Origin of the sequence: Chitinophaga sp., assembly GCF_035538455.1 — a bacterium.
Classification (GTDB): domain Bacteria; phylum Bacteroidota; class Bacteroidia; order Chitinophagales; family Chitinophagaceae; genus Chitinophaga.
Map to the genome: position 1 here is coordinate 1 of NZ_DATLKJ010000110.1, position 57,671 is coordinate 57,671.

The 57,671-nt window shown below is 43.1% G+C and carries 43 protein-coding genes (1 of these 43 running past the window's edge); 24 read left to right on the top strand and 19 right to left on the bottom strand.

Annotated elements, in window-relative coordinates:
• Window positions 1–8,191 (bottom strand): DUF8202 domain-containing protein (locus VM802_RS13390; RefSeq protein ID WP_325531242.1); only part of this gene is annotated, 8,191 nt, incomplete at its 3' end.
• Window positions 8,192–8,919: 728 nt separating this feature from the next.
• Here VM802_RS13390 and VM802_RS13395 point away from each other — a divergent pair.
• Window positions 8,920–9,564, top strand: coding sequence for a response regulator (locus VM802_RS13395; protein WP_325531244.1), 645 nt, complete (start codon window positions 8,920–8,922; stop codon window positions 9,562–9,564).
• On the opposite strand, the gene VM802_RS13400 is transcribed toward VM802_RS13395, so the two are convergent.
• The 9 genes from VM802_RS13400 to VM802_RS13440 all read right to left on the bottom strand — a co-directional run bounded on the left by VM802_RS13400 (window position 9,551) and on the right by VM802_RS13440 (window position 19,676).
• A complete protein-coding gene (locus tag VM802_RS13400) occupies window positions 9,551–12,562 on the bottom strand; it encodes a sensor histidine kinase (protein ID WP_325531246.1) in 3,012 nt (1,003 codons plus the stop codon). The two genes, VM802_RS13395 and VM802_RS13400, sit on opposite strands and share 14 nt — an antisense overlap.
• Window positions 12,563–12,813: 251 nt before the next feature.
• A complete protein-coding gene (locus VM802_RS13405; RefSeq protein ID WP_325531248.1) occupies window positions 12,814–13,560 on the bottom strand; it encodes a hypothetical protein in 747 nt (248 codons plus the stop codon).
• 334 nt (window positions 13,561–13,894) lie between these two features.
• Complete coding sequence (locus VM802_RS13410; RefSeq protein WP_325531250.1) at window positions 13,895–14,662, bottom strand: ABC transporter permease; 768 nt, start codon at window positions 14,660–14,662, stop codon at window positions 13,895–13,897.
• The gene (locus VM802_RS13415; RefSeq protein WP_325531252.1) at window positions 14,662–14,883 is read right to left on the bottom strand and encodes a hypothetical protein; all 222 of its coding nucleotides are present in this window, start codon (window positions 14,881–14,883) and stop codon (window positions 14,662–14,664) included. The genes VM802_RS13410 and VM802_RS13415 overlap by 1 nt, the downstream gene beginning before the upstream one ends.
• A complete protein-coding gene (locus tag VM802_RS13420) occupies window positions 14,884–15,585 on the bottom strand; it encodes an ABC transporter ATP-binding protein (RefSeq protein ID WP_325531254.1) in 702 nt (233 codons plus the stop codon).
• Window positions 15,586–15,661: 76 nt separating this feature from the next.
• Window positions 15,662–16,558 (bottom strand): helix-turn-helix domain-containing protein, encoded by an 897-nt coding sequence (locus VM802_RS13425; protein WP_325531256.1) that lies wholly within the window; start codon window positions 16,556–16,558, stop codon window positions 15,662–15,664.
• Window positions 16,559–16,773: 215 nt separating this feature from the next.
• Window positions 16,774–17,157 (bottom strand): RidA family protein, encoded by a 384-nt coding sequence (locus VM802_RS13430; protein WP_325531258.1) that lies wholly within the window; start codon window positions 17,155–17,157, stop codon window positions 16,774–16,776.
• Between the two features lie 109 nt (window positions 17,158–17,266).
• On the bottom strand, window positions 17,267–18,964 hold the full coding sequence (locus VM802_RS13435) for an RICIN domain-containing protein (protein ID WP_325531260.1): 1,698 nt from the start codon (window positions 18,962–18,964) through the stop codon (window positions 17,267–17,269).
• A gap of 358 nt (window positions 18,965–19,322) precedes the next feature.
• Window positions 19,323–19,676 (bottom strand): winged helix-turn-helix transcriptional regulator, encoded by a 354-nt coding sequence (locus tag VM802_RS13440; protein WP_325531262.1) that lies wholly within the window; start codon window positions 19,674–19,676, stop codon window positions 19,323–19,325.
• A gap of 166 nt (window positions 19,677–19,842) precedes the next feature.
• Here VM802_RS13440 and VM802_RS13445 point away from each other — a divergent pair, with 166 nt between their 5' ends.
• Entirely contained in the window at window positions 19,843–20,484 is a 642-nt protein-coding gene (locus VM802_RS13445) for an NAD(P)-dependent oxidoreductase (protein ID WP_325531264.1), read from the top strand.
• A gap of 104 nt (window positions 20,485–20,588) precedes the next feature.
• Here VM802_RS13445 and VM802_RS13450 read toward each other — a convergent pair whose 3' ends face one another.
• From VM802_RS13450 to VM802_RS13465, 4 genes are all read right to left on the bottom strand, one after another.
• Window positions 20,589–21,503, bottom strand: a complete 915-nt coding sequence (locus VM802_RS13450; RefSeq protein ID WP_325531266.1) for an NmrA family NAD(P)-binding protein — start codon at window positions 21,501–21,503, stop codon at window positions 20,589–20,591.
• A complete protein-coding gene (locus tag VM802_RS13455; protein ID WP_325531268.1) occupies window positions 21,490–21,897 on the bottom strand; it encodes a hypothetical protein in 408 nt (135 codons plus the stop codon). The genes VM802_RS13450 and VM802_RS13455 overlap by 14 nt, the downstream gene beginning before the upstream one ends.
• Window positions 21,898–21,959: 62 nt before the next feature.
• Window positions 21,960–22,955: a DUF6268 family outer membrane beta-barrel protein gene (locus tag VM802_RS13460; protein WP_325531270.1), complete on the bottom strand. Its 996-nt coding sequence runs from the start codon at window positions 22,953–22,955 to the stop codon at window positions 21,960–21,962.
• Window positions 22,956–23,021: 66 nt separating this feature from the next.
• Window positions 23,022–23,912 (bottom strand): helix-turn-helix domain-containing protein, encoded by an 891-nt coding sequence (locus VM802_RS13465; RefSeq protein WP_325531272.1) that lies wholly within the window; start codon window positions 23,910–23,912, stop codon window positions 23,022–23,024.
• Window positions 23,913–24,251: 339 nt separating this feature from the next.
• Between VM802_RS13465 and VM802_RS13470 the strand changes: the two genes are divergently transcribed.
• The 12 genes from VM802_RS13470 to VM802_RS13525 all read left to right on the top strand — a co-directional run bounded on the left by VM802_RS13470 (window position 24,252) and on the right by VM802_RS13525 (window position 43,059).
• On the top strand, window positions 24,252–24,824 hold the full coding sequence (locus tag VM802_RS13470; protein WP_325531274.1) for a hypothetical protein: 573 nt from the start codon (window positions 24,252–24,254) through the stop codon (window positions 24,822–24,824).
• A 257-nt stretch (window positions 24,825–25,081) separates the two neighbouring features.
• The gene (locus tag VM802_RS13475) at window positions 25,082–25,651 is read left to right on the top strand and encodes a Crp/Fnr family transcriptional regulator (protein ID WP_325531276.1); all 570 of its coding nucleotides are present in this window, start codon (window positions 25,082–25,084) and stop codon (window positions 25,649–25,651) included.
• Between the two features lie 76 nt (window positions 25,652–25,727).
• Entirely contained in the window at window positions 25,728–26,234 is a 507-nt protein-coding gene (locus VM802_RS13480; protein WP_325531278.1) for a cupin domain-containing protein, read from the top strand.
• Window positions 26,235–26,339: 105 nt separating this feature from the next.
• A complete protein-coding gene (locus VM802_RS13485; RefSeq protein ID WP_325531280.1) occupies window positions 26,340–26,939 on the top strand; it encodes an RNA polymerase sigma factor in 600 nt (199 codons plus the stop codon).
• 59 nt (window positions 26,940–26,998) lie between these two features.
• Window positions 26,999–28,207: a FecR family protein gene (locus VM802_RS13490; protein WP_325531282.1), complete on the top strand. Its 1,209-nt coding sequence runs from the start codon at window positions 26,999–27,001 to the stop codon at window positions 28,205–28,207.
• A gap of 59 nt (window positions 28,208–28,266) precedes the next feature.
• Complete coding sequence (locus VM802_RS13495; protein ID WP_325531284.1) at window positions 28,267–31,620, top strand: TonB-dependent receptor; 3,354 nt, start codon at window positions 28,267–28,269, stop codon at window positions 31,618–31,620.
• A 19-nt stretch (window positions 31,621–31,639) separates the two neighbouring features.
• Window positions 31,640–33,169, top strand: a complete 1,530-nt coding sequence (locus VM802_RS13500) for a RagB/SusD family nutrient uptake outer membrane protein (protein WP_325531286.1) — start codon at window positions 31,640–31,642, stop codon at window positions 33,167–33,169.
• 40 nt (window positions 33,170–33,209) lie between these two features.
• Complete coding sequence (locus tag VM802_RS13505) at window positions 33,210–34,649, top strand: aryl-sulfate sulfotransferase (RefSeq protein WP_325531288.1); 1,440 nt, start codon at window positions 33,210–33,212, stop codon at window positions 34,647–34,649.
• A 23-nt stretch (window positions 34,650–34,672) separates the two neighbouring features.
• Window positions 34,673–35,674 (top strand): c-type cytochrome, encoded by a 1,002-nt coding sequence (locus tag VM802_RS13510; protein WP_325531290.1) that lies wholly within the window; start codon window positions 34,673–34,675, stop codon window positions 35,672–35,674.
• An 817-nt stretch (window positions 35,675–36,491) separates the two neighbouring features.
• Window positions 36,492–37,034 carry an RNA polymerase sigma factor gene (locus VM802_RS13515; protein WP_325531292.1) on the top strand — a complete coding sequence of 181 codons (543 nt, stop codon included), beginning with the start codon at window positions 36,492–36,494 and terminating at the stop codon, window positions 37,032–37,034.
• A gap of 1,412 nt (window positions 37,035–38,446) precedes the next feature.
• The gene (locus VM802_RS13520; protein WP_325531294.1) at window positions 38,447–41,602 is read left to right on the top strand and encodes a SusC/RagA family TonB-linked outer membrane protein; all 3,156 of its coding nucleotides are present in this window, start codon (window positions 38,447–38,449) and stop codon (window positions 41,600–41,602) included.
• Window positions 41,603–41,625: 23 nt separating this feature from the next.
• Window positions 41,626–43,059, top strand: coding sequence for a RagB/SusD family nutrient uptake outer membrane protein (locus VM802_RS13525; protein ID WP_325531296.1), 1,434 nt, complete (start codon window positions 41,626–41,628; stop codon window positions 43,057–43,059).
• Between the two features lie 353 nt (window positions 43,060–43,412).
• Here VM802_RS13525 and VM802_RS13530 read toward each other — a convergent pair whose 3' ends face one another.
• The 3 genes from VM802_RS13530 to VM802_RS13540 are packed head-to-tail and all read right to left on the bottom strand — an operon-like array spanning window position 43,413 to window position 45,459.
• Window positions 43,413–44,216: a helix-turn-helix domain-containing protein gene (locus VM802_RS13530; protein ID WP_325531298.1), complete on the bottom strand. Its 804-nt coding sequence runs from the start codon at window positions 44,214–44,216 to the stop codon at window positions 43,413–43,415.
• Window positions 44,217–44,234: 18 nt separating this feature from the next.
• A complete protein-coding gene (locus VM802_RS13535) occupies window positions 44,235–44,636 on the bottom strand; it encodes a GlcG/HbpS family heme-binding protein (RefSeq protein WP_325531300.1) in 402 nt (133 codons plus the stop codon).
• 34 nt (window positions 44,637–44,670) lie between these two features.
• On the bottom strand, window positions 44,671–45,459 hold the full coding sequence (locus VM802_RS13540) for an SDR family oxidoreductase (protein ID WP_325531301.1): 789 nt from the start codon (window positions 45,457–45,459) through the stop codon (window positions 44,671–44,673).
• 208 nt (window positions 45,460–45,667) lie between these two features.
• On the opposite strand from VM802_RS13540, the gene VM802_RS13545 reads away from it, so the two are divergent.
• Window positions 45,668–46,204: a hypothetical protein gene (locus VM802_RS13545; RefSeq protein ID WP_325531303.1), complete on the top strand. Its 537-nt coding sequence runs from the start codon at window positions 45,668–45,670 to the stop codon at window positions 46,202–46,204.
• Window positions 46,205–46,231: 27 nt separating this feature from the next.
• Here the strand turns inward: VM802_RS13545 and VM802_RS13550 are convergent, their stop codons facing one another.
• Window positions 46,232–47,116, bottom strand: coding sequence for a tyrosine-type recombinase/integrase (locus VM802_RS13550; RefSeq protein WP_325531305.1), 885 nt, complete (start codon window positions 47,114–47,116; stop codon window positions 46,232–46,234).
• Between the two features lie 8 nt (window positions 47,117–47,124).
• Entirely contained in the window at window positions 47,125–47,433 is a 309-nt protein-coding gene (locus tag VM802_RS32355; RefSeq protein WP_414647081.1) for an Arm DNA-binding domain-containing protein, read from the bottom strand.
• Window positions 47,434–47,841: 408 nt separating this feature from the next.
• On the opposite strand from VM802_RS32355, the gene VM802_RS13555 reads away from it, so the two are divergent.
• From VM802_RS13555 to VM802_RS13595, 9 genes are all read left to right on the top strand, one after another.
• Entirely contained in the window at window positions 47,842–48,057 is a 216-nt protein-coding gene (locus VM802_RS13555) for a helix-turn-helix transcriptional regulator (RefSeq protein WP_325531307.1), read from the top strand.
• A 113-nt stretch (window positions 48,058–48,170) separates the two neighbouring features.
• Window positions 48,171–49,046, top strand: coding sequence for a DUF4007 family protein (locus VM802_RS13560; RefSeq protein ID WP_325531309.1), 876 nt, complete (start codon window positions 48,171–48,173; stop codon window positions 49,044–49,046).
• Entirely contained in the window at window positions 49,036–51,720 is a 2,685-nt protein-coding gene (locus VM802_RS13565; RefSeq protein ID WP_325531311.1) for a hypothetical protein, read from the top strand. The genes VM802_RS13560 and VM802_RS13565 overlap by 11 nt, the downstream gene beginning before the upstream one ends.
• Window positions 51,721–51,792: 72 nt before the next feature.
• Window positions 51,793–52,257 carry a hypothetical protein gene (locus VM802_RS13570; RefSeq protein ID WP_325531313.1) on the top strand — a complete coding sequence of 155 codons (465 nt, stop codon included), beginning with the start codon at window positions 51,793–51,795 and terminating at the stop codon, window positions 52,255–52,257.
• Complete coding sequence (locus VM802_RS13575; protein WP_325531315.1) at window positions 52,254–53,360, top strand: phosphoadenosine phosphosulfate reductase domain-containing protein; 1,107 nt, start codon at window positions 52,254–52,256, stop codon at window positions 53,358–53,360. The genes VM802_RS13570 and VM802_RS13575 overlap by 4 nt, the downstream gene beginning before the upstream one ends.
• 13 nt (window positions 53,361–53,373) lie before the next feature.
• Complete coding sequence (locus VM802_RS13580; RefSeq protein ID WP_325531317.1) at window positions 53,374–55,131, top strand: ATP-binding protein; 1,758 nt, start codon at window positions 53,374–53,376, stop codon at window positions 55,129–55,131.
• Window positions 55,128–55,583, top strand: a complete 456-nt coding sequence (locus VM802_RS13585; protein ID WP_325531319.1) for a hypothetical protein — start codon at window positions 55,128–55,130, stop codon at window positions 55,581–55,583. Before VM802_RS13580 ends, VM802_RS13585 begins: the two co-directional genes overlap by 4 nt.
• A gap of 10 nt (window positions 55,584–55,593) precedes the next feature.
• Window positions 55,594–56,739 (top strand): cysteine desulfurase family protein, encoded by a 1,146-nt coding sequence (locus VM802_RS13590; protein WP_325531321.1) that lies wholly within the window; start codon window positions 55,594–55,596, stop codon window positions 56,737–56,739.
• Window positions 56,720–57,671 carry the 5' portion of a DEAD/DEAH box helicase family protein gene (locus tag VM802_RS13595; protein WP_325531323.1) on the top strand. 659 nt of this gene lie beyond the right edge of the window, so 952 of the gene's 1,611 nt are visible here — the first part of the coding sequence; its start codon is at window positions 56,720–56,722; its stop codon lies beyond the right edge, outside the window. The genes VM802_RS13590 and VM802_RS13595 overlap by 20 nt, the downstream gene beginning before the upstream one ends.

Sequence of the window (57,671 nt, forward strand, 5' to 3'; positions counted from 1 at the left end):
TCACTACCGGGTTAAAGTTAGCGTTACTGGCCGGGTTATTCATATAGAGCGGTTGATTGGCCGCCGTAGTCTGCGTAGCATTGTTCAGCTCCGAAGCATAATCTGTCCAGCCATTGATAGCGGTGTTATCAGCGGTACTGGAAGTACCTGCGTCAGCGCGCAGCCAGAGGGAAGTACCTACTACTCCACCAGGTGTTTTGATGGGCGCGCCGAAAGTGAAGTACTGACCATTGGTTAAATCCACCGCAGCGGAATAATGTTTAACGCCGTTGAGTGTTGTAGCTGTTACCGGAATGAACTGGTCTGTTCCGTCGAAGGTAGCATCGTTACTGATGATCAGATAAGTTTGTGCGGCATTCGGTAATGCATCATAAGGTACAGCTACCTGTACTTTACCAATGGTACCGGTTTCCTGTACCCTCCATACTCTTCCCATGCGGTAGTTGGCCACAGGATGGCCTGTCAGCGGTGTTTTAAAGAGACCGCTGCCGGCATTGTCGCCCCATACCATGTAAGATTTATCGGCAGTGAAGGCATTAGTATTATCCAGGTTTGTTTCAGACAGGCTGTTGAGGCCGATGGCCAGCTGCAAGCCACTGTCTGTATTGCGGGATTGTTTCTGGTTAAGGTCTTCCGCATCATCACGGCCGATACCTGTGATATAATTTTTATACCCGCTGTTGGCTGCGGCATCCCATATGGTACTGCCATCGGTAGCCAGGTAGTTGGTAGCTCCGCTGTTCAATGAGATACCATATTTGATACCCATGTACGTATTCACACGTTGCTGCTCATTTGGTGTGAGCGCTTTAGTGTATACGATCAGGTCGCCCATGCGGCCGTTATAGGAGGAAGCATTTGACCAACCCAACTGGAAGGCGCTGCTGTTACCGGTGAATATGCTGTTATTGTTACCGTTGGCGACATTCAATCCATTCTTGTAAATAGATTGCTTGTTGGCAGCCAGACTGATGTCGCTGGTTGTTGACCAGAGAACGACCTGATTATTGACATTGCCTGCATTGTAGGACAGACGATTGTTGACATAAGGAGGATCCCAGTAAACAACATTATCTCCCCAGGTGGCATGCAATGTAAACTGGGTACCTGTTCCAGCAGGTTCTGTAAAGACAACGGTATTAATGTTAGCCGCCTGGCTGCCGGCATAGAACGCTGCTGCTCCATTGTAAGTACCGGTCTTCAGGAGAGAGCCGCCTGTCATTGCATGCGGCGCACCGTTAAACCTCACCACGGGGTTAAAGTTTATATTGGCGGCAGCATTGTTAAAATAGAGCGGCTGATTGGCAGGCGTAGCCTGGGATAAGTTATTTCCGTTAGGACTGTAGTCGTTCCATGCACTAACCGGCGTATTATCTGTAGTAGTGGACGTAGCAATATCTGCGCGCAACCATACCAGGTTAGCGCTGCTTACACCACCCGGATATTTCACCGGTGCGCCGAAGGTGAAGTATACACCATTAGGCAACAGATTGGTATTGAGCGTAACTGTTTTATCTGCATTCAGCGGCAGTTCCTGGCTGATCGTAGCAAACGTAGGATCTGTACTGATCAGCAGGTATACTTTAGTGCCGGTTGCATTAGCTTTCAGTGTGATCTGTTGATCTGTCCAGTTGGTTTTACCTACTTTCCATACACGGGGTAAACGGCGGGTAGCATTTGTACCGCTTACAACAGTCGTGTAGGTAGTAGCCGACAAGCCATTATCTCCAAATACAAAGAAGGATTTATCGTTGGTGATGTTGTTGGTATTCTGTTCGTTGGTAAGCGGGATGCTGTTACCCAGAGAGAGGGTTACATAACCGGTATCTACGCTGAGCGATTGTTTTGTATTCAGTGCAGTGGCGTCATCTCTTCCGATACCTGTTATACGTGATCTGTAAATAGCGTCCGCGGTCCAGTATTTCGAACCATCGGCGGCCAGGTAATCAGTAGCGCCGTTGTTGATGGTAATACCATATTTAAGACCAAGGTAGGATTCCACTGATTGACGTTCCACATCTGACAGCACGCGGTTGTATGCGATCACTTCCGCCATTTTACCATTCCAGTAAAGTCCTCTGGCAGCTATGGTACGGTTACCGATAGAAATAAAATTAGCGGTGAGTGGTTTTAAATTAACTGTTCCCTGCGCGTCGAGTTTGTAATTTTCAAACACCCTTACACCATTGGGCGTATTATTATTCTGGACACCGCTAAAGATATAGGATCTACCAGACTCGAAAGCATTAGTACCGGTTACGGCAACTATTGCTGCGGCATTCTGCAGGTATTGCAGTTTTCCGGAGACGATCCTGAATTCCATTCCCTGTGGCGACCCCACATCGCCGCTACTGATGATGTCTCCTGCCACATCGTAGGCAGTGCTGCTGCCTACCGCAAAAAGGGTAGCTGTGGCCGGATCAACGCGGGTAGTGGTAATATCGAGATAATCGTCTACCCCATCGAATGCGAGGCCGTAATTAAAGTTGAAAGCTTTTGCGTCTGTGATTGCCTGGCTACCCACCACATTTTGCAATGCGTCGTTGCCGAGGTTACTATAGTCATTCCATTTGCTGCCACCGGACATGCCATCGTCTGCACGCAGCCAGAAAGAAACGCCATTGTTTACGCCATTTGGTCCGGTGATATTCTTCGCAAAAGTGAAGTAGGCGCCATCGGGCAGCAGGCTGCTGTTAATGGTAACGGAGCTGTCGCCACTCAATACATAAGCGGCATCTCCGGCGCCGAAGGTATTGTCTGTGCTGACAAGCAGGTAGGTGCGTGCGGTACCGCCGGATAATCTGAAAGTGATATTCTGATCAGCCCAGTTATTTTTCTGTGTTTTGAAAATGCGGGTCATGCGGCTGTTGACGTTACTGATACCTGTAACCGGCGTCAGGTAAGCGATAGCGCCGGCATCATCACCGAAAGTGAGGAAAGAAACATCGTTGGTGATAGTTGTTGTATTGGCTTTATTGGAAGCCGCAATCGTTGCACCAGCAGCGATAGTCACGATACCAGTGTCAGCACTTATGGATTGTTTCTGCAACAGCATGCCTTTGTCGTCACGACCGATACCCGTGATATGTTTGGTATAAGCACCACCGGCAGTTGCTTTCCACATAGTGGTAGTTCCGTCACTGGCGATGTAATCCACCGGTGCGTCTATGCCGAGCGTAAGGCCATATCGTAGCGCCATATAGGATTGTACCTGCTGGCGCTCTACAGCACTGAGCTTGCGGGAATATAATATGACTTCAGGTATGTCGCCATTGAAGGCGGTATTATGGCCTGCTCCGATATAATCCTTTGCGTTGGCCGGAGAGAGGAAATTCACTGTATTGACGTTAGTTGTCGCCAATACTTTACCATCCACACCGGCTGCCCAGTCGTTGGTAGCGCTCCAGATATTCAGCAGGTGTGCGTTGCGCACATTTACACCGGCCGGGTAAGGGAAGTTCCTGCGGCTCGTCGCAGTGCCGAAATAAGTAAATTGATTATTGGTAGTGAAAGTATAAAATGCAGCACCGCCGGCAAACGTTCCACCAAACTCAAAAGGATACATGGCGGTAGCAGAAGTATTGTCGACGTTTGATGTTTGTATCGAGAATATTTCACCCGCAGTAAAGCTATTCGCTATCTCTGGTTGCAGTACAAAATAATTGCCATTGAAACCGATGCCGGGGTTGAAGTTAAAAGAAGCCTCCTTCCAGGGCAGAGCGCCTGCGTTGACAGTCCAGGTGCGGCGAGATGCGCTCAGCTCTTTCCATTGTGTAACGCTCGTGCCACCTGCTACCGCGCTGTCAGCCCTTGCCCATACTTCCAGCCCTGCTGCCACACCAGCCGGTGCAGCCTGCGTGTTGGCGAAAGTAAAGTAGGCGCCGTCGGGCAGCAGATCGCTGCTCAGTGTAAGCTGCCCGTTATCATCCAGCACATATGATTTATCGCCTGCTCCAAAAGTTTCATCGTTGCTCACCAACAGGTAGTTCGTGCTGTTTCCTCCTGTCAGTGCCAGCCTGATGGAGCTGCTGGCCCAGTTGGTACGATCTATTTTATAGATACGTCCCATGCGCTGGGTAACATTGCCCAACCCCGTAACACCTTGTGTGTAGGTAGCCGGTTGTCCATTATCGCTGAAAGTAAAGAAGGAAAGATCATTGGTTACATTGGCGGTATTCTCTACGTTGGAAGCTGTCAGGTTGTTACCCACGCCAATAGTTACGTTGGCGCCATCCAGCTGTGACAAGCTTTGCTTCTGAAGCAAAGTGCCATTATCATCTCTTCCGATACCAGTAATGCGTTCACCATAACCGGTATTTTTAGAGACAGCCCACATGCGGGTAGTGGCATCGCTGGCGAGATAATCGGTAGCGGCGCCTGCGGCAGTTCTCAAAGTGAGGGCATACTTCAGCGCAAGGTAACTATTCACCTGCGTGCGCTCGGTAGCATTTAACTGCCTGTTATACAGGATCACCTCAGATATGCTTCCATTAAAGACGGCGTTATGTCCGGCGCCGATGGCGGAGTTCAGCCCGGCCCCTCTACCGAAGGTAACCGGAAAGGTAGTACTGCTACCTATTGTTTTGCCATCGAAGTTCAGCGCCCAGCTACCCGGAGCGCTCCAGTTATTTAATATATGCGCCCGCTGAATATTAATGCTGCCCAGCGAATAACCAGGCCGCGTGTTTGTACCAAAGTGCGTATAGTGTGATCCGTTATAAACATAGAACTGTGTGGTCAGCGTGGCGGGATCACCTCCAAACTCAAACGGGAAGCTTGCGGTAGTAGAAGTAGCCGGCAGGTTAGAATACTGCACAGAAAATATTTCACCGGCTGTATAGCTCTCTGTAAACTTTGGTACGCTGAAATAGTTTGCTCCCAGGAAGGCGGCAGCAGGATTATAGTTAACAGCGCTCTTTGTCCAGTCAAGGGGTATATTGGCAATACCTGGCAACCATTCTCTCTGCACAGCCTGATCTTCCCATTTGAGGATGCTGCCGTCCACCACTGTTGTACCTGCATCCGCTTTTACCCATGTCTGCAAATTAGCAGCTACACCACCAGGGAAACGTTGTTTTCTGCCGAAGGTAAAGTAAGCGCCATTCGCCAGGTCAGCCCCCGTAAGTGTAACCGTTCCGGTGCTGCTCAGTTTCAGTTCTTTGGTAACCGTACCGAAAACGGGGTCTGTGCTGATGAGCAGGTAATTATCTCCGGCGCCATTTTTCAGCTGTAATGTTACCTGCTGCGCATTATCCCAGGATGCCGTTTTCTGTATACGCCAGACACGCACCATACGTTGTGTGGCGTTCGAACTGGAGACAGCTGTAAAGTAGTTAGTGGAACCCCCATTATCACTAAACGCAAGGAATGATTTATCCTGCGTGAAGTTGTTGGTATTGGCGGCGTTGGAAGCAGCGATGATACTTCCCAGTGCAATGGTTACGATACCGGTGTCCTGGCTCAGGGATTGTTTCTGATTCAGCATACTGCAATCCTCACGACCAATGCCGGTGATGCGTATGCCATAACCTGCGTTGGCGGCAGCCGTCCATATTTGTACGGTGCCATCGCTGTTAATATAATCTGTTGCCCCTGCATTGAGTGTAAGACCGTATTTCAATGCCATGTAAGATTCAAGGCGCTGCATTTCGGCGGGCGAGAGATCACGGTTATAGATGAATACTTCCGGGATCAGTACCTTGGAGTATTCGGAGTAAGCGGCACCACCCACATCTAATGTCCATACAGTTCCATCTGACGTCGGGCCATTTTTCAGCAGGGCGCCATTGCCTTTAAATTCATAGGCCCCACTGGCATTTCTTTTAAAGGAATAAAGCTTGTCTTTCGCCGTTACCGCGTTGCCGGTGTTCAGCCAGCCTTCCACATACAAGCGGTTTTCCATCCCTGCATGCCATCCCATTAATTTATTGCTGTTGGAGCTGGTAAATACGCGGCCGGTCTGACTGCCTTCCAGCTGCCCCATCCCCATAATGGAATAAGCACCGGACACGGCAGCCGAAGCAGGTACCTGGTGGGCATCATTACCATCATAATAAATGGCAGGGTTGAAATTCACCATGCCAGTGGTATTATCCGGATCGCCAATAACCGTCATGTGATTTGCGTTGCCGGAAATATCCCCCCAGTTCACACCGTTCACTGCCTGGTCTGCCCGGTACCATGCGACTACACCGCTGTTCACACAGGCTGGCCCTTTGAAGGTCATCGGGATGCTATTACCAAATTCTGAGGTACCGCAATTATTAGCAGGGATACGCAGCGTGGCTGTCCAGAAACCAAGACCGGTAGCACCGGGACCGGCATTGTATGTAATTGTTTGTGTTGATGTACCAGCAGACAATCCCGTTAAGCTCGTAACATAATATTGCCCGCTCGTTTTGTTTGTAGCGGGATCATTGGCATATATATCTACTGTGTATTGCGCGCCGGCTGTTATATTCGGTATCGTCAGCTGCAACTGATACTGTCCACCTCCCAGCGCGGTTGAAGCAACCAACACCGGCGTCTTGCCGCCGGCAGCAGTATAAGTACAGTTCCCGGCGGGCAATGAGATACCCGGACCAGTATTATTATAGATGGAGTTGTTGGTGATGACGACCTTGTTAGGCGAATCATTATTGATACCTGCCCCACCATTATTATGTATCACACAGCCATCCACCTGCGCATCCGTCACACCTGCACCGCCGTAAAACCAGACGGCGTGGTTGATATTATTCACCAGGGTATCGCCCTTCAGGTCTACATCTGTTACTGCATTCGCACCGTTTACTACAATGCCTGACCGCTCCTGGTTATAGAAAGATGAATTGATAATATCGACATTACTTCTGGCGGCATTACTGTAAAACTCCATACCATCACCGTTACGGGTGAAGGTCGAATTGCCCACCTGGAAATTGGTAGCTGCTGCGAGTATATAAATACCATCAACATCAAATTCATTAAAAGTAACATTGTCGATATTGACGGCAGTAGCTGCTGCATAAAATGCAATACCCGCATCCGCATCGTCTGTGTTAGAGAGCTTATCTCCATTCAGTATTGAATTGGTGCAGGTAAAACCGTTCACCGTGCTTTCAAACCTGATAAAGCCATTTCCTCCGTAAAGCCCCGGCACATTGTTCCCGATCACAGCCTTATTGATCTTTATATTGCTGGCACCCCCATTGAACCAGATGGCATGAATATCATTTTCATTTATATTAATGGTATCGAGTGTAATGTTATCCGTTGTATTGTCGAAGCGAATTGCATAATCTCCATCATCATCGGCTCCAATCACATTCATATCCACCGTTGTCCTGTTAATATCAAAATTAGTCGCGGGGTAATCGCAATAGATACCCAGTGATACGCCGCTCCACAAACTATCTATGGTCACATTTCTGAACATCACATTATTTGCCGTCTCCACAGCGCCGGCAGTGTTATCAAACATCACCGCATTCTGGAAGCCGCTGATATTACTGTTGGTCAGCGTAAATCCGTTTACGCCCGCATCCCTGAACACAAGCCCTTCGCCGCCACGCACGTTGCCAGCGGTACTCAGCTGGATATTGTCCATCACGAGGTTGGTCTGCGTACCACCTGTAAAATAAAAAGCCCGCCCAATGTGTGGAGAAGCGGTGCTTACCGGCTCCACATCAGTGGAATAAATATTTCTCACCGTGAGATCTGTAGTTGCACCCTGCACTCTCATGAATGAATTCAGGAAGTTACCGACCGTACTGAAAGAGCGTATATTCTCGACCGTTATACCCGTCCTGTTCGGAAGAATATCTACATTGATGTCCCCGTTATTCTGCACGGTAAAATTCCGGATGGTTACACTGTCCGCATTGATCACAAAGGGATTAATGACGGAATTGGTGCCTGTGGAATATAACGTGATCTTGTTCTGCCCGTCGATGGTCAGCTTTTTGGTTGTAATAACCGGCATAGTAGAGGCCAGCGTAATCTGTCCGTGCACGTTAAACACGATCTGGTGCGGACCGGCTCCAGCTGCGTTTGCATCGAGGATTGCCTGTCTGAAAGATCCGGGGCCCGTATCGTTGGTGTTAGTGACGGGGAAGCTGTTCGCAGTTGCAGCGACGGTCATCAGCATGCCGAACAATGCCAGCAACAGACCTTTACAGCCTTTGCTGAAAAATCTTGAATCGGGATTCATAACATTATTTAAGAGGGACATCATGCAATAAGCTTTGGGTAATAAGGGGCCGGGGCCATCACGCTATGCGTAACGGACCAGGAAAGATTCTTTAGGGAACCTTTACATGCTCACGGATAAAAATTGGTTGCTTGTTAAAACCGATAGACAACTTGTCTCAGTCAATGCCGATCAAATACAGGCAGCATTACACGTCTCATCGTTGACGGGATTTGTACAGCATAAGATAGTAAAGCCCGCACGGTGCGGTAATCGCGTAAAATTTCTCCATCGAAAAGCGTTAAGTTTACAAAAAGGATACGGGTGTTATCAGTTTGTCCTAAGTCTTAAGATTGTTCACATGACTCAATGGAACAAACCTCGAAACGAAAGTAGATAAACTAAATCTGCACTCCTGTCATTATCATTCAATGCACCTGTAGTATTTACACTACACAAATATTCATGCCTGACATGCGGTAGTTTGAACAGATATACATTAAAGCAGTGCGGATTCCTCTCCGGTTGTCCCAACGTAGCGTGTAATTTCTCCCAACTGTGCTGTTTTTCAATTGTTCTGACTGACACCGGCGTTTCAAAATAGTGGAAGGCAGAAGATAGTAAGGTAGTAGTGCAATTGACATAGTGTAGTCAGAAAACTACAAACATTATGCATATACGAAGAAAAAAGCATTACTTTAGCGGTGATAAATCACTATGCCATCCTTGACCCTAACCTGGAAAGGAAAATGATAAATGTATTAATAGCAGATGACCATTCGATAGTACGACTTGGTATGAAACAAATTATCTGCTCGCTACCTGGTGCTATGCTTGTTACTGAAGCAAAAACTTTTGATGAAGCCATTTCTCATCTCGAATCCCGGCCTTTCAACCTGCTGATATTGGATATTAATATGCCGGGAGGCAATAACCGTCAAATGATAGATGCCGTGAAACTCCGGCAGCCTGGTATCAGGATTCTGGTTTTTTCCGCGCACGATGAAATACTGTATGCTCTTAACTATCTTCAGGCAGGCGCAGACGGATATATCGAAAAAAATTCTCCGGATGAAGACTTCAGAACAGCCATTAATACTGTTCTTACCGGCGAAAAGTATATCAGTAAAGCAGTCCGGGATCAACTGATCGGTAAATTTACAGGGCAGCAGGAACGTCACGCCAATCCTTTCATTGGTCTTTCTGCACGGGAGCTTGAAGTCATGAACCTGCTTACCAAAGGAATTCCTTTGATAAAAATTGCGGAGATGCTTCATTTGCAGCTAACGACGGTGAGCACCTACAAAACGCGCATCTTTGAAAAAGTAGGTGTAAAAAATGTGATCGCGCTAATTGAAAAAGCGCAGCTATACCAGGTGTCTACTCATTATTGAAATAAAGCAGCAGGGAAATCCTGGTGCCAACAGAGGTACCAGGAGCGGCAAACAATCTGCCGTTGATTACAGTGAGCAACTCCATTACCAGGATCAGCCCTATTCCCGTGCCTTCGGAATGCCCGGCGGTATCATTGTCTGTGCGGTTGATCCAGTCTCTTATTACCGGTGGCATGCCATAGCCGGTATCCGACACATGTATTATCAAACTGCGCTCGTTTCTTTCAGTGGTTACCTCAATAACACCGTTGGCGGTATATTTCACGGCATTGTCCAACAGGTTATGTAAAACAACGGCAAGTAACAGCTTGTTAATGACCACTGTTGTTCCTGGCAGAATATTATTGATGATCTGTACTTCCTTTGAATCTGATACCGGCTTGAAGATCTCCATTTTTTCTTCTATCAACTGGAACAGATCTACGGTTTCTTTGGAAAACTCGCCGGTCAGGAAGGATGTGCGCATGTAGTGTATCAGGTTGTCCACCAGGTGATGCATGCGATAGAGGCTATCATAAGTGACGGTTTTTATTTCCTCTTCCTGTAATCTGCCGGATAATGCTTCATTTTTTTTATTGACACGAAGTAAAAATTTCAGCGGCGTTTTAATATCATGGGTAATGGCGGTAAGAAGACGCTTATGCATTAAACTTTGTCTGCGCAGCTGTTGATCGGATTCCCGGAGTATGGTCATTGTTTCCTCCAGTTTACGGGTACGGCTTCCTACATTTATTTCCAACAGCCTGTTCTGACGCTGGATATGCCTGACACGTATTTTGTAAAGCGCCATTATCAGGCATATCAAAGCGAACAGCACCACCAGGCGGAACCATCCTTTTTCATAAAAAGCGTCCTGTACAAGAATCGTGATTACCTTTTCGATATACTGATCTCTTCCAAATCCTTTCAGCTTGCGGATACGGATGCGATAATGCCCCGATGGCAAGGACGACAATGTGATCGTTCTGTCGCTGTTTACAGGCAGCCATATCTGTTCTCCACGCCAATCGTCTTTTTCCAGGCAGTAATAAAAATACAGGTTCCTGGCATCTCCGAAGTAGGGTGAGCTCACATGCAGGCGGAAAGTTTTAAAATTATTCGGCAGCTCGAAGCGTTCAGCTGCTTCCGTCAGTTTCAGGTCACGTTCTACCCAGTCTACAAATATTTCCTTATCCGGCATTTCCATCCGGATAGCAGCCGGTGTAAACTGTACAAGGCCGTCTAGTGATGGAAGCGAAATATCACCGTCATCAAATTGAAAGGCACATGGTTCGCAGCCACCATTGAACTCGTTTGAATTAAATCCCTGGTCTTTCCCGAAATAATAATAGAATACGTCGTGTTGCTTTCCGTCTGCAAAATCAAGGGCATCTTGTCTCCTGACACTAAATAAGCCTTTGTTGGTTGTCAGCCATAAATAACCGTTGCTATCTTCAGTAATACAATGAGTGGTAGACATATACCGCTGACCATCCAGCGGCAGAGATACCAACCGTTCATTCCGGTAAAGAAAGACACCGCGGTTATAAGTAGTAATCCAAACTTCTCCCTGTTTTGGAACATAGATGCTTCTGATATTCCCTTGTTCCAGGCCTCTGATGGTATCTGTATGTCCCGATGGCAGATGTACCCTGTATAGTCCATTGACAGTGCCTACCCATAAACCCCCAGGGCTTTGTCCTTCTTTGATGTAGGTAACATCGTTTAATGCAGCAGGCAGAAACCGGAGCGTCTGATCCGGATCAGCCGTTTTTATGTAGTACAATCCACGATACTTTCCACCAACCCATACATTCCCCTCCCGGTCGGTGTATGTCTGGCCAATGAGGAAAGGCAGTTCAACTTTGCGTAAAACCTTACTGAAATCAGGCGATATACCAATCAACATCCTGCCATATCGCCCCCAATATCTTCCTTGTTGATCACGGGCCAATGTATATTTCTCCAGCGGACTTTCCCTGTTGAGTGACAAAGGCAGCCACCGGTATTGTCCATTCCGGTTAAAAGCGATCCCGGATGCTGTTACTACCGTATTTCCGGGAAAGGGCGCCTGTGCATAGAATACTTCCATTCCGGCAACATCAGACTTATGCACCTCAAATTGTTGTCTGGTACAAACATAGAGCCCCTTTGTGGAGCTGCCCAGAAAAACCCGTCTGTTCAGCTGATCATAATAGATCGAAGTAATATAGGTCTGGTGAAAATCAAAGTCCCGCAGCACCATATCACTACGTATACCTCCCTGTTCTGGCTGTAGTATATAACAGTTGCCGTTCGTATATACAAAAACCTGGCGTGCTGCCAGGTTCCAGAACAATTCGATTCTGCAAGTATTGAATGCAGGATCAGATAACAACGCTCCGGTAAGCGATACTTTTACCGGTCGGTCTCTTTCCCACCCTAGCAACTTTCCATCCCTGTTCAGGTAGAAAAGCTGATTGCCGCAAACAAACAAACGCAACAGATCAAGCTGAGGCTGGATGATGCGGTATTCCACTTTTCCCCGCTTTACTAAAGAGATCGTATCATTATGTACTGAAAAATAACTGTCTGTACCCTGCGGCATTACAATGGGACGGATTTTTGCAAAATGCGCTGCATAATCATCGGGCCATCCCCTGATGGGATAGTAATCGTCCTTGCGGTCCTTGTACTGCTGGTATTTATATCCCGGCAGCTCTTTTCCTATATGCGTTACCGTACTTCCTGTTACCGTTAATATTTCCCCGATATCCGTTTCCACAGCAATGGCGGTGTCATTGGGATAGACTCTCGCCATCCGGCTGCTTTTCAGGTCGGGTAGGTTATTGCTGCCAAAGTTGAGAAAATAGCTACCGTCAAACCTTGCCAGTCCGTTTTCTGTGGGCAGCCACAGAAATCCATTCCTGTCCGGCACAATGCCTTTAACGCTGTTTTGCGGCAGGCCGTCATCATCCGTAAAGTGTTTGATGAAATAATGCGCAGTTGTGTCTTCCGAGGGATTGAACACTGCAGGCATAAAATTCAATAAAGTTAGGTTGAGGAAAAGCGTAATGTTCATCTTTGATATAAAGGCATGGTCAACATATCGACAGGACTATACAGCACCCTATCACCTGTCATGTTTTCTATAGCGTAGGTAAAGATATAAAAATAATAGTTCGCCGCGCCTTGTAAATCAACTGGCGGTAATACAGTGCCAGAGTGCACCATACCGGAGCAAGGGGGTTATATGCAGAAAAATATCATATAGGCGTAAGTGTTACGATGTTAATAGACGGGGTCTCTTATTTCTTTCGGTGCAATTCTTCCGACTGCATTTAATTCATATAATCCTACATATCTATCGACGATATTGAATTTGGGATGTCCCACAAAGGCCCCAATATCAATTGAGCATCTCAAAAAATATACCTTTCCCGGTTGAAAATCTATTGACACCTCATCAGGCCCTTCCGTCCGTGCGGATAACCTGGCAGGTCCCGTTTTATAAATTTTGATAAAGAATTTGGAATTATTCTTTACACGGCAAATAACCGAATCTTCCAGCTTTACATTATATGAAATAATAGTACCTAAAGCAGATGCAGGACGATATACACATAATAATGAATAAGAGGCAGTATCAGAAAGCATTGATTTCATAGCTGAGTCTAAGGCCTGGCTCCTGCGGGCTTCCAGACCGGGAATATCAGGATGACGATAAATTTCTCCATACAGGCGGTAGCAGGTACTTAACCCGTCAGGGGCTAACAATTCGGTGATCTTAATAACGTTGCCGCCTGCCTTTATGGCTTTGGCTTTTGCCTGTACAATAGTGCTATCATAACTACAATTGGTTTTAAATCCGCCGTCGGTAACTTTTACCTTGCCAATCTTCCTCGCGCCATCCGGCAGCATATCATCTTTAGCAATAACAAATACACCTGTAGTGTCCGTAAAATTTTTAGCATTAACCTGTATGTTAATACTGCATATAAACAATAATACAATGATCGATTTTAGGTATAGTGTCATGCGCGCAAAGATTGAATCGCCGAAGCATTCGTATTTTTTCTCCGGAGGCGCAATATTAGGAAATTAAGACTGAAAAAAAGCCGGAATGTTATTCCCTCCGTAGGAATTTTCCGGATAATCCTGTTTTAAGAGTTGGAGAAGAAATCAATAGCCATCAATAAAAGACCGGTCTTTTACAATATATACCTATAGGTTCTCCGCAAGAAAAGAGTTCCGGGATAATAAAGCTGATATTACATTAAGCATCAATAATCCGTTTAACGAAAAGCTTGTTCAATACAGCTATGCAATACCTATGCGCAGAAAGAAAAGAGAGTAAGCGACCTGTTAGCTTTTACACCCGTTTTCTATATGCTCTCATCGCAAAGAAGTAAGTCACAATTGTAATTCCGAGGCACCATGCGAGCGCCACCCATATTTCCTTACCAACAGGCTGATTTGATAACAGCGCGCGGATGGTTTCCACAATAGCCGTTACGGGCTGGTTTTCGGCAAACGCACGGACACCCGATGGCATTGTTTTAGTAGGCACGAATGCCGAGCTGATTAAGGGTAGGAAGTGAATCGGGTAAGCAATGGCGGCGGCCCCATCTATTGATTTTGCGGACAATCCGGCAATTGCCGCAATCCATGTCAGGCTCAATGTAAAGAGCGAGATGATACCGGCAACCGCAAGCCATGACAGCACACCCGCCGAAGAACGAAAGCCCATGATGAGTGCGACGAGAATAATCACCGTCAGTGAAATCACATTAGAAAACAACGAAGTCAGTACGTGACCCCACAGTGCCGCAGAGCGCGCGATCGACATGGAACTGAAGCGCTCGAATATTCCCCGCTGTACATCGTTAAAGAGGCGGTAAGACACATAGCCAACGCTATTGGCAACGGCAACCAGCAATATGCCGGGCAACAGGTAATTGACATAATTATCTGAGCCGGACTGAATAGCGCCGCCCAACACATATACAAACAGCAGCATCATCGCAATAGGCATGATGGTAACTGTAATGATGGTATCCATACTACGGAATACATGACGCATAGAGCGTCCGAGCATAACACTCAGGTCTGTGAAATAGTAGTTCTTTATCGTTTCCATTATTTTTTTCTTTTTTTGTTGATGCCTGTAAAAAATATATCGTCCAATATATCCATCGCCGTTAGGACCGCCGTGCTAAATGCATGTACAAACAGCAGCAGCAGTACAACCGGTATGATAACTACCACGAGGATGGCATTCATACTGTGAAGAATATGGCGCAGGGAACGGCCTAACAAAATACCTGTGTTCCTGCCGAAGGGATCCCTGATAGTTTCCATTTACCTTTCCTCCTTTTCACCAACGATCGCAAGAAATATTTCCTCCAGCGTTGGCTGTTTTTCAATGTATTCTACGGTTGCGGGCGGGAACAGTTTTTTCAGTTCTTCGAGTGTTCCGTTCACGATGATCTTCCCTTTATGAAGAATGGCAATGTTATCGGCGAGCTGTTCAGCCTCCTCAAGGTACTGGGTGGTCAGGAATACCGTTGTGCCACTACCGGCAAGTTCTTTGACAATCTTCCAGACCTCAATACGCGCTTCAGGGTCAAGCCCGGTTGTTGGTTCGTCGAGGAAAATAAGCTGTGACTTTCCGACAAGGCTCATGGCAATGTCGAGCCGGCGGCGCATACCACCTGAATAAGTAGAAGCCCTGCGGTCAGCCGCATCGACGAGGCCAAAGCGTTGAAGCAAATCGGTTGCGACCTGATGCGGATTATTAAGATGGCGCAGCCTGGCTATCATAACAAGGTTTTCCCTGCCAGTCAGTATCTCATCCACTGCGGCAAATTGCCCGGTCAGGCTAATCGACTGCCGCACCTTATCTGGCCTTGATACCACATCGAATCCGTTTACGATTGCACTGCCGCTGTCCTGTTGCAGCAGCGTGGTGAGGATCTTGACTATCGTTGTCTTGCCTGCGCCGTTGGAGCCCAGCAGCGCGAAAATGCTGCCTGCTTTTACCTGAAAATCTACTCCCGTCAATACCGGGACGTTTTTATAGGACTTTTGCAGCCCCTCTACCGAGATGGCCATTTCATTTTGCGACATGGTTATTATTTTATGCTGTTAACAATGTGATACCACTTACATCTGCTTTCCCGTTCTTCAGGAATTCGTAGGTCATCCGGTCTGTCTGGCAGTCAACAAACCGGATCTTTTTCAGCGTCTTGCATTTGAAGAAGGTGTTGAGCAGTATAGAATTCTGGAATGTCACCCTGGAGAATGCACAATTGTCAAAATAGCAGTCTTCCAATGTGCCTTCGAAAACGGTATCAGCAATGGAGGTGGCATTAAAGGAAGTGCCATTCAATATGGCATTTACCACCGTATTCTTATCAAGGGAACTGGAATTGAACACTGCGCCGGTAAGATCTGCATTGGAGAAATCGCAGTTTTTAATATGGCTGCCGGAGAATTCCGCTTTTTCCAGTGTACAGTTTGTGAAGAGATCGTTTGCTAAGTGACTGTTCTGAAAATGACTGCCGCTTATATCGGAGCTGGAAAAATCACAGTTCTCTACGTGGTTACCTTTAAGGAGAAGTCCCGACATGGCAGCGCCAATAAATTTGCAGCGCTGCATATTGGAGGAACTGAATTTCTCATGGAGATTCTTCAATCCGGAGAAATCCGCGTCCACCCAGTTCCCGCGCGACATATCCCAACCGGGCTTATTATCACGTTTGGGAGATGCCAATTCGTCCGGCTGCTTCGCCAAGGGCTCATTGGTTACCATTTCAGAAGTTGCGGACGGGAAGTTTTCTGAAAAGTAATTAAGATCCACCCCCAGGATTTCGGCGAGCCGGTTAAAAGTAATGATGTCCGGAATGGATTCCCCCCGCTCCCATTTGCCAACTGCCTGCGGACTGATAAACAGCAATTGAGCAAGTTGTGCCTGAGACATATTGATCTCTTTTCGTGCTTTGGCAATTTTATCGCCAATGATCTTTGTATCCATTGTTAATGACTTTTTGTTTTATTTTTTCGACGATACAAAGATATTGAGGTTCATTACCACTCTCCGTATAAGTGCCGCTCCTGTTAGTTGTAATCACGCTACTTGCTGTTGTTTTTTGACAACTACCGGTAGTATATGCCGGGATTCAGGGATTTTGCGGGTTCAGAGATCAGACCAACTGCCAGTTGTGGTTGCCGAAGGGGTCTATATTGTCCTTATTTTGCCGCCATCACTTCCACCTCCAGTTTCCACTTTGTTTCCAGCAGCGTGCAACAGATTACAGTTGAAGCGGGTTGATGTGTTTTCATGTATTTCATTCTTAACCGCACATTGGCTTCATCAAATGACGGGTCGGACAGGTACGTCCGGATGGAAATAACATCCTGGTAGTCCATTTCGGCAGATCTCAGAATTGTTCCGATATGTTGCCAGATAAGTTCGCCCTGTTCTTCAAATGATTCGGGCATCGTTTGCCCATCTGATAAATAGCCATTGAGCCCGCTTATAATCAATAGTCTTGAATTGTCTCTCACTTCAATTGCGTGGCTATAGTTACGATACGGAGGGAACAGATCCTTAGGATTGTGTTTAATGATCATACCATTTTATTTAGCGGCTCTGATTTAGATAAGATAACCAAAAATAACAAAAGCCGCTGTTAAGGCGGCTTGTGTATTCCGGCGATCCCACCGGGCTTATATTAAGTTCTTAATAGGAATATTCCCAGTGAAAAGTCAGCTTTTCCAGCAGCTGCTTATTATGTGAGCCGGAGATGTTAATCAGTCTGGCATTCAGGCCATCGGCCAGGTCTGCAGAAAAGGGGGTACGTTTCCTTTTACCGGCGCCAATGGTACGTCCTTTTTGTGTCGTAAACCAGATTCCCTGGATATGTTTGTACATATACCCATATACACTGCTGATGTATTCATCTCTGGCCAGCTCCAATTTGATAAACTTCGAAGAAGTCTTGCCCGCTTTTACGTCCGGTTTGCTTTCATATCCCAATGTAAGGCCAGTTAAGGTGTCTTTATCATCGTACCATAAGGTAATATTTGTAATACGGACGCTGTCCAGACCGGAAAATGGGACCGTGTTGGAAATACCGCCAAATTCGCCGACAGCCCTTCTTATCTTTTGGGGTACATATTTTTCTGTCACGCCAGGATTAAAGTACTTCCAGGTCTTTGTCTGGTCCATTAACTCGTCCAGCTCAGACCCGTACTGTTCCCTGATCTGATTCCGGCGCTGCAATACCGCATTTTGGGCGGTGGGCATATAAGCTCCTTTTTCAGGTTCTACAGAGGGGTAAAAAGTCATTGACCAGTTATCAAAAGCATCTTTAGCGGTGCAGGCAGGGTTATATAAATCAGTGGATTCCTCAGGATCCCTGATAAGTGCCATGCGTGATTTTAAAAGAGTGGCCCGGTGTTTCGTCACTTCCTTGGTGAGCTTTTCTATGCAATCGAGTAAATCTTTTAAATGCTGTTTGGCATTATCTTCTGTTGGTTTGTACCCGAATACTTCCTCATAATCTGTTACCAGTTTATGATGCAAGGCGATCGTGACGGTACCGAATCCAACCAGATAAGGAAGTACCGATGCCTTTTTATTTAAGAAGTGTGGCCGTCTTCCTTCTGCGTATGTTAAAGTGGAAATCAGCTTTGCTCCTTTCTCTGCCGTACCGTTGGATAAGCCATCAAATGTTTTTGCATTGGATAATACACCTGTGAGGTCATCCCGTAATTCCTCTATCTGCTTTTGTTCTAATAGTTCGAGGATACGGATATCGATATAACTTTTCAATTGATCCCATAAGTTCGCTAGTGTGTTATTGGAGGTCCAGAAAAAGCCGATGACAGCGCTTATGCCTCCTACGTCAGGTATTTTACTGATTAATGCCAACAACACGGTACGTAATGTTTCAGTGGCTTCGCTATAGGATATTGGGCTTTCGGCTGCCGGGTCTCCTATAACGGGCATTAACTTAAATAACTGGTTATCGGTTCCTGACAACTGTATTTGCTCCACCCTGGTAGCATCCTCCTTCCGGGCATAAACGACGTCTATAAATTTATTACTGTGCAGTGCCCTGATGCGGTAATATCCATCGGCAACCGGATCGAGATGAAACTGAAGGTTTGCTTTATCTGGTTCCCAATGCCATTGGATTAACTCAGCTCCATCAGCCGGGGAAGCATTGTTTACTGCTATATAGCGGTCTTTGCCCGGCAAAATCCAGTAAAAATGTGATCCTTCTACCAAGGTGAATTTCTGATTTTCATTATCCGGATCTAAGGTCATTTGCGTCAATCTGCAACCCAGGGAAGTATTGGCAAAACCAAGGGCTTTTCCACTGTGCTTAGCGATCAGGTAGTAACGTTGATTGGGTAAGTTTTTAAATGCCATTAAATCTGGTTTTAAGGGTATAAGGGATTGATTTTCTATCAGTTCTGTCCAAAATCCACCTTAAATCAGGCGTATGAGGGAGCTGGTGCGTATAGTTTTACGCACGCTTTCCCAAAGATGATAAATTAGTTTGTAATATCATACGGGGAAATGCCCGGCTGGGTAGGTCTTTGGATGTATTGTACAGGAAGGAACGGCGTATAACTGCCTGTATAGTATAGGAATACCGAAGTAAATACGGACATGATGTGGACTTGAGGTGGACTTGATGCGGGTACAACCCGCGGATGTGCAGTTGCAGTAAGGCATATCAAACCGGTTGAACCTACCCGTTAAGGCCAGGTTTGCAGATATCTCCTTATCCGATTGCGCTGGTATGATATAAAGTTTTCCGGTATGAAATCCCCCATGATGCGAGTTCGTCAATAACGGTTCCCAGAGATTTACCCAGTTCCGTGATTTCGTATTCTACTGAAATGGGTTTAGTATTCAGTACGGTCCTGGTTATTAAATTATTCACCTCCAGGTCCAGCAGTTCCTTAGAAAGCATTTTGGTACCAATACCGTCCACTTCCCGCTGAAGATCCATGAATCTCATCTTCCCCTGATGTAAAAGAGTACCCAGTATGTGCAGCTTCCATTTGCCTGAAAGCAATTCCAATGCGTCTTTTATTCCTGTTATCTTGGTTTTACAGTCGGCCTTTTTTCCCATATTATTTTCATTTTTCTACCTATGTAAAGTTAATGATAAATGGGCCACTTCCCTGTTGGATATTAGTTTCCTGTTGGGAAGGGATAGTTTTTCAGGCTGTCAAAGGGGGTAGCTTCGTGGCCGGATTCAGTAAAAATATAGTTATAACAGTAAGTAAATATTCATCATGAAAAAAGTAGGCGTAATTGGAGCTACGGGGAAGTCCGGCTCACTCATCGTAAAAGAACTTGTAGAAAACAACTTTGATGTTACCGCTATCGTAAGAAACATAGATAAAGCAAAACATCTGCATGTAGCTATCCTGCATAAAGATCTCTTTGAGCTAGGCTACGATGACATAAAAGATTTTGATGTGGTGATCAACGCATTTAATGCTCCCATCGGGGAAGAAGCGCTTCATCAGTCTAACCTGCAACACCTTTCTGATATACTAAAAGATCAACCCGCTCCGCAATTATATATGCTGGGCGGTGCAGGCTCATTGTTTCTTGACGATTCACGGTCCAAACGCGTGGTAGAACTGGAAGGGCTTCCTCCTTTCATTATACCCACTGCCCAGAATGAGGTAAAGGCTTACGACAAGCTGGTAACAAGAAATGATTTTAACTGGATTTATTTTTGTCCGCCTTTAAACCTGGACCCGGAGGGTGAAACCACCGGTAAATTCATGGTCTCCGGGGATATACTGACAATGGATCTGAAGGGTAACAGCTATATCTCTTATGGTGATTATGCAAAAGGGGTTGTTGATGTATTGTTGAATCAACCCGGTACTAATCACACAACGATCTCTATTGTTGGTCAATAACCAACTTTAACTGATCTGCCCTGATCAGTATTTTTCACAAACAAGGCCCAATAAAGTAACCTGCCATCCGCAGTTCCTTTTATTGGGCCTTTCCTCTTCTCACGCTAAAATAATAGTTTCCAAAAAGGTGTTCTTTTAAAAAGATACCGGCTTTCCTGGAGATATTCATCCATGATACGCGGCTTTCTTGCAATTAAGTTGGTGATAGTATCATAGCCTGGTTCCGGAATTTTAATAGCCAGATCATCCAGTTCTACAATATGGTTAGCTAACCATTCGGGCAATTTTGCCTTGTTTGTTAACTGATTAAATAATTCCGCTGGTGTGATATCCACGTAGTCAACCTTACGGCCTGTTATGCGGGATAGCTTTGCGGCCATTTCTATATTACTGATGGCCTGCGGGCCTGCAAGTATGACTGAGCGTTCTCTCAACTCCTCCGTTGCTAATAAAAGATTCACCGCCACTGTGGCTACGTCACGGCAGTCAATATAATTCCGCGCAGCGTCACCCAAAGCCCCGTAAATTTTACCGAAGTGCCGGATCGTAAATGTATTCCGTTCCCAATTCTGCATAAACGCATAGGGTCTTAAACAACAGAAGTCATCGAAACTACGTGAAAGATAATCATCTATTTTACTATGCCATTGGCTGACTTCCACTTTTGCCGGTGCATGAACTACCGGTGCTGACAATTTAACGATTCGCTTTACACCACAGCATTTGGCGGCGTCAATGATATTAATTTCATATTCCACCTGATTGGGAGATGTTGCCGTCAAAAGGAACAATGCATCAGCCCCGAAGCAAGCTTCCTTGAGTTGGCTGCCTGCATTCAAATCGGCACTTACGTACGTTATATTCGATGAGCGGCTGCCTGCTGATATTGGATAAGGACGCTCAGGGTTTCTCAGCACTCCTCTAGTCATACAGTCGCGTTCACTTAGTTGTTGCATCACCTCTGTTCCTACAGTGCCTGTACATCCAAAAACAACGATCGTTGGTTTATTTCTTTTCATTTTTATAATCTTTCACTAGTTGACGGATTGTTAATATTGCAGCTCCCAAGAAAGCAGAAAACGTTATATTAAACCGTTCTGATGGAAGTTTGAGTATAGATACACATAAGGCTCCTATACCAGTCATTAACAGGATGACAAGCAGGGCTCTTATCCTCTTTTTCTGTACCAGGATCCGTCCCAGGTCTAATTGCCAAAGTATGATAAAGCTGAACACTGTTGATAACAAGGAAGACAACCCTATCGTCGAATAACTTGCCTGCATAAGATCTGTTTGCTGAAGAAGAAAACCAGCTATAAAAGACATCAAAGCAGGGAATACATATGCGGGAACGACCGCCATGACAAAGGAGTGCAGGTTGTAAGTTGAAGCAAGATCTTTTTTATTTTCCATTGAGCATTATTGTGGTGTTTTAGAACCGGAAAGTATTGTCTTCAAAAAAGCTTACCGGATTTTTATTTATCTCTGCCGATACGATAAGTCAGTGCAGCCTTTCCGTAAGCCATATTAGAAATAGAGAAATCATTCACCGTTTTCTGGTTGGTATCGAACAGTTCATAACGATTAAAAAGGCCTACCCCTCCCTGTACCTGGAACCAGATATTGCCTATCAAACGTTGTTGCAACTGCAGGCCAGCATGAATAGTGGAGAATTGGGCGTAATCGACTTCTTTCCCATTATACCCCCGGTAGTTTTTCATCTTAAACCGGGTCCAGTCTATAGAGCCAGCCAGACCTACCTGTGTGTTTCTATTTACGTTATAAAGTACATTCAACCTCGGCCAATAGAACTGAGCCAACCATTTATTGTTGGTGCTCCGGTAATCAATTGATATTCCCGGGGTGATCAAAGTCTCTCCAAAGGAATACATAATATGCACCCCAAATCCGATTTCGAGATTCGACGCTGTACCAAATTTCTTCGACACGCCTAGTATTCCGTCCAGTATCAGATTGTTAAAAGAAACAGATCTCCTGGATTCTGAAGCAAGGGTTGGCATTACAATCGCCAAAACGGACCACTTATCTGAAATAGGATGCCGGATAATTATTACTGATTTTATTTCATGGATTCTCCCAACCTGGTTTGAATCGCCGTCCGTCTTGTTATCATAATTGAAGTCCATCAAGCGGTAGCTCAGGTTACTAAAAATGCTTGTCCTTCCGATTTTAAAAGGAGGCACAGGTAGCCATGCATCGTAGGTATTCAGTTGGAACTTATTCCCTGACATGGAACTTTCTGAAGGCAGATCCTTAAACGTAGCTTTACTATGACCAGTAACAGCCATACCGCCAACATCCTGAATAATCTGGCTGTAGCTGGTATTAGAGAAGAGAAGAGAAAAGAAGGCGACCAAACAAAGGCACGACCATTTGGTCATCACTTTATACTTACTGTTTTGGAGATTACGCCCTATACCGCAGTTATTAACAACTATTAATGTTTTCATTTTCTTTGAATCTAGTGATACAAAGGTGGATTGAAAACAAGGATAGCTTTAAAACGAAACCACGCTTTACCCGGACAAATCTTGCATAAAGGCCATCCGGTACGCTGAGGGAGTTACACCGGTTACCTTCTTAAAGAGACGTCCAAAATAGCTGGGATCTCCGTAATTAAGCTCAAAAGCAATCTCTGAAATGCCTTTGGTAAGGTCTTGCAAAAGCAGCTGGCTTTGCAGGATACATACTTTATTGATCCATTCCTTTGGGCTTTCACCGATTGTTTCCTTTATACACCGGTGGAGATAATTTTCAGAAACAAATAGCTCACCCGCATAAAATGAGATCGTTTTATGTTTCAGGTAATGTTTGTAGACGAGTTCTTTAAACCTGAAGGTAACTTCGGCGCTTCGGTTTATACCTTTGTTCAGCTCTTTACTGGAGGTAAATATTTTCTGTAACCCAGCCTGCAAAAGAGAATAACAGACGCCAAGATTGGGATTGGGGTAATAAATTTCAACGCTCAGCAGTTCAAATAACGAGGTTAGCCATGCGCTGTTCTCTTCCGATAAATGAATGACTTTATTCACGGAAAACAGCTTAATTAATTCCTGCCTGGATAGCAATTGATTGAGGGCCTTGTCTTCAAATAGAATAATGTGTCCGGCAGCATCCGGACTCACTTCCTTTAAGGACGTGACATTCCCTTGCCGGACAAATAAGATCTCCTGTTCTTTTATCGAGACTAAATCGGCATCTACCTGCTGCTTAGCGCGTCCCCTGGTGATATGTACGATGAAATTAAATTCAGGCCGATGCAGTGGCGTAGGTACTTTGATGAAGCCTGAAGTTTTCTCTATATCATGCACCTGAACGGGGGTTTTTAAGATCGTAAAGTCGGCTGACATCTCCGACATAAACCGTCCTCTGAAATCTGTCGGGGTGATTCTCTTTATTTTAGTCATCGCACAAAACTAATGGTATATGGTGATCTGCAAAAATTATCAGCCATTACGTAATTATGAATAAACAATGACATCAAATGTAGTGGTAGATGGAAATCTTATTACCGGTCAGCATCCTTTTAGTTCCAGGGAAATGGCAAAAGTAGTTACCAGAGCGCTCGAAAAATAGAAGGGCCCGTACCTAACGTGTCTTTGATACGCAATGCAAAAGATGTAAGTTTTGCTTACTTTGTCCACAAAAATTCTTAACTTAGAATAAGATATATAGCCCCATCCCTCCGACTTTACCGTTGTCACCACTGACACTATTTATTTTTTAAAATTCAGAAAATAATTTTTATGAAAAAGATTCCCATTTTCGTAGTGGTTGCTTTTTTAGTAGCCTGTACTTCCGGCACCAACAAGCCAACAACAGAAGCAGTAAAGACATCCGAATCCGGTTCGGCAAAACAGGAAAGCCTGACATATCCTTACACGGCGGATTATTCTTCGGATTTTGAGATCGGTGATGCAAAAAATGTGCAGACACTTCTTGAATTGTATAAGAACTGGGACAACAACACACTTGACAATTCAAAGAGTTCATTTGCAGAAACTGACACTATGTTTTTTTCCGATGGGAATATGTTTGCCGGCAGCAGGGACAGTCTTTTTGTTGTTGCTAAGATGATGAGAGGACAGATGGGCAATGTCGTGGATTCTATTCATGCCTTTATACCACTCAGAAGTAAGGATAGAAAAGAAGATTGGGTAGTGATATGGGCCAGAGAGATTTCAACAGATGCCAAAGGAAACAGGACAGGTAAAGAACTGCAGGAAACATGGCGGTTTGATAAAAACGGGAAAATAAATTTGATGTATCAATACCAGCAGCTACCTCCTAAAATGTCGCCACCAGTAGCGAAAAAGTAACGTATATTTTTAATCGGGCTTAAAAGAATGACCGGGCAACTATCTAACACACCGGGGCTTCGTTTAAGCCCCTACGAACGAGATTCCAGTATTGAAAATACCAGATACACCGTATGCAGATAATACGAGTAAATTACTTATTGCCATTATCTCTTTAAGGAAGCGTTACAAAATAAAGAACCGGATATTAAAGTTGTTGGATGAAAAAAGTCTTCAAATCTATGAGTTGAAGGCTTTTTGTGTCTAAATTTACGGTCATGAACAACTTCTGGGAGAAAGTGACCTTGTATCATCCGCTGTCGGCTGAAAGCCGGCAAGCATGGGGGAATATCATTACCAGCCGCACCTACAAGCGTCATGAAACGTTGGTGGCAGAAGGCCAGGTGCCGCGGCTGGTGGCCTATGTAGAGAAGGGATTATTCTCGCAGTACTATACAGCGCCAAATGGAGATGTGGTTATCAAACGTTTTTTTCCGGAAACATTTTTAGCGGCGTCAGTGAGTGCGATGTTGACCCAAAGCCCCAGCCAGTTTACGATCCGGGCACTGGAAAATACCACTGTGTTAGAATATCATTTCGATGAATTTAAGAAACTGACAACACTTTATCCTGATGTGGCTGCACTGTACATCCGTTACCTGGAGATACATTGGATTATAGAGAAAGAGCCGATGGAAATATCGTTGCGCTATGATACTGCCAAAAGCCGTTATACTGCTTTCCTGGAACAATTCCCGGCGCTGGAACACCGCTTAAAGCAGCACGAGATCGCTTCCTATCTCGGTATTACACCTACACAACTGAGCCGCATACGTGCTGAGCTATAGTTTTTTTGAAATGTCAACATTTGTAAATGTTTTTTAGTTTGGCCTGCAGGAATTTTGTCTTCATAAAATGAAACTTATGAAGAAGATAGACTATCTGGAAGACCAGCTCGCCAACAAGGCCACCATACATCATCCTGGCGAAGGAGAGCGGCTGGAGATGGGAGATGCATCCTTTGTTTTTAAAGTGACCAGTGAAATGTCGAACAGTCACCTGGGCGTATATGAGATCACCCTACCACCACATACCATCGGCGCCAGGTTGCATTACCACCGTTTTATGGATGAAACCTTCCTTGTAAGCAAAGGTATACTTACTGTATATGCCGGAGAAGATACGCATCACCTGGCCCCCGGATCGGTGGTATATGTACCACGTTTCACTCCACACGGTTTTGCCAATGATACGGATGAACAGGTAGTATTTACGCTCATTTTCAATCCGTCGGAGAAAAGAGAAGGCTTTTTCCGCGGTCTGGTGGATATCCTCAGTGAACAGCCTGTTGACCCGGCCAAATATCTGAAGTTGTATAACAAGTACGACAGCTTCCCGGTAGATGTTAATAATATGTTACCGGTAAAGTGAACAGTCCTTTCTTAAAGCACGGACGCTTATTATATCATCCCTCTGTGTAAAAAAACAAAAAAAATTCTCCTAATTGCTTAATTTAGTAAGCAAATCGAGCATCCAGTGAGCAATGAAAATGTTCTGTTGAGGAAACTGCAGCAGGGGGATACAGGAGCATTTATAACATTATACAACCAATATCACCCGTCGCTGTACAAGTATGTTCTTCACTTTGTCAACATTCCCGATCTGGCGGAAGATATACTACAGGAAGTATTCGTCAAGATCTGGGAGATAAGGGAGCGGATAAATCCTGAGCTGTCGTTCAGTGGTTACCTTTACCGTATTACACGTAATCTGGTATTCAAATTACTGAAGAAGATCGTTGCCGATGAAAATCTCCGGACGCAGGCCATGCGGGAGCTTCACCGGCAAACGGAAGATGCGGACTCCCGGTTGCAGTGGAAACAGTATGAATCATTACTGCGGGAGGCTGTTGCGCAGCTGCCGCCTCAACGACAGAGAATTTTCCGCCTATGCCGGGAAGAGAGCAAAAGCTATGAAGAAGTGGCCATGGAACTGGGTATTTCCAGGAATACCGTTAAAGAACATATGGTGCTGGCGATGAAAAGCATCCGGTTTTTCTTTTATAACCATGCCGACGGTGGGTTAACGTTATTATTGTTTTCTGCGCTGGTATTGGGAAGTTCTAACAGTCGTTAAAAAAATTTTTCAGTACCACCCACCCTATTTTCTTTTTCCGGGATAGTATATATATGCCCGTGGAAAAGAACAATGAATATTATCAATTTTTATTACGGCGCTGGCAGGAGCGCCTGTGCACTCCCCAGGAAGCCCTGGAGCTGATGGATTACCTTCAGCAGGAGGCAGCTAACCGCACGCTTCTGCATGAAATGCGGGCTGCTTTCGGACAGGTAGCTCCCGATGCTGCACCCGACTCAGATGAGCGGGGCGACCGGGTAAGGGAAGCACTGCTAAAGCAAATCACTACTCCCGTCATTCCCATTCAAAACCGTTCCCGGTACAGGGGCTGGTTCAGGCCCGCCGTCGCTGCAGCGGTACTGGCGGCCTTGTTGCTTTCCACCGCCTGGTTAGTGACACATCATCAACAGGTTAATAAAGCTCCCGCCGCCACTATCGCTTCTCATCCGAATGATATTGCACCAGGGAAAAATAAAGCAGTACTCACACTGGCCAACGGTGAAAAAATTGTACTCGACAGCACAGGTATACAACAACTGGCACAACAAGGCAACAGTACCATCATGAGCCAAGGCGGCCAACTGGTATATGTAAAAAACAACGCAGGCAATACAACGCCTGTTTATAACACGCTCACTACAGGTCCTGGCGAAACATATCCGCTGGTACTGGCCGATGGCAGCCGGATCTGGCTCAATGCGGCATCATCCCTCCGTTTCCCCGCTGCCTTTGCCGATAATGAACGCCTGATAGAATTAGCCGGCGAAGCCTATTTTGAAATTGCACATGACGCACACCGTCCCTTCAAAGTAAAGGTGAACAATATGACAGTAGATGTATTGGGTACTCATTTCAACATCAATTCCTATCCCGACGAAGCGACTATCAACACCACACTACTGGAAGGCGCCGTAAAAATAAGCAGTAGCGGGAGTAGCCTTCAACTGGCTCCCGGTGAACAGTCACAGGTAAACACCAGTGGAAATATAAAAAAGGTAACAGGTGTGAATACAGACGAAATTATCTCCTGGAAAGAAGGGTATTTCCAATTCGACAATACTGATCTGACCAGCGTATTGCGGCAGTTTTCCCATTGGTATAATGTGGAAATCGTGTACGAAGGGAATGTACGACAGCGGAAATTCTTTGGCATGGTAAGCCGCAACAGTTCATTGATGAATGTATTAAAAATGTTGAATGCAAATGATATTTCTTTCCGGCTTGAGGGGAAAAAACTTATAGTTCAGAAATCAGCAGACTCGTATTAAAAAATAGCGTCCAGTAACATCAACCAAACCGTTTATTTCAATCAAAACTCAGCAGAAGTATGCAAGCAAGTATTATTGCCTGTTGCCGGCATAATAAGCGCCGGCTTCCAACCAAACATCTGAAGGTATTCAACCTTCTGACTATGTTCTGCCTCGCTGCCGGTGCGCAGGTAAGCCAGGCCAGAACCCCGGACCAGACGGTGAGTCTTTCATTAAAAAATGCCTCTGCCAAAGAGGTGTTCCGGGAAATCAACAAGCAAACCGGGCTCAATATCCTTACCGATGAAGCCGTACTGGCCAAAAGCAGTAAAACCACGCTGGTTGTAAACAACATGCCGGTAAACGATGCGCTGAACCTCTTTATGCGTGATCAACCGCTCTCCTTTTCTATCGAAAACGGCGCTATCATCGTAAAGAGCAGACCTGTTGCACAACCGTCCAACACTCCCCCGCCCCCTGTGGAGATTCATGGTGTGGTCACCACCAATAGTGGACAACCACTGCCCGGCGCTACTATAACGGTAAAAGGGAGCAAACTGGGAACGGTGAGCAAACCGGATGGTACTTTTTCGATCAATGCCAATCCTGGCGAAACACTGGAGATCACCATGGTAGGGTTCAAATCTTTCTCTGTTAAATTCGATGGAAAAAATGCTACGCTGAAAGTAGTAATGGAAGCAGAGGTATCCAACCTCACCGATGTAGTGGTAGTAGGTTATGGTACCACAAAGAAAAAAGATCTTACCGGTTCTGTCAGTTCCATATCAAGTGATCAGATGAATGCAGGCGGCGTTACCAGCAATGCTGCACAGGCTATTCAGGGCCGTGCTGCCGGCGTACAGGTAAGCCAATCGAATGCTGCTCCGGGCGGACAAACCATCGTTCGTATCCGTGGCGGTAATTCCATCAAATCCACCAATGAACCGTTATACGTGGTAGACGGCTTCCCTTCTGAAACGGGAAAAGATATTAATCCAAACGATATTGACGATATCCAGATCCTGAAAGATGCCTCCTCCACAGCGATTTATGGAGCCCGCGGCGCCAATGGCGTAGTTATGATTACTACCAAGAGAGGTAAATCGGGCAAGCCCAATATTCAATACGATGGCTACTACGGTACTCAGCGTATCACAAAAGAATACGACAAAATGAATGGGCTGGACAATATGAAAGTAACCAACGCCAAGGCCAACGAAAAAGGACAGCCGGACGTTTATTCAGCAGCAGATCTTGCCAGCGGCAGGAACAACGACTGGTTCAAACTGGCTACCCGGCCCGGTGTGGTGCAAAGTCACAACCTGAGTGTCAGCGGAGGTAATACCACTGATCGTGTTGCCTTATCTGCCAACTATTTTAACCAGGAGGGCGCCCTGAGGAATACTGATTTCAACCGGTACTCGGTTCGCCTGAACTACGATAAACAATTTACCCCCCGTTTCAAAACCGGTGCGAGTATTTACGGCTCTCATGCATACACCAATTTTAAAACCTATGATGGTAACATCGTACCCTCCAATGTAATGTATGGCGTGCTTACCGCATCTCCGGCTATACCTGCATATAATGACGACGGTACTTATGCCCGCTTTAAAGGGCGGGACAATCCCCTTGCCTGGCTGATGGCGCCGACCAATGACCGTTTTGAAAATAAAATGAACATCAATGCATTCCTTGACTTCCAGATCATTGAAGGGCTTAACTTCCGGGTGAACGGCGGCACAGAATATTTCACGACCAAAGAAGGAACATACCTTCCACGTGACCTGGTGGATGGTGAAAAAGTAGGTGGCAAAGCAAGTGTTACCGATATTTCCGTTTCCCGCAATCTCGTTGAAGCATATTTTACTTACAAAAAAACGTTCAACAATATACACGCCGTTAACTTAGTAGCCGGGGTTTCTTATCAGTCCGACAGAGGTGAAAGACATTATTCACTTGTACAAAAATTCAGTACAGATGTATTTCTGTATCATAATCTCGAAGCTGGTACGGAAAGATTGTCCAGCACCAGTCTGACCATACCCGTAAAAATGGCTTCTGTTTATGGCCGTCTGAACTATTCCCTGAAAGACAAATACCTTGCAACATTTACGCTGCGTCGCGATGGTTCTTCCCGTTTTGGCGGCAATAACCGGTTCGGTTATTTCCCTTCCGGATCTGTTGCATGGAGAGCCAGTGAAGAAGACTTCATCAAGGATCTGCATGTCTTTTCTAATCTGAAAATAAGAGGAGGTTACGGTGTTACCGGTAATGACAGGATCGGAGATTACATTTACATGGCGCTTTATGGTCCTACGAATGTATCCCTGGGAACAGGTAGTGACAGCTATGGCGGAATAGTTACCACACGCCTTGCCAACCCTGACCTGCAATGGGAAAGTACCGCTCAACTCGATATAGGTATTGATATGGGCTTCTTCAATAATCGTGTTAATGCCACTATTGACTATTACAGGAAAAAAACCAATAAGCTGATCTTCGATCTTCCCATAGGAGACTGGAACGGATTCCCCACCCAGACCGTAAATGCCGGTAGTATAGAGAACAAAGGGATTGAGCTTTCCATTAACACGGAGAATATCCGCAAAGGATCTTTCAGCTGGAATACCACACTTAACATCGCTTATAATAAACAGACCTGTCTTGACCTCGGTGGCAGACCGTATGTTATCACACAAACTGCCAACTTATATGGCGGCCGTGGCATGGATTTTACCAAACTGGCTCCGGGACAGGAACTTAGTACTTTTTATGGATACGTTTATGATGGTGTGATTAAAGCAGGAGAATCCTATAAGGCACAACCGTCTTCCAAACCCGGCGATCCGAAATTCAAGGATATCAGCGGCCCGGATGGCAAACCTGATGGAGTTATTGACGCTAATGACCGCACCTATCTCGGTCATGCTAACCCGCATTACATCTATGGCATCAACAACAATTTTACTTACAAGGGATTTGAGCTGAACATCTTCCTGCAAGGAGCACTGGACTATAGCCTGTACAACGCCACTGCGCTGGTACTTGAATCCGGCCCCGGTAGTGCAGCATTGAACAGATGGACTACGACCAATGACAACACCAGTATTCCCCGGGATGGCTACGCCATACCTTATGGGGGCCTGATGAACTCCCGTTTCGTGGAAAATGCGTCTTACCTGCGTTGCAAGATGTTGACACTTGGCTACAATATACCGGTTGCCAAAACATTCCTGAAAGCCTTGCAAGGCGTTAAGGTCTATGGCTCCGTACAGAATTTATTTACCATCACTAAATATACAGGATCAGATCCGGAAGTAAACAGCAACCTGAATAGCGGAGGCAGTAACGCGAACCTGTCGTCCGGACTGGACTACACTGCGTTTCCGGCCTATCGTACTTACACTGTCGGTCTCAAATTAAACTTCTAACCTGTAATTTTCTGAACGTATGAAATACACATATATTGCATTAACCGCCTTGCTGCTTGGTGCTACTTCCTGTAAGAAAATGGTGGAGCCTAAAGTTTACAGCTACCTTACAGACGATAATGCCTTCCTTACACTCAGCGATGCAAAAGCTGCTGTAAACGGCGTTTACGCGAGATTAAAACAGCCCAGCGGCAGATCCGACGCGTGGATGTATTATGCCGGCTTCCAGGTAACGATTTCTGATCTTACAACAGACATAGGTCACGCCAGCTCTGGCGGTGACGTAGGGCTTATGTCCGACTGCCAGTGGGCGCCCGCCAACACTTACCTTGCGTTTGCGTGGCAACATCAATACAAACTGGTAACAGACGCCAATATTGCCATGTATCACATTCCGAAAATCAATATCCTTACCGATGCGCAGAAAAACCAGTTCCTGGCTGAACTGCGCTTCCTGCGGGCACTCGGATATGTGGATCTCACCGATGCTTTTGGGCCGGTCATTCTGGTAACTGACGAAACCGTTGCCAAGAACCAGGTAACGCCTCAATATGAAGTTCCGGTTCCAGTGACGCCAGTATCAGAAATAAACAAACTGATCATCAGCGACCTGGAATTTGCTGCTAAAAATCTGCCTGTTAACTATGTCAACAATCCAATTTACGGCAGCAACGATATAGGCCGTGCAACAAAAGGCGCTGCGCTATCCTTATTGTGCAAACTGTATATGCGGGAACATGAATGGCAGAAAGCACTTGATCTCACCAATGAAGTCATGAAACTGGGTTATGCCCTTTATCCTTCTTATGCCGATCTTTTTGCTGAAAGAAACAAGTGGTGTGTAGAAAGCATTTTCAGTGCACTCGCAGACCCTCTGAACGATGCCGTGGAGATCATGAATCACTTCGGTCCGATCAACAATCCGCAGGTTAGAGACAGGTGGCAATACTTCGCTGTCACCTGGTACTTCTGGAATACGTTTGAAGCCAACGATGACCGCAAACAAATGTTCTACTACGATTACGTGGGTACAGATGGCCTTCATTATATGCAGGCTCCTGCCGGCCAGACGCAGCCTCCGGCAAATTTCTACTACATGGCAGATGTAGCTACCACCAAGTTTGCAGATCCGCATGGCTCCACTACCTACTATGACGGACATGTTTTTCCTATTCTCCGTTATGCAGATATTCTTCTTTCCAGGGCTGAAATATTGAATGAGCTCAATGGCCCTACCCAGGAAGCCATCGATCTCGTCAACCAGGTAAAAGGCCGTTCTCATGCTACCCTTCTGGGGGCAGCCGGAACTTTTACGAAAGACAAACTCCGCGACGCCATCCTGCAGGAACGCGGCTGGGAGTTTTTCTTCGAGTGTAAACGCAGGCAAGACCTCATTCGTATGGGCAAATATGAAAGCGTGGTAAATGCCTATCTCACCGCTGTAAAGAAAGTTCCGTCTATCCAGATTGCCAGGGATAAATACTTTCCGTATCCCCAGGCTCAGGTTGACCTGAACCAGCATCTCAACAACGGCGACCGCCGTCACTAAAGAGAATAATTATTTTATTGCGGATGATCCAACATTGCCCATGAATAAAGGAAACAAAATACAACACAGGCTGCCATTGATATCAATGGCAGCCGCGTTGCTGCTGATTATCCAGGCTTGTAGCAGGAATGGCGGCAGCATTACTGAAATCATCCTCGCGCCACAGGGTCAGAATGCGCTGAAAGTAAAAGTCGGTGTTCATTGTACCGATACGCTGGACGCTGTTGTGGAATATTGGCTGAAAGGCCGCGAACAATCCCGCTTTACTACCCCGGTATCAGCGCATCAGCGCAATCATAGCATCGTGCTTACCAACCTGCAACCCGCCAGTAATTATGAATACCGCATCCTCACCGGACATGGTAAAAACCTGGCGCACAGCAAAGTGTACGATTTCAAAACGCAGGATCTTCCCATCTGGATGAAAGATAACTTCCGGGTCATGTGCCCGGATAGCAACCAGGTACCAGCTTCCTTCAGAGCAGGCTACGTCATGGTTTCCCGTCGTGATGATCCGGGTGTACTGATGCTGATTAATGCGAAAGGCGATATTGTATGGTACCACCAGGTAAACGGATCAGGATTTAAAGTGGCAAATTTCACCGATCATAATACCTTTCTCACGCTCTTAGGGGGTCCTGCGTATGAAACCAGCTATGGTGATGAGATAATGGAAATCTCACTGACCGGCGATACCCTGCTTGATCTCAAAAAAGGGCAACAGGATTTTAAGCAAACCATTCACCATGAAATTTTACTGAATCCGGCCAACCAGCTGGTGACCCTCTGCGTGGAAGAGAGAATCTATGATCTGAGCAGCAAAGGAGGCCGTAAACAGGATACCGTTAAAGGTGACGGTATCCTTGTGCTGGACCGGCGAGGTAAACAAGTGTGGAAATGGACTGTTTTTGATGTTCTCAATCCGTTAGATGATAAAAATATCCTGAAAGATAAACAGGATTGGATGCATGCCAATTGCATTGCATTTGACAAGGATGGTAACTATCTGGTATCTTTTTACAACAATGGACAGATATGGAAGATAGATACCCACACCGGCAAACGCCTGTGGACACTGGGCAAGGGAGGTGATTTTAAAATGCCTGTTTCTGCACAGTTTGACCAGGCCCACGGTATCCACATCAATCAACCGGGGCACCTGATGTTCTTTGATAATGGTGTTAGCAAAAAAATTTCCAGGACACTCTCCTTTAAACTGGATGAAAATCAAAAACAGGTACAGGTAATGATCGATAGCAAACTGCCACCTGAAAATTATAATGAAAGGATGGGCAGCAGTTATCTTGTTAATGACTCTGTTCTGCTGCAATGCGCCACCAAGCGGAATACTGTTATACTCACTAATACCGACGGCAGGTTCCTCTGGTTACTACGAACTGCCATGACATCGTACAGGGCCACCTTTATCCCTGCCGAAAAAGTGGCACCCTTCATAACGCGGCCAGGTTATGAAAATTAATTATTCACACAAAAACACATCGCATGAGAAATTTAATAGCAGTGATTGGGTTGACGACCATAACAGGGTTGGTGATTATCTCCTCCTGCGAATCTGCTGTGGAAGGAAAAACCAATACCAACACAACTGTTCTTGCTGATACAGAAATTTATGTAGCTATCGATACCTCACTTATACCGAATGACCGCTTTGGAGAATCCGTACGCTATGGCAGGGAACTGATGGTAAACACAGCCCGTTATATCGGGCCCAATGGCAGTGCCGGGAAATTCCTGGGAAATAAAATGAACTGCACGAACTGCCATCAGGATGCAGGTACCAAACAATTTTCTTTCAACCTCATGTCTTCACATGATCATTACCCTCAATACCGCGGCAGAGAAGGGAAAGTCTTAACACTGGCCGAAAGAATCAACAACTGTGTTACTCGTCCTCACAACGGCAAACCTCTGCCGCTCGACAGTAAAGAAATGGTCGCCTTTCTCTCCTATCTGAAATGGATCAACAGCTTTGTCCCTAAAGACAAACCATTCAAAGGCAATAAAAATATGCATCTGAGTCTGCCGGATATAGCCGCCAACCCGGAAAGGGGACAAATACTTTACCAGGAAAACTGTTCCCGCTGTCATGGCGCCGATGGTAACGGGCAATGGAACAATGATAAAAGCACCTATACATATCCGCCGCTGTGGGGCAGCGAATCGTACCAGCCAGGATCCAGTATGCATCGCATCATTAAACAGGCAGAGTGGTTAAAACACAACATGCCATACGATAAGACGGGCAGCGGCAAACCATTCCTTTCAGATAAAGATGCGTTGGATATTGCAGCATTCGTAAACAATGACAGAATTCACCCGAGGCCTAATCCTAAAAGTTTCGATTATCCACACATAACGGAAAAAGCCATCGATTATGATCATGGACCATTCCCCGATACTTTTTCTGTGGCCCAACATAAATTCGGACCATACCAGCCTATCATCGATTACTGGAAATCCAAAGGATGGAAACCAGTTATGTGATGAGGAGAATGCTAGTCCGACATCTATTTACAATACGCTACCGCTAAAACAGAAAAGCCTTGCAGAATTTGATTCTACAAGGCTTGAGTTATTTTAGCATACCTGTTTCACTCTTCTCTGTAATGCACATGATACAAAACCTGCACCTTCTGATGTTTGAAGTGCAAGATTGCGCTGAAGAACCGCATTAAATTGTAAGCAGTCCTTACACAAATAAAATTATAACACTCTTGATCACAGCTCAGATAAATATACAGCTTACTTTGATCGATATATCCTGTTTAGCATTGCCGGTTTCATGGGGGACAGGATAACAGCTTTCAGTTACGCTACAGCGCATATACATTAATTAAGACTTTGCAGATTTTACCCCATCCAAAGGCACAATCGATTTTATAATAAAATTTTCACAAAGCTGGGCCTAGCATCCGGCGATGCTTGTGCAGCAAAGAATAAAGTTATATTCATAGTAAAAAGCATACTGCTATTAAGGCACCAATACAAATTTTATTACCCCTGCCCCCTATTTCTTTCGGGTTAATTTCTGAGCATAAGTAGGTAATTTTTGACAACCCTCTCCTTATAAAATTCACTTAATTTGTACCTAGCTACAACTGATTGAAACAATGAAAAAATAATCTATACGATTATCTGTCGAGTATATCCACTTCCGCGTGAACATAGTAAGCCATAGCAGATAATGCTGGCACCGGGCTGTTCTTTGGTAATACCTATGGTAATCATATAGATTGATGTAATATTTTGTATATCCAGTTTCCGCAGTGACCCAAACAAAGTATATCCTAATACGTCATTTATGAATGAGCTTACGGAAAGAGAACTTATTATCCGGATAAAATCGGGTGACGGGGCAGCTTTCGCTATGCTGTACAATCAATACTATGCAGCTATTTTCCTGAATGTATTTAAGCTGGTAGGCGACAGGGAAGATGCTATGGACGTTGTCCAGGATGTTTTCATCATATTGTGGCAAAACCGCAGTTCCCTCAATGCGGAAGTCTCTCCAAAGGGTTTTTTATATGTTATCAGCCACAACCGAAGCCACGATTTTCTCAGAAGTAAAACCCGGAGCAGAGCAGCTATGTATGACCTTGCAGATCACTTTTTGCAGGAGAGTTTTATTAATGATGCCCATATTGACCTCTCGGAATTGCAACCAGTCATAAATCAACTTTCTCCTAAGCTAAAGCGGGTACTTGAGCTCTGCAGGCTGGAAGAAAAGACCTACCATGAAGCCTCTCTCGAGCTTGGCATTTCCAGGTATACCGTAAATGAATATCTCAAAAAAGCCATTGTCATTCTCCGCAAGAACATTGTGCGAAAAACTGAAAGGAAATAATTTTTGTTATGTCAACCCCCTCATTTTATTTATCTCAACGTATTTATTATTACCGGGCATTTAATACTCTTTACACTATAGGTTAAGTGAACAACTAAGAACTTAAGACAGTATTAGAACGGTGAACAGTAAAACGTTGGGGAATGTTGGGAACGTCCGGTTGTTCAACCAGCATGCTGAATGATATGGATTCTTGTTCTGGACGATAACAAACCTACATCATAGTATACAGGTGCGAAGATTGTTATGTCAGGAAAATAGTATTGGGCAAACCTATCGTGAGTAAAACACATTCGTTTCCTATAAAAATTATGGGAATACGATGGTTAGTATTTTTGGTCCAAATGGGATACCATAGCTGACGGCAGCGGCATTTGCAGGAATCCTCAATTGAAACTACGTGGATTTAGTTTCGTATTTAGAATTCCCTGCAACTGCCGTTCCCTCAGTTATGGAATGATGATATATCAATCCGGTACTGTGCTTTGCAGATAGTATTGTTTCAGCTTTCATCCAAGGCAGGTTGGATTAGCAGTGAGTGGATGGTCTGCCGTATGCAGCGTCATTGAACTGAATAGTGTATGTGGATAACTAGCAGAGCATATATTATTATGTATGATAACCTACGCTGACATTCCATAAATCCAAAGCTGTATTGTAGATGCACTGTTGTACCGGGTTCTCTGATAAAATACAATAAATCAGAAACCCGGCAGGCAGTTCTCTGATATAGTCTGATTAATTAATTTCTGATAGTACAAACAATGCCATGTATTCACGAACGATTCAACAGGGGACACTTTAACAGCTGTCCTCATTTTAATTAATGCCAAGTGATCAATGATCATAACAGGTTGCAGGTGTAGTATTAATGTATAATGCAGAACGATGGTCTTATTTTTCCCTATAGTACCTCCTGAAACATTGGATAGCTTACCTAACTAAAACAAGTTAATTTTTATAAACAATGGGGTAATATTCGAAAAGCCCTCCCCATTCTCATTGGGTAAATTTGTTGTATCAACCTTAATTAATTTCCCTCTCTCATTCAACCATTGGGTAATTTATTCATTTTCCTATAGTGGCGAAGGAAAAGACCTGTCTTGCCATCAGGCGACACGAACTGTCGAAAATATAGATCAGGTAACTATAAAGATATCTTTCAGTATAAAAAGTAACAATGATTAAATGCACACTTTTTCTTAATTAAAACAATACCCATAATAGAAAATAAATAAGATAACACTAAATACCAGAAGAGATCATGTGGGTCAATCCCCTATCTATGCATAATACGATTACTGTGCCACCTGGTTACAGCAGCAAAAGTGGACAACCTACACTGTAAACGCCAAAATATAACACGTATGAATCAAAACATTCCCCGCAAGACCGGAAACCGGTTTTTGCCTATGAAATTGCTATTTCTTGCATTCATAGCAATTTTACAAGTGAATGCCAATGCGTTCACAACATCACCCAAAATAGGATTGCCATCCATCCCGGTTGAATTAAAAGGGCGTGTCGTCAACGAGAACGGTGAGCCCATTGCGAGAGCATCTATTCAGATTAAAGGTACTGACAAAGGTACCCAGAGCAATGATGACGGGAACTTCACATTGACTTACAATAATAGCGACAAGACAACACTTTTGGTTAGCGCTGTGGGTTACGCCAATGTAGAAATTGCACTTACTAGTCAAGCCAATCAACGAACACTTACTGTAACATTGCGCAAGACCGCAAGTGAATTGAATGAAGTGATAGTTGCCGCTTATGGCACAACGAAGAAGAGTGCATATTCCGGGGCTGCAACAGTAGTATTGGGTGAAAAGATCCAGAAAATTCAATCATCCAACGTAAGCCAGGCACTTCAGGGTATGAGTCCCGGGGTTCAGGTATTAAATACAAATGGTCAGCCTGGTTCTAATGGAACTATCCTGATCCGTGGTCTGAGCTCTATGCAAAATAACACTGATCCTTTAATCATTCTGGATGGTATGCCTTATTCAGGGGGCCTTAGTGCGATCAACCCAATGGATATCCAGTCTTTTACTATATTGAAAGATGCTGCGGCTACTTCCCTGTATGGCTCAAGGGCTGCTAACGGCGTGGTCGTTATCACCACTAAAAAAGGTGGGGCAGTTCCACAGATCAACCTCCGCTCAAACTTTGGCTACTCCGATTTTGCGGTGCGGTTTCCTGACAAGGTAAGCGCTGTCCAATTGTTTGAACTGGGTTGGGAAGCACTTAGGAATGGTAAACTGGATGAGGGACTTTCTCCCGCCGCTGCTGCTCAATTTGCTACTGATAACGTCACGCTACGCTTTTTCCAGCAAGCACGTCAAAGTGCGTTCGATGATCCAAAGCCAATAGGCCTGGATGGTAAAATCAAACCAGGGGTAAAGCAACGGTTCTCAGGCGACTGGTTTGGTGAAATGTTCCGTCAATCATTACGCCAGGAATATAGCCTCGATTTCAGTGGCAGCGCCGGACAGGAACAAAAAACACAGTATTACTTATCAGCTTCTTACCTGAAAGATAATGGCAACATGCTGGTACAGAAATTCAACAGGATATCAGCGCGTGCTAATATCACTTCAGACGTAAAAAAGTGGCTGAAAGTAGGAACCAGTCTGGCCTATACCAGCTCCTTCAGCCAAAATCCTTTTGTGGGAACACGTTTTATCCGTGTAATGCCAGAGGTATACCCTGTATATGTTTGGGATTATGCAGCCGGGCAATACCAAAGAGATAATAATGGTAAGCTGATCCCAGACTTTGGGGATACTACGAGAACAGAGTGGAGAGGCTGGAACACACGTTTCATCGGTGATTTCCAAAACGGGGAAAACTGGGATTTCTCAGGCAATCAGTACGATCTGTTCACCACCCGTAGCTTCGTTGAAGTTAAAATATTACCGGCACTGGTTTTCCGTTCTTCTATCAGCACTGATCTGGGTACAAGCGCCTTCCAAACTTACTCTTCCTCTACTATTGGCGGTGCAAGGGGTAACGGAGGCAGCGCTTACCGTAGCTTTAGCAGGCAGTTCTCTTACACCATCAATAACCTGTTGACGTATGACAAAATCTTCGGTGAACATCACCTGAATATACTGGCTGGTCAGGAAGCCTACAAACTCCGCTATATTTCAGCTAATGCCACCAAAAGAGGTTTCCCGATACCTGGTATTTATGAGATGGGGGCTGCATCAACACTGGTGAGCTCAGGTTCGGATGAAGACAACTATCGTTTATCCAGCTATCTGTCGAAAGTAGAATATAGCTTTATGAACCGTTACTTTCTGACGGGTAGCTTCCGGACAGACGGTTCTTCCAGGTTCCACCCCGAAAAAAGATGGGGTAAACTCTGGTCAGCAGGCGCCTCCTGGAGATTTAGCGATGAAGATTTTCTGAAAACTGTTTCATGGTTAAGCAATGCCAGATTGCGTGCCACCTACGGTACTACCGGTAACGACAACGTTGGTTATTATGCTTACCAGGGCTTGTATGCTACTGGTTACAACTTCCTGGACCTCGCCGGCGTTTTACGCTCAAGACTCCCGACCCCCAACCTAAAATGGGAAAGCAACAGCCAGGTGGATTTCGGCATTGACGTCACCTTATTCAATAATGTAAATATTACCATAGACTGGTTCAACCGTAAATCCAAGGACCTCATCTTTTACAAACCGCTGCCACCATCAACCGGCAATGGCGGTATCGATGAAAACATCGGGGACGTTAAAAACTATGGATGGGAGTTTAGTGTAAATGCCAATATTATCAATACCAAGTCTTTCAGATGGAATGTTGACGCGAACGCATCCAGTTATAAAAACAAGATTGTGCGCCTGCCTCAGAAAGAAATTTACAATGGCCGTTACAAATGGACAGAAGGTGTATCCCGCTATGAATTCTATGGCCCGCTTTGGGCGGGTGTAAACCCAGAGACCGGCAACAATAGCTGGTGGAAAACTGAAGCTGACGGAAAACTTGTAAGAACAGAAGTATATGCAGATGTAAATAAGGTTGACCAGATGAGATACCTGGGAAGCTCTATTCCTGATTGGTTTGGGAGTATTACCAATACTTTTAACTACAAAGGCATTGACCTGTCTGTTATGCTCTATTTTAGCCTTGGGGGTAAAATGTACGATTCTGATTATACAGAAGGTGTAAGATGGAGAAGAGGCTTTAATCTGAGCAAACAGATTCTGGACCGATGGACCCCTGAAAACAAGAACACCAACATTCCAAGAATATCCGAGTTTACTCAGTCAAACGTCTCCGTATACTCAAGTCAATATTTGTTTAACAATACTTTTGCACGTTTGCGTAACCTCAATATAGGATATACAGTCCCTGCAGCAGTTACTAAACGTTTACATATTAGTGCTTTCCGTATGTATGTACAAGGGACTAACCTGTTCACATGGGGTGCTGCGGCCCGCAGAGGCACGGACCCTGAAACCGCTATCAACGGTGCGGTTGGGGACGGTGCTAATGGCTCAGGAGCTGCACCTACTTTCAAAAGTTATTCTGTTGGCTTGCAAGTAACCCTTTAGTAAACGCCGTAAAACTTACAATCATGGTAAAAAAACAAAATACGCTCTATATACTGATGGCAGTGGCTATGCTTATTACAAGCTGTAGTAAGGAGTTCCTGGAAACTAACCCCACTACACAGGTTTCTGATCAGAACCTGTTTAAATCACTAGATGGTGCTCAAACATTACTTAACGGTACCTATCGTTATCTGACTTCAAAAAGTACTGTTGTCGAAACGAGTGGTATCATCAGTTGGCAGAATGGACTCGATGCCGCAGCCAAAGATATCATTGTTTTTGAGGCACAAGGTTATATGCAGGCGTATTACAACCACTTCATCCTGGCCTCCACCCGGGCAGACGGAACACTGTCATTTAACATGTGGCAATACTTCTTTACCCTGTCGGGCAATGCCAATGAAATTTTGGCCAACATAGACAAGATAGACGGTGACGCAACAGGAAAAACGCAGATCAAATCGCAGGCACTAGCGATCAGGGCATGGTCATATTTTTACCTGGCCAGACTGTTTTCACAAACCTATGCCATAGCAAAAGATCTTCCTTGTGTGCCTTACTACGACAAACCTGGCACTATTGGTAAACCACGTGAAAAAGTGTCTGTGATCTATCAGCACATTGTAGACGATTTGAAAGCAGCTATTCCGGGGCTTGCAGGGTTTAGCCGTAAATACAAAAATCAGATCAACCAGCAGGTAGCCCAGGGCATTTTGGCTGAAGTATACCTGACTATGGAAGATTGGGCCAATGCCGCCGCTACCGCCAGACTGGCCCGAACTGGTTTCCCCATCATGACGGGTGATCAATACAAAGCAGGTTTTAACGATTGGGGCAATGCTGAGTGGATGTGGGGGCAGCACCAGACCATTGATGCAACATTTGGCAATGTTCCCTCTTTTACTTTGTGGGCAAATAAATCAAGGGGCCTTCGCTGGAGCTATGACACTTATTGTGTAAATGACCAATTTAAAAACCTGTTCTCTGCTACTGATGCGCGTAACCAGTTTTGGAAAAGAACAGATTATAACCTTTGGACCTCTGATAAATTCCGCGATAATGCCACTGGTACCGGAGATGTGCTCATGATGCGTGCTTCAGAAATGTTGTTGATAGAAGCAGAAGCCCTTGCAAGACAAGGTGGCCAGGATGCCGCAGCCCAGGCGCTGTTATGGGAACTACAGGACAAAAGAGGAGCAACAAGAATTACCTCTACCGGAGCGGCACTTGTAAGTGATATTTTGGTGGAACGGAGAAAAGAGCTGTATGGAGAAGGTTTTGCCTGGTTCGACCTGATACGTACTGGTCAGGGTTTAGTTCGCACCGGTGACCATCCTCGTATTATCAATCTTCCCGCCCGTTCATGGCGGCTAATATTCCAGTTACCTACGGCCGAATTCACCACCAACACCAGCATAACATCAGCAGATCAGAATCCGTATGATGGTGTTTATTAAATAGTGCTTTCGGAACATGTTATATAAAGAGGTGGACTTCCAGACCTCGGGTATTAAAACTTCAATATTGCACCAGCTTCCGGGTTGGTGCAATTCTTTTTCTGGCCCTATAAAGAAATATTCCGGAAATGCCCGTTTCCGGAGAGGTTGTTCCTGGTAACTTCCATAACCGGAACTTACCAGGAACAATATAAAAAGTGGGATGAACATTCAACGGAGCAGCGCATTTTCGCTCCTAAGCAATACAATAAGCAGTGACAACAGTACTAAAGCGACGCCAAGCATCCATTTTCCCTGTTCTACCTCCTCTTTTGCCCAAAGCTGCACTTGTTGAATAAAGTCCATAGTGATATTCATATCTCAGAAGTAGTGACTCCAAATTTTTGTTTGAATGCAAAATAAAAATGGGATAGGTTCTCAAACCCCAGATCAAGGTAAAAATCTGCAGGCTTTTGCTGCTTATGTTTAATAAGATAGTGGGCTTCATCCAAACGCCTCTCCATCAACCATCGCATGGGAGACTTCCTGAATGTTCGTTCAAAATCCCGTTTAAAAGTCGACAGGCTGCGACCGGTAAGTTTTGCATAAGACGCTACCGGGACATTGAACATATAGTTTTGATTCATGAACTCTTCCAGGTCTATTTTATAAGGTTCGGAAAAATCGAACAACAGATTTTTAAAATCCGGATTACTTTGAAGCAGTAATTCTACAGCTTCCCTGATCTTTAATGCAGCTAGCCTGGGTGTCGCTTCTTTTGTCTTGTTGATATAGGGACCCAGAGAAAGAAAATAAGACCGCAGGTAATCATCCGGCTCGAAGAAAAGCTTCTGGTTTCCCCGGTAGGGAGTATCAACTACGATCTTATTCTCCATAGCGTATTGCTGTAATGTTTCTTTATCGAGGGTTATTGAAACGAACTGGTATTTACCAAATTTATCAGGATATTTAATGCTTCGAATAAGCTGGTTCTTCCTGACCAGCACTATGGTGTTCTCTGTAACTACGGCATTTCCCTTTGCATAGAACGCATGTGTTTCTCCGGACAGTTGAAAGCCCAGGAAATGTTCTGGTATAAATTCTTCATCGCTCCTGTATTTTTCAAAAGCACAGGAATAGACAAGTTTACCAAAGATGATTTCATTACATTCGGCCATATACAAATATCTAAAAAATCAGGCAATCGCCGCGACCCCGGCCATTGCAACTTCCCTATCCTGCTCTGGGGTTCCTCCAGAAGAACCAATAGCACCGATCGTTTTGCCTTCTTTATTCTTTATTACTACGCCTCCGGCTATTGTCAAAAGCCCCCCATTGGCATTTGTCATCCCTTGGGCATGTAGTTCTGCATCCGCAATGATAATTCCCATCACATCGCTGTCTACTCCAAACATGGCAGCCGTTCTTGCTTTCTTCATAGCAAAATCAACGACACCATATACGCTGTCCAGCCGTGCAAACGATACCAAGTGGCCTCCATTATCCACAATACTTATACTTACAGGTATGTTAAGGGCATTTGCTTTTGCGACAGCCGCTTCGAGCACCTTTACTGCATCTTTATAGGTTATGTTCATTTAGTTCTTTTTAGAAATGAAGGAAAAGCTTATCCTAGCTTTTAACGGTCCAGGCTTCGGTTTGGAGCTGCTTTACGAAATCCTCAGTTTCCTTTGGATGTACATTCCGGAAATTGCAATTATCATCCAGAGCAACATCTACAATACAATCGGCCATAGATTGGGGATCCAGCTGATTAGCCAGTGCCTCAGCAACCCCGTCAAATGCTGAAGATGGAGTAAAATTAATTTCAGGATCATACCAGCGGAAGATGGAGTCGGCACCTCTGTCATTAAATCCGGTACCAAACATACCTGGGTTACAAGTAGCGACTTTAATATTGAAAGGGGCCAACTCTGTTTTCAATCCTTCCGCAATGGCTTCCAGTGCGTGTTTTGAAGAACAGTACGCTGCGACGTAAGGTACTGTCCAGAGCCCTCCCATGGAAGATGTAAACACAATTTTACCTGATTTTTTCCCGACAAACTTCTTAATGAATCCTTGAGCCAGCTCCAAAGCACCGAATACATTTGTCTCAAACATCGAGCGGATCAGGTCTACCGGCTGCTCGGCAATAGGCCCCCCCTGCATGATACCGGCATTACTGATCAGGATGTCAATGTCGTATTTCTTATGTGCATTGGCCCTATCCAGAGGATCGGTTATATCAAGCTTATCAACAATAAGGTTGATTCCTTTTTCCTTCGACTCTTTTATAAGATCACTCATTTGCGGATATACCTGTGTGGTCGCAATTACTTTATGACCCTTCCTGGCTAAGTCAAATGCAGCGATTTTCCCAAAACCGCTTGCAGCTCCTGTAATTAAGATCGTCTTGCTCATTTTTATCTTGTTTAAAAGTATAGCGCAAAATTCTTCGATAAGCAATTATTTTACGTTGCCAGGAAGTCCAATTTTATATTGCTCAAAAGTTCATTAAAGTTATATCCACTGCTTATAGGTAACATTGTTAAAAGTCTTGTAAGCACATTTAAAGAGAATATTTTATTATCTATATTTAAAGTCCATTCAATGGAATTGAAATAGTAGTATGACTTATATTATGCAGTACTTTAATAACTTAGGCATAGGCGAATTACAGTTAGGAAAATCATTAGAGCAAATTAATCCCTTGAATCAGTTTGGCCCCAGTGATCGAGATAACCTAATCCCTGGTCCAGACGGAGATGCATGGTTTAAATATATGGGGGAAATTACGGGACTATCGGACGGCAAAAGCCTGAGTTTTCCCGCAGAATCAATTTATCTCGCTGTAAATCCTGTGAAAAAAGTAAACAGGATATGGATATATCCTAAAACAGAAGTCATTGGAGTAAGTATTGAAAACCTACTATCTAATGTCTACGGTAATCCTATGATTTCTTCCGGTGGTATGGCAGAAATTGGAGGCACAACAAGTTATACTAACTATTTCTATGTTTCAAAGGATAAGGTAATTCAAGTTGCGTATCATAAAGTTTTCGATGTTGAAAGTATTGGTCCGGAACATATATCGTTTAGATTTATAAATGATGATGATGCGTTCAAATACAATCTAACCTATCGGACTTGGAAAAAGTATATGTAAGAAAGGTCGGGATTTCCCGGCCTTTTTCTATGCCTCTCTTAGTTGATAAAAAACTGGTGTCACCGCATCGTTAATTTCATCATCATCTAAATCAGCCAAATAAGTTTCAGTTGTCGCATAATTTTCATGCCCCAAACTTTCCTGAATTATTGACGGATTTACCCCACTTTTCTTCAGCAACTGTGCAAAGGTATGCCGGGAGGTATGGAAAGTCATTGGTCCGGTAATCCCTAACAGTTCGCCAATCCTTTTAAGATAGAAATTAATATTATAGTTGGCTTCATCAATAGCATAGTACAACTCCTTCTTGGTTGTACATTCCTTTTTTAACAGGGGGAAAAGATATGCCCCGCCTGAATGCCAATATTTTTCAATAATTCTGGCTAATTTTGGGTGTATCTTGATGCTTCGAAGATCGCGGCTTTTATTCATTCGATAATCAAGATATGCAGGGTCTATAGTATCCCTTTTTAGCGTTGCCACATTTGCAAACCTCATACCTTGAGAATAAACAGCGAATAAATACATTTCACGTGCTAAATCGAGCATCCCTGATAGCTCCATGTTTTCAAGCCTTGTTAACTGATCTATGTTTAGTTTTAATTTTCTGGTCTTCTCACGTTTAACAGTTACCAGTTTAAAAGGGTTGACAGGGTTAATTTCCTTTGGCCATGTTTTCTGTGCTGTAGTGTAAGCCGTAGACAGAAACCGTAATTTCCTATTTACTGTATTCGGTTTGTTTTTATGAACGTTTTTGAAACAATCGACTATTTTTTCAACGTCATTCAGACCAATATCATTTAAGGGCTTATCTTTCCCTAAACATTCTGTAACCTGAGATTTCAAAGATAACTGTTTATAATACTGGTTTATTTCATCGTTTTGAGAATGCCGTTCAGCAATTTTTTTCAAGATTTCACCTATTGTATGCCCCCCTGTTGGCTGATCCGAAAGCAGATATTCAAAATTAAATTCCTTTTCTCCAAAACAAGCCGAGTTAATTTCTCCTGTATTTTGGTGCGTTCAGATTCGATTATTGTATTAATCAGTACTGAATCGGGGTGTTTTCGAACCCAGCCATTTAAGCCCTCCTTAAACTGTAATTCCGTTACTGAATACCCGACATATTTATATCGTGTTTTATTCTTTTCAGTAACTCTTATGCATATTGGGAAAGTACCGTCTTGCTTTTTACGGTGTGTTTTTAGGATTACGCTAATTGTCGCCATAGCACTATATTCTATCGTTAAAATTGTAAATGTTGATGGTAAATAAATTTGTAAATGTAATTAGAAGAATAGGGGCTGTTGGAGGGTGTCAAGAGGTGTCAAAGTAATTAGGCTGAGTAGCCACCAATAAGGAAAAGCCGCTATGATAGCGGCTTTTAGCGTAAGTATCCAGTGATCCCTATGGTACGAAACTCGAACCTTTTTATATTTGATCTTCGGGCACTAGCTGAAATTTCCTGAGTAACTTAGTTACACAGTCGACTAAACTCCACAGTATCCATTGAAGATACACTCGTCCGTGGTGATAAAGTCAACCGTGTAAAGCCATCTTAATAAAAAGCTTGATTTGCATAGAGATTAATATTTTTAGCTAATTTTTTTATATTTTTGCCTAAAACACAAAGAATTTTGGCTATTAAGGAGTTAAACAGGATAAGAGTTGTATTAGCAGAGTTAAACAAGAAAAATAAATGGCTCGCTGATAAGCTTGGTAAGAATCAGGCTACTGTTTCTCAATGGTGCAATAATGCAAGGCAACCATCAGTTGAAACATTGTTTGAGATCGCTGAAGTTCTCGATGTTAATGTAAGAAAGCTCCTAGTTCCTTCAAAAATCGATGAATAAGTCCCAATAAACGTCTCAATAATAACAAGAAAAATAAACACAAAGCCAATTAAATTATAATATTATAATTAAGCACCCAATAAAAATTGAGTTAGAAAATAAAATTAGTATAAGTGAATACGGACATTATAAAATATACTTTCTCCGGGCATGATTCCTTTCAATGCCGACAGCTTTGGCTAAAAAAGGGCTATGACTTCATACAAAAAAAAGAGTCTTTCAATGATGAAGAGGCTGTGGTAAAGTTGGGGGTCGGTAAGAATATGGTCTCAGCCATCCGCTACTGGATGAAAGCATTTAACATTATAGACAACAAAGACCAAGTGACTGAATTTGGAACAAGATTATTTGACGAGGAAAATGGCTACGATCCATACTTAGAGGATGAAGCCAGTCTTTGGCTACTGCATTATCAACTAGTCAAAACAGAATTGGCTTCTATTTACAATATTATCTTTAATGAATTTAGAAAGGAGAAAATACTTTTTACCAAAGAAACTTTCTTAAATTATTTAAAAAGAATCCAAGAAGCAAATCCAGAATTAATTTTCAATGAAAACACCGTTGCGAAAGATTTCAACGTTTTTGTAAATATGTATAAAAACGACAGTCAGAATAACGATGTGGAGGATAGCTTTTCTGGAATCCTTTCAGAAATTGGGCTGCTTAAAGCAATCGGAAAGGGCAAGGATGAACAATTCCAAATTGAAAACAACGAAAGAGATAATTTGCCCGAAGCAGTTGTACTATTTTCAATTCTAGATAATCCAAATTATGGTAATTCTATCAGTTTAAATTCATTGGAATTTGACCACAATAGCCCAGGGTCTATTTTCGGATTAAATCGCTTGGGATTGACAAACAAGATCACTGACATTATTAGTCAAAATAAAAGTATAACGTTCACTGATCATGCAGGGATCAAAGAACTTCAATTTAAGAACAAAGCAAATCCATATTCAATTTTAGATAAATATTATGGCAAATAATTTCACTACATCGGTAAATATCCTTAGGGACACAGAAAGGGACTTAAATTACATCCCTACTCCCAATGCAGGGCAAGTTGTTAGCCAAATTGTGAACGACTTTAAGAAGGGTATTCGCTCATTTAATATTATTGGTACTTATGGAACAGGAAAGTCTTCCTTTCTTTTAGCTCTTGAACAAAGTATCAAAGGAAAGAAACGCTATTTCGAAGCTAATTTTATTACTAATCCTAAAGTAGACTTCGTAAAGATTGTTGGTTCATATACTTCAATAGTAGAGCAATTTTCTGACATATTCGAAGTAAACACAAATAAAAATAAGCATGAAAATATTTTATCGGAAATTTTCAATCGCTACCATTCACTAGGTAAAAGCAATGGAATTTTGCTTCTATTTCTAGATGAATTTGGGAAATTTTTAGAATATGCAAGCAAGCATAATCCTGAAAATGAATTATATTTCATTCAACAATTAGCGGAGTTTTGCAACAATCCTAAATACAATATTGTCTTAATTACAACTGTCCATCAAAGCTTTGAATCATATGCCTATTCATTAAGCAGTACCCAAAAACAAGAATGGGTAAAAGTAAAAGGTCGTTTCCGTGAAATTACATTCAATGAACCAGTCGAACAACTTCTATATCTGGCGTCTGAATATGTTGCTGAAAATGTTGCAATCCAACCGACCAGCTCAACAATTGAGCAATGTCTAAATTTATCTGTTGCTACCAAGGCCTTCAATTTTAACAAAGATTTCCTAAACAAGATTGCAACCAAGCTTTATCCGCTTGATATGCTTGCAGCAAATACGCTTACACTTTCTCTCCAACGTTATGGACAGAATGAAAGATCGTTGTTTACCTTCCTTGAATCAACTGACCATACAGGCTTAACAAAATTTAACCAACGAGAGAATCAATTTTACAATCTGAGTTGCGTATATGACTATTTAAATTTCAATTTTTACTCATTTCTCACTTCAAAATATAATCCTGATTTTTCTGCTTGGAGCTCTATACGTTCGGCAATAGAAAATGTGGAAAGAACATTTGATGCTTCTATAAATGACTACATAAAAGCAGTTAAAACTATTGGTCTATTAAACATTTTCTCTGCCAGTGGATCTATAATAGACGATCGTTTTTTAAGCAATTATCTTACAATTGCTAGTGGCGTCTCAAACGGTACTACTATCATCAAAAATCTCGAAACTAAAAATATAATCCGTTTCAGGTCCCACAGCAAGCGCTACATTTTGTTTGAAGGTACGGATTTAGACATTCAGACTGCACTGATTGAGGCGGGAAATAAAATTTCCGAAGTTGGAGATGTTACACTATTGCTAAGTAAATACTTTCAATTCTCACCTGTATTTGCAAAGTTATACTCATACGAGAAGGGAACACCAAGATTTTTTGAATTCAAAATATCAGAATATCCTATTACAAAAGAAATCCCCAAAGGAGAAAATGATGGATTCGTAAATCTAATCTTCAATAGTAAGATTAAAGTCACTGACGTTTTGGAGGCATCGAAAACTCAAAAGGAAGCAATTATTTACTGCTTTTTCAAAAATTCTACAGAAATAAAAAACCTACTGTTTGAGATTGAAAAAATCCAAAAAGTAATTGAGGAAAACGGAGACGACAAAGTTGCTAAACGAGAATTAGAGAATATCGTTGACGCACAGATTCGCTTACTTAACCATTACATTTCCGATAGCATTTATACAGGAAGCAAAGATGTAAAATGGTTTTTTAAAGGCGAAGAAAAAAAGATTTCCAATAAAAGGGATTTTAACAAATTGCTTTCGCAAGTTTGCAGCATTATTTACGATGCGACACCTGTTTTTAAAAACGAATTGGTCAATAAACATCGTATTTCATCTTCTATTCATACCGCCAAAAAGAACTACTTTAAAGCACTAGTGAATAATTGGGATGAAGAAAATTTAGGATTTGATGAATCTAAATTTCCACCTGAAAAAACCATCTTTTTATCTCTATTGAAAGAAAATGGTATTTCACCAGTTCGAGAAAATAGATTTGAGGTTGTTGCTATTGACAAAAACTCCACTTTTAATAGGCTTTGGAAGGTTTCCGAAAAATTTCTAGAGAATTCCAAGTCAGAGCAAAAGCCAATCTCTGAATTTGTCGAAATTTTGAATAAACGACCTTTTAAGTTAAAACAAGGCCTGATTGATTTTTGGATACCAACGTTTCTTTTTCTCAAACGTGATGACTTTGCAATTTTCAACGAAAATGTCTATATCCCACAGTTGTCGGAAGAGAATCTTGAGTTGATTATTAAATATCCAAATGATTACTCTATAAAAACATTTGATATTGAGGGAGTCAAACTCGACATTTTCAATAGTTATCGAACATTTCTCAATCAATCAACCGAGCTCAAATTTGATAATAACTCGTTCATTGAAACGATAAAACCATTTATTGTATTTTACAGACAGTTACCAGAATATTCGAAACAAACCAAACGACTGTCCGCCGCGGCATTAAAAGTGCGCCAAGCAATAGCAAAGAGTAAGGATCCAGAAGTTACATTTTTTGAAGCATTTCCCAACGCGTTAAACTTCTCCCTTAACACTTTACAAAAAGACAAGTCAAAATTACAAGGCTATGCAGTAAACCTTCAAAATGCCGTTCGTTAGTTACGTACCGCCTACGACGAGTTAGTAAAAAGATTCGAAGAATTTATTTGCAATGAATTCGTAGGAAAAGTAGTGGAGTTTGAAGAGTATAAAAACAGCTTGCAAAGTCGATTCTCCAAGCTAAAAAAACATTTGCTTTTATCTAATCAAAAGACATTCATACAGCGTATTGACTCTCCTTTGGACGATAAAAAAGCATGGCTAAATTCTTTAGCACAAACTATCACCAGCAGAACACTCGAGATGTTTACGGATGAGGACGAGATGTTACTGTATGAAAAGTTTAGAGCAATGATATTGGAGCTTGATAGTTTAACAACTATTTCAAAAACCGATATTGATGAGAAAAATGAAGATGTTATTGGAGTAAAGATTGATACATTCTTTAGTACTATCAATCCCAAAATTGTAAGAGTACCCAAAAATAAGGGGCAAGAAATTGAACAATTAAAAACTGCAATGAAAAAGAAACTTGGCAATGACAGAACATCAAACATTGCAGCTGTATTAAACCTTTTAAAAGAGTTATTGCAATGAGTTTAACAAGGCATGTGCTCGGCATTTCCGGCGGCAAAGACAGCGCCGCATTGGCGATTTATATCAAGACAAAATATCCATCATTAAATATTGAATTCTATTCATGTGATACAGGAAAAGAATTAGACGAAACGTACCAGCTTATTAAAAACCTTGAGGTGTTCTTAGGTGTAAAAATCAACCTATTGCAAGCAGCAAAAAGAAGTTCCGAAGACCCTTTTGATCATTTCCTCAAAATGTATGGAGGTTTTCTACCTTCATCCAATTCCCGCTGGTGTACTAAAAAATTGAAGCTGGAGCCCTTTGAGCAATACGTCGGTACCGATCCAGTGGTTTCCTATGTGGGTATCCGGGGAGATGAAGACCGAGAAGGTTATATATCCACAAAGAAGAATATACAATCAATCTTCCCCTTTAGGAAGAACATCTGGAGTGAAGACGTAGTTGCCAAAGTATTATCCAACCAAAATATGGAGCTAGTTTGGGCCTTTTCCAGAGATATCAACTTTGGTCGGTTCCAGGATAAAGTAGAACAGATCCTTACGAAGAAAATAGAGCCTTCTTTTACACAAGCGCAGAAACTGAATGCTCTACTGGATGCTGATGTAAAGGGCTTTAATCATTTGGTTTTTGCTTTTCTAAAAACTACCGATTATCCGTTGGCTAACGAAGCATCATTCCCATTGCTAGACAATGAAGATGTTCTAATAAGAAATGATATTTTTAGGATTTTGCAGGAAAGTGGCGTAGGTGTTCCCGCTTACTATAACAAAGTTGATTTTGGTATCGATGGCAAAACCGGTCAATATGCACGGAGTCGCTCCGGATGCTATTTCTGCTTCTTTCAGCAAAAAATTGAATGGATTTGGCTGTATGAGCAACATCCTGATCTGTACAAAAAGGCTATGGAGTATGAAAAAGACGGTTATACTTGGAGCCAAGGAGAAAGCCTGCAAGAGTTGATTGAACCTGAAAGGGTAAAAAGAATTAAAACCGAATACTTAAAAAGAATGGAGAGGAGTGCATTAAAACCCCAATCACCTTATCTGATTGATATTTTAGAAGAGGCAGAGGGGATAGGGTGTGCAAGCTGCTTTATTTAAACTATAAATTGGTATGGCAATTAACTTAGAAATTGATGGAGGAAGGCTTCTTTACGGACTAAGTCGTATAGGTTATACAACTTCATCAGCTATATGCGATATAATAGACAACTCTATTAGGGCTAATGCAAAATTAGTACACCTATTAATTGTAAAAGATCGTAAAGACTTTTCAGATGCAAAAAAGAATAACGTTAAGGAGTATTTAATAGTTGACAACGGTGACGGCATGAACCGCGATCAAATTATTAATGCACTGAAACTTGGCTCTTCAGATCAATATTACGAACAACATTCATTATCTAAGTTTGGATTAGGATTAAAATCCGCAGCATTCTCGCAAGGAGATACTCTTGAAATAATCAGTTCGGATGGCAGTGGATTTACTAAGTTTCAGGTCTCCTTGCCAACAACAATGCGAACGAAATCCTATACGGCAGAGGAAAAGGAAATAGACATATCTGACAACGAAATTATTTCTAAATACCTAGCCGAAGGGAAGGGAACAATAATAAGGATTGGAGATATTCGAAAAAACAATCATCCAAGTGTAAGAAACACGATAGAGGAACTCAATACCAAAGCAGGTGTTATCTATTACTTTTTTATCCAAGAGAAAGGAGTCAAAATTTTCATTTCTGACAAGGAAGTAAACGCTATTGATCCTTTATTTATAGATGAGGCTAATGAAAATGGGAATTTAGACGAGAATTCCTGGGATGGTACAGAGGTTAAATGGATAGAAAAGAAAAAAGAAATCACACTAGATAATGAGTTAGGTATTACTGCTGAAATTGAAATTACCCAATTACCGTATCCACCTATCTTCCGGATAAAGCATTTAGGCGAAGCCAAAGACGCTGAGATTCGAAAAAAATATTTGATTGAATCTGGCAATTATGGGTTTTATGTTTATAGAAATAATAGGTTAATTTCCTGGGCGTCCCATCTAAATGGAATAATTCCATACGATCAATACTTTTATGCTTTTAGAAGCAGGATTTCAATTAATAATGAAGCCGATGACTTCTTCAATATTGATGTAAAGAAGTCAACTCTGACGTTGTCAGAAGAAGCTTGGAAGGTGATAAGTGATGTTACCCGAGAAGCAAGAAATAAAAGCAAGAATGCCTGGCTTAATGCAGGTCGGATTCGCAGTGAGATCATAAACAAGGACCCAAATGAAATCGCGAACAAACTGCTTAGTGAATATGAGCAAATAGAAATCCTCCCTGGTGATACTCTTCCCTCAGAAGAGGAGGTTGAGAAAAGGCTTGAGCTAATCACTAAAGATATGGCGACCAAAGTGAGACTTATCGTAAAAATGATGAAAGAAGATAAGGGCGAAGATGTTGGTACCTTTGAAGATATCACTAAGGAAGAAAAGGAAGAGGCTGTTAAGGGAGAAATTAATCCGCAATTATCCAAAATATTCAGAGTAAGCTCTGTAACTGATAACTTACTTTGGGAACCATACTACGATACAGACTTGGGAAATTGTGTCAGGATAAATAAGCTTCACCGGTTTGCCCTTTATATATATGAAAACAACGAAAAAAACCAGGATTTGCAAATAACGTTTGATTTATTGTTATTGCAGCTGGCTGATTCTGAGTACTATGCATATAAGAATATAACGGATTTCGAATATGAAGAAATTAAAAAAGTTTTATGGGATTTTAGACGAATTACCTCAGAGTTTCTTGCCCATATGGTTCGTAAGCTGGAAAATGAATTACCACCAAATTATACCACTGAACGCGGTTCATGATTCAAACAAACGTCTATAATGTCCATAATGGTATGGATACGGCATATATTTATATATGGGTTTCAAAACTACACACCATTATATATATTGGAATGACAAACAATTCGTCTGGTCCAATTGGAAGGGCGCATGGTCATTTCAACTCACAGGGAACGTTTAGGAAGAGATTTTTAGAGCAAAGAGGCGTTGGGATAGAGAAAATTCATGATATGATATTATTAAGTTTTCCTCTTCCGAAAAAACGTTTGTATACAAGCGAAGAAAGTTCTTATAGAGAATCAGTTGAGTATTTGGTTCAAAAGGAGCTTCAACTTCGCAGAGGTAAACTTAGCCCGAGCTACGACATAGTTTCATGGCACGATCGATTTCCAAGAAGAACATCGAACTCAGAAGTAATAAGGGTTGCAGCGGATATCGTTCAAAAGTTTGAGAATAACTACAATACGTTATAATAATTAGATCATGCACAATAATGCTATCACATACCTTGACAATAATGCTACTACCAAAGTTGACAAAAGGGTATTAGATGCAATGCTACCCTTTCTGATTGACAATTATGCCAATCCTCACAGCACTCATTATTTTGGAAATGAGGCAAACAAAACGGTAGAGCAAGCAAGAAAGCAAGTAGCTGATTTAATCTGCGCAGATAGCAATGAGATTATTTTCACGAGTGGAGCAACAGAAGCTATAAATATTGCACTGAAAGGAGCCGCCGCATTGAATGCGCGCAAAGGCAACCACATAATAACTGTAGCGACAGAGCATCATGCCGTTTTAGATACCTGCAAGCACCTTGAAAGAGAGGGTTTTGAAGTTACCTATCTAGATGTTGACAATACAGGCATTATTGATCTAGCTAAATTACAAGCATTATTACGCCCAGAGACTATCCTTGTTTGCATTATGTATGTAAATAATGAGACAGGTGTAACACAACCAATACAAGACATTTCTTCGATTGTCCGTAAAACTCAGGCCCTTTTCTTTTCTGATGTAACACAGGCAGTGGGTAAAATGGACATCAATGTTGACGTCCTCGATGTTGATTTTCTATGCATCAGCGGACATAAGATCTATGGTCCTAAAGGCATCGGGGCTTTATATGTAAAAAATGGAATTAAGGTCCCTACATATACGCATGGAGGAGGTCAAGAGAAAGGCCTACGAAGCGGAACCCTAAACGTTCCCGGCATTATAGCACTAGGAGTAGCATGCGAACTTTGCAAAACGAGAATGAAAGAAGATGTCAACCGAATAAGCCTATTGCGTCAAAAACTAGAAGGTGGCTTATTACAAATACCTGGCACCTCAGTGAATGGGAATATAGATAACAGGGCTTGTAATGTCACCAATATATGCTTTAAAGGGCATGATGCAAATATCTTGATAGGCAGAATGAAAAACATAGCAGTGTCCAATGGATCTGCATGCGCATCTGCGATAATGAGGCCTTCGCACGTACTCATTGCTATGGGTTTAAGTGATGAAGATGCATTTTCCTCTATAAGATTTTCATTGGGCAGGTTCAATACAGAAAGCGAAATAGAGGTGGTCATTAAGAGTATTTCTCAATTGATCAAAAATGACTCGCGATATGCTTAAATCCTGCAACTGGTCAATAGACAGAGACTATAAAACCGGAACTGAAGACGAACCCCTACAATTTTATCTTGAGGGCTTAGCTAACAGTTCCGAGTTCCATTTATTGCTTGGGTATTTTAGTTCAGCAGCAATCAATTTATTATCTGTTGGTTTTGCCACTTTTATCAGCAAGGGCGGAAAGATGAGAATGGTTATAAATCATCTCCTTTCTGAGAAAGATAAAGAGGTAGTTGAAAAGGGCCTGAATTCAAACAACATCAATAGAGTTTTTGACTTAACTGATGTTGTTTCACTTGGAAAAGTGTTAGATGAATATAATATTCATTTTTTTGAATGTTTAGCGTACCTAATTGCCGCAAAGCGCATTGAGATCAAAATTATCAAACCGAAGAATAGCAGAGGAATCGCGCACTACAAATCAGGAGTCTTCAGTGATGGCGAAAATAAGGTTGGTTACAAGGCATCTTGCAATTTTACTCTATATGGATTGTCAGAAAACCTCGAAGAATTGGAGGCGTTTTTAAGTTGGGAAAATGGGCGATCCAACAAACTTATCAAGAAACAATTAAAGATTATCGATGCTTATTTTTCGGAGACAGATAACGATGTAGAGTATTTGGCTGTTGAAGATATTGAGGTGGCAATTCGTGATAAATTCGGCAATAAAAGTCTGAATGAATTAATCGTTCAGGAAGAGGAATTAGTGAGAAGGAAAACAAGCCTGATATCAAACCAAAGATTGAAGCAAACAATTGTTAAGCTTCACAACGATATTGACAAAATTATTAGAAGCCCAAAATTCCCAGGCCACCAGGGGGCGAGGGATTATCAGATTCAAGCCTATGAGAGTTGGCTAAGGAATGGTCAAAAAGGCATATTTGCGATGGCAACCGGAACGGGAAAAACAATTACTTCCTTAAACTGCTTATTAA

What these genes read in the sequence shown, in the direction of transcription:
- VM802_RS13415 (WP_325531252.1), bottom strand. Translation starts at nt 14,883, where the DNA reads ATGGAAACTATCAGGGATCCCTTCGGCAGGAACACAGGTATTTTGTTA.
- VM802_RS13525 (WP_325531296.1), top strand. Translation starts at nt 41,626, where the DNA reads ATGGTAAAAAAACAAAATACGCTCTATATACTGATGGCAGTGGCTATG.
- VM802_RS13395 (WP_325531244.1), top strand. Translation starts at nt 8,920, where the DNA reads ATGATAAATGTATTAATAGCAGATGACCATTCGATAGTACGACTTGGT.
- VM802_RS13450 (WP_325531266.1), bottom strand. Translation starts at nt 21,503, where the DNA reads ATGAAAAGAAATAAACCAACGATCGTTGTTTTTGGATGTACAGGCACT.
- VM802_RS13475 (WP_325531276.1), top strand. Translation starts at nt 25,082, where the DNA reads ATGAACAACTTCTGGGAGAAAGTGACCTTGTATCATCCGCTGTCGGCT.
- VM802_RS13495 (WP_325531284.1), top strand. Translation starts at nt 28,267, where the DNA reads ATGCAAGCAAGTATTATTGCCTGTTGCCGGCATAATAAGCGCCGGCTT.
- VM802_RS13575 (WP_325531315.1), top strand. Translation starts at nt 52,254, where the DNA reads ATGAGTTTAACAAGGCATGTGCTCGGCATTTCCGGCGGCAAAGACAGC.
- VM802_RS13470 (WP_325531274.1), top strand. Translation starts at nt 24,252, where the DNA reads ATGAAAAAGATTCCCATTTTCGTAGTGGTTGCTTTTTTAGTAGCCTGT.
- VM802_RS13535 (WP_325531300.1), bottom strand. Translation starts at nt 44,636, where the DNA reads ATGAACATAACCTATAAAGATGCAGTAAAGGTGCTCGAAGCGGCTGTC.
- VM802_RS13405 (WP_325531248.1), bottom strand. Translation starts at nt 13,560, where the DNA reads ATGACACTATACCTAAAATCGATCATTGTATTATTGTTTATATGCAGT.
- VM802_RS13460 (WP_325531270.1), bottom strand. Translation starts at nt 22,955, where the DNA reads ATGAAAACATTAATAGTTGTTAATAACTGCGGTATAGGGCGTAATCTC.
- VM802_RS13440 (WP_325531262.1), bottom strand. Translation starts at nt 19,676, where the DNA reads ATGGGAAAAAAGGCCGACTGTAAAACCAAGATAACAGGAATAAAAGAC.
- VM802_RS13565 (WP_325531311.1), top strand. Translation starts at nt 49,036, where the DNA reads ATGGCAAATAATTTCACTACATCGGTAAATATCCTTAGGGACACAGAA.
- VM802_RS13520 (WP_325531294.1), top strand. Translation starts at nt 38,447, where the DNA reads ATGAAATTGCTATTTCTTGCATTCATAGCAATTTTACAAGTGAATGCC.
- VM802_RS32355 (WP_414647081.1), bottom strand. Translation starts at nt 47,433, where the DNA reads ATGGCGACAATTAGCGTAATCCTAAAAACACACCGTAAAAAGCAAGAC.
- VM802_RS13530 (WP_325531298.1), bottom strand. Translation starts at nt 44,216, where the DNA reads ATGGCCGAATGTAATGAAATCATCTTTGGTAAACTTGTCTATTCCTGT.
- VM802_RS13590 (WP_325531321.1), top strand. Translation starts at nt 55,594, where the DNA reads ATGCACAATAATGCTATCACATACCTTGACAATAATGCTACTACCAAA.
- VM802_RS13505 (WP_325531288.1), top strand. Translation starts at nt 33,210, where the DNA reads ATGAATAAAGGAAACAAAATACAACACAGGCTGCCATTGATATCAATG.
- VM802_RS13425 (WP_325531256.1), bottom strand. Translation starts at nt 16,558, where the DNA reads ATGGATACAAAGATCATTGGCGATAAAATTGCCAAAGCACGAAAAGAG.
- VM802_RS13445 (WP_325531264.1), top strand. Translation starts at nt 19,843, where the DNA reads ATGAAAAAAGTAGGCGTAATTGGAGCTACGGGGAAGTCCGGCTCACTC.
- VM802_RS13400 (WP_325531246.1), bottom strand. Translation starts at nt 12,562, where the DNA reads ATGCCTGCAGTGTTCAATCCCTCGGAAGACACAACTGCGCATTATTTC.
- VM802_RS13545 (WP_325531303.1), top strand. Translation starts at nt 45,668, where the DNA reads ATGACTTATATTATGCAGTACTTTAATAACTTAGGCATAGGCGAATTA.
- VM802_RS13410 (WP_325531250.1), bottom strand. Translation starts at nt 14,662, where the DNA reads ATGGAAACGATAAAGAACTACTATTTCACAGACCTGAGTGTTATGCTC.
- VM802_RS13580 (WP_325531317.1), top strand. Translation starts at nt 53,374, where the DNA reads ATGGCAATTAACTTAGAAATTGATGGAGGAAGGCTTCTTTACGGACTA.
- VM802_RS13500 (WP_325531286.1), top strand. Translation starts at nt 31,640, where the DNA reads ATGAAATACACATATATTGCATTAACCGCCTTGCTGCTTGGTGCTACT.
- VM802_RS13455 (WP_325531268.1), bottom strand. Translation starts at nt 21,897, where the DNA reads ATGGAAAATAAAAAAGATCTTGCTTCAACTTACAACCTGCACTCCTTT.
- VM802_RS13510 (WP_325531290.1), top strand. Translation starts at nt 34,673, where the DNA reads ATGAGAAATTTAATAGCAGTGATTGGGTTGACGACCATAACAGGGTTG.
- VM802_RS13430 (WP_325531258.1), bottom strand. Translation starts at nt 17,157, where the DNA reads ATGATCATTAAACACAATCCTAAGGATCTGTTCCCTCCGTATCGTAAC.
- VM802_RS13480 (WP_325531278.1), top strand. Translation starts at nt 25,728, where the DNA reads ATGAAGAAGATAGACTATCTGGAAGACCAGCTCGCCAACAAGGCCACC.
- VM802_RS13540 (WP_325531301.1), bottom strand. Translation starts at nt 45,459, where the DNA reads ATGAGCAAGACGATCTTAATTACAGGAGCTGCAAGCGGTTTTGGGAAA.
- VM802_RS13585 (WP_325531319.1), top strand. Translation starts at nt 55,128, where the DNA reads ATGATTCAAACAAACGTCTATAATGTCCATAATGGTATGGATACGGCA.
- VM802_RS13435 (WP_325531260.1), bottom strand. Translation starts at nt 18,964, where the DNA reads ATGGCATTTAAAAACTTACCCAATCAACGTTACTACCTGATCGCTAAG.
- VM802_RS13515 (WP_325531292.1), top strand. Translation starts at nt 36,492, where the DNA reads ATGAATGAGCTTACGGAAAGAGAACTTATTATCCGGATAAAATCGGGT.
- VM802_RS13465 (WP_325531272.1), bottom strand. Translation starts at nt 23,912, where the DNA reads ATGACTAAAATAAAGAGAATCACCCCGACAGATTTCAGAGGACGGTTT.